At 68.3% G+C, this 48,442-nt stretch carries 48 protein-coding genes and 1 tRNA gene (1 of these 49 running past the window's edge); 28 read left to right on the plus strand and 21 right to left on the minus strand.

Annotated elements, in window-relative coordinates; genetic code table 11:
* The 3 genes from ahcY to J2Y49_RS28785 all read left to right on the plus strand — a co-directional run.
* A protein-coding gene (gene ahcY / locus J2Y49_RS28775) for an adenosylhomocysteinase (protein ID WP_310118905.1) crosses the window boundary here: on the plus strand, positions 1-882 show its 3' portion. Its footprint begins 417 nt before the window's first position; only the last 882 of its 1,299 coding nucleotides appear in the window; its start codon lies beyond the left edge, outside the window; the stop codon is at positions 880-882.
* 119 nt (positions 883-1,001) lie between these two features.
* On the plus strand, positions 1,002-1,295 hold the full coding sequence (locus J2Y49_RS28780; protein WP_310118908.1) for a type II toxin-antitoxin system CcdA family antitoxin: 294 nt from the start codon (positions 1,002-1,004) through the stop codon (positions 1,293-1,295).
* Positions 1,295-1,609, plus strand: a complete 315-nt coding sequence (locus tag J2Y49_RS28785; RefSeq protein ID WP_310118910.1) for a CcdB family protein — start codon at positions 1,295-1,297, stop codon at positions 1,607-1,609. The genes J2Y49_RS28780 and J2Y49_RS28785 overlap by 1 nt, the downstream gene beginning before the upstream one ends.
* 39 nt (positions 1,610-1,648) lie before the next feature.
* Here the strand turns inward: J2Y49_RS28785 and J2Y49_RS28790 are convergent, their stop codons facing one another.
* From J2Y49_RS28790 to J2Y49_RS28805, 4 genes are all read right to left on the minus strand, one after another.
* Entirely contained in the window at positions 1,649-2,824 is a 1,176-nt protein-coding gene (locus J2Y49_RS28790; protein ID WP_310118990.1) for a TIGR03862 family flavoprotein, read from the minus strand.
* Between the two features lie 149 nt (positions 2,825-2,973).
* Positions 2,974-3,240, minus strand: coding sequence for a hypothetical protein (locus J2Y49_RS28795; RefSeq protein WP_014246535.1), 267 nt, complete (start codon positions 3,238-3,240; stop codon positions 2,974-2,976).
* 254 nt (positions 3,241-3,494) lie between these two features.
* Entirely contained in the window at positions 3,495-4,466 is a 972-nt protein-coding gene (locus J2Y49_RS28800; RefSeq protein ID WP_310118913.1) for an SH3 domain-containing protein, read from the minus strand.
* Between the two features lie 13 nt (positions 4,467-4,479).
* Complete coding sequence (locus J2Y49_RS28805; RefSeq protein WP_310118915.1) at positions 4,480-5,652, minus strand: hypothetical protein; 1,173 nt, start codon at positions 5,650-5,652, stop codon at positions 4,480-4,482.
* 316 nt (positions 5,653-5,968) lie between these two features.
* On the opposite strand from J2Y49_RS28805, the gene J2Y49_RS28810 reads away from it, so the two are divergent.
* Positions 5,969-6,286 carry a ribbon-helix-helix domain-containing protein gene (locus J2Y49_RS28810; RefSeq protein WP_149227721.1) on the plus strand — a complete coding sequence of 106 codons (318 nt, stop codon included), beginning with the start codon at positions 5,969-5,971 and terminating at the stop codon, positions 6,284-6,286.
* A gap of 41 nt (positions 6,287-6,327) precedes the next feature.
* Here J2Y49_RS28810 and J2Y49_RS28815 read toward each other — a convergent pair whose 3' ends face one another.
* Together J2Y49_RS28815 and J2Y49_RS28820 are read right to left on the minus strand one after the other, a co-directional pair.
* Positions 6,328-7,206, minus strand: a complete 879-nt coding sequence (locus J2Y49_RS28815) for a TIGR01459 family HAD-type hydrolase (protein WP_310118918.1) — start codon at positions 7,204-7,206, stop codon at positions 6,328-6,330.
* 55 nt (positions 7,207-7,261) lie between these two features.
* Complete coding sequence (locus tag J2Y49_RS28820) at positions 7,262-8,524, minus strand: glycosyltransferase family 4 protein (protein ID WP_310118920.1); 1,263 nt, start codon at positions 8,522-8,524, stop codon at positions 7,262-7,264.
* Between the two features lie 113 nt (positions 8,525-8,637).
* On the opposite strand from J2Y49_RS28820, the gene J2Y49_RS28825 reads away from it, so the two are divergent.
* Together J2Y49_RS28825 and J2Y49_RS28830 are read left to right on the plus strand one after the other, a co-directional pair.
* Positions 8,638-9,432, plus strand: a complete 795-nt coding sequence (locus J2Y49_RS28825; protein ID WP_310118923.1) for an alpha/beta hydrolase — start codon at positions 8,638-8,640, stop codon at positions 9,430-9,432.
* A 96-nt stretch (positions 9,433-9,528) separates the two neighbouring features.
* Positions 9,529-9,619 (plus strand) — tRNA-Ser (locus J2Y49_RS28830).
* 188 nt (positions 9,620-9,807) lie between these two features.
* Here the strand turns inward: J2Y49_RS28830 and J2Y49_RS28835 are convergent.
* Complete coding sequence (locus tag J2Y49_RS28835; protein WP_310118925.1) at positions 9,808-10,206, minus strand: MarR family transcriptional regulator; 399 nt, start codon at positions 10,204-10,206, stop codon at positions 9,808-9,810.
* Between the two features lie 519 nt (positions 10,207-10,725).
* Between J2Y49_RS28835 and J2Y49_RS28840 the strand changes: the two genes are divergently transcribed.
* Together J2Y49_RS28840 and xth are read left to right on the plus strand one after the other, a co-directional pair.
* Entirely contained in the window at positions 10,726-11,409 is a 684-nt protein-coding gene (locus tag J2Y49_RS28840; protein ID WP_310118927.1) for a fumarylacetoacetate hydrolase family protein, read from the plus strand.
* 10 nt (positions 11,410-11,419) lie between these two features.
* Positions 11,420-12,214, plus strand: coding sequence for an exodeoxyribonuclease III (gene xth, locus J2Y49_RS28845; RefSeq protein ID WP_310118930.1), 795 nt, complete (start codon positions 11,420-11,422; stop codon positions 12,212-12,214).
* Positions 12,215-12,289: 75 nt separating this feature from the next.
* Here xth and J2Y49_RS28850 read toward each other — a convergent pair whose 3' ends face one another.
* The 3 genes from J2Y49_RS28850 to J2Y49_RS28860 form a co-directional block, all read right to left on the minus strand.
* Positions 12,290-12,871, minus strand: a complete 582-nt coding sequence (locus tag J2Y49_RS28850) for a histidine phosphatase family protein (protein ID WP_310118932.1) — start codon at positions 12,869-12,871, stop codon at positions 12,290-12,292.
* 40 nt (positions 12,872-12,911) lie between these two features.
* Entirely contained in the window at positions 12,912-13,733 is an 822-nt protein-coding gene (locus J2Y49_RS28855) for a DUF882 domain-containing protein (protein WP_310118934.1), read from the minus strand.
* Positions 13,734-13,935: 202 nt separating this feature from the next.
* A complete protein-coding gene (locus J2Y49_RS28860) occupies positions 13,936-14,823 on the minus strand; it encodes an MBL fold metallo-hydrolase (RefSeq protein WP_310118992.1) in 888 nt (295 codons plus the stop codon).
* A gap of 261 nt (positions 14,824-15,084) precedes the next feature.
* On the opposite strand from J2Y49_RS28860, the gene J2Y49_RS28865 reads away from it, so the two are divergent.
* Positions 15,085-15,879: a hypothetical protein gene (locus J2Y49_RS28865; protein WP_310118935.1), complete on the plus strand. Its 795-nt coding sequence runs from the start codon at positions 15,085-15,087 to the stop codon at positions 15,877-15,879.
* Between the two features lie 30 nt (positions 15,880-15,909).
* On the opposite strand, the gene J2Y49_RS28870 is transcribed toward J2Y49_RS28865, so the two are convergent.
* Both J2Y49_RS28870 and J2Y49_RS28875 read right to left on the minus strand, forming a co-directional pair.
* Positions 15,910-16,623 carry a response regulator transcription factor gene (locus J2Y49_RS28870; RefSeq protein ID WP_310118937.1) on the minus strand — a complete coding sequence of 238 codons (714 nt, stop codon included), beginning with the start codon at positions 16,621-16,623 and terminating at the stop codon, positions 15,910-15,912.
* 157 nt (positions 16,624-16,780) lie between these two features.
* The gene (locus J2Y49_RS28875) at positions 16,781-17,311 is read right to left on the minus strand and encodes a glycosyl transferase (protein ID WP_310118939.1); all 531 of its coding nucleotides are present in this window, start codon (positions 17,309-17,311) and stop codon (positions 16,781-16,783) included.
* Between the two features lie 188 nt (positions 17,312-17,499).
* Between J2Y49_RS28875 and ribA the strand changes: the two genes are divergently transcribed.
* The 3 genes from ribA (at position 17,500) to J2Y49_RS28890 (ending at position 20,505) form a co-directional block, all read left to right on the plus strand.
* Complete coding sequence (ribA, locus tag J2Y49_RS28880; protein ID WP_310118941.1) at positions 17,500-18,756, plus strand: GTP cyclohydrolase II; 1,257 nt, start codon at positions 17,500-17,502, stop codon at positions 18,754-18,756.
* A 217-nt stretch (positions 18,757-18,973) separates the two neighbouring features.
* Positions 18,974-19,975 carry a hypothetical protein gene (locus J2Y49_RS28885; protein WP_310118943.1) on the plus strand — a complete coding sequence of 334 codons (1,002 nt, stop codon included), beginning with the start codon at positions 18,974-18,976 and terminating at the stop codon, positions 19,973-19,975.
* Positions 19,972-20,505 carry a L,D-transpeptidase family protein gene (locus tag J2Y49_RS28890; RefSeq protein WP_310118945.1) on the plus strand — a complete coding sequence of 178 codons (534 nt, stop codon included), beginning with the start codon at positions 19,972-19,974 and terminating at the stop codon, positions 20,503-20,505. The genes J2Y49_RS28885 and J2Y49_RS28890 overlap by 4 nt, the downstream gene beginning before the upstream one ends.
* Positions 20,506-20,531: 26 nt before the next feature.
* On the opposite strand, the gene J2Y49_RS28895 is transcribed toward J2Y49_RS28890, so the two are convergent.
* The gene (locus tag J2Y49_RS28895) at positions 20,532-21,275 is read right to left on the minus strand and encodes a YggS family pyridoxal phosphate-dependent enzyme (protein ID WP_310118947.1); all 744 of its coding nucleotides are present in this window, start codon (positions 21,273-21,275) and stop codon (positions 20,532-20,534) included.
* Positions 21,276-21,444: 169 nt separating this feature from the next.
* Between J2Y49_RS28895 and J2Y49_RS28900 the strand changes: the two genes are divergently transcribed.
* Complete coding sequence (locus J2Y49_RS28900; RefSeq protein WP_310118949.1) at positions 21,445-22,032, plus strand: hypothetical protein; 588 nt, start codon at positions 21,445-21,447, stop codon at positions 22,030-22,032.
* 70 nt (positions 22,033-22,102) lie between these two features.
* Here the strand turns inward: J2Y49_RS28900 and J2Y49_RS28905 are convergent, their stop codons facing one another.
* From J2Y49_RS28905 to J2Y49_RS28915, 3 genes are all read right to left on the minus strand, one after another.
* Positions 22,103-23,191 (minus strand): porin, encoded by a 1,089-nt coding sequence (locus tag J2Y49_RS28905; RefSeq protein WP_310118951.1) that lies wholly within the window; start codon positions 23,189-23,191, stop codon positions 22,103-22,105.
* Between the two features lie 461 nt (positions 23,192-23,652).
* The gene (locus J2Y49_RS28910) at positions 23,653-24,753 is read right to left on the minus strand and encodes a porin (protein ID WP_310118953.1); all 1,101 of its coding nucleotides are present in this window, start codon (positions 24,751-24,753) and stop codon (positions 23,653-23,655) included.
* 312 nt (positions 24,754-25,065) lie between these two features.
* Entirely contained in the window at positions 25,066-26,226 is a 1,161-nt protein-coding gene (locus J2Y49_RS28915) for a porin (protein WP_149227688.1), read from the minus strand.
* A 335-nt stretch (positions 26,227-26,561) separates the two neighbouring features.
* Between J2Y49_RS28915 and J2Y49_RS28920 the strand changes: the two genes are divergently transcribed.
* The 6 genes from J2Y49_RS28920 to J2Y49_RS28945 all read left to right on the plus strand — a co-directional run bounded on the left by J2Y49_RS28920 (position 26,562) and on the right by J2Y49_RS28945 (position 32,375).
* A complete protein-coding gene (locus J2Y49_RS28920) occupies positions 26,562-27,101 on the plus strand; it encodes a DUF3576 domain-containing protein (protein ID WP_149227686.1) in 540 nt (179 codons plus the stop codon).
* Positions 27,102-27,206: 105 nt separating this feature from the next.
* A complete protein-coding gene (gene leuS / locus J2Y49_RS28925) occupies positions 27,207-29,777 on the plus strand; it encodes a leucine--tRNA ligase (RefSeq protein ID WP_310118956.1) in 2,571 nt (856 codons plus the stop codon).
* Positions 29,764-30,336 (plus strand): LPS assembly lipoprotein LptE, encoded by a 573-nt coding sequence (gene lptE / locus J2Y49_RS28930; RefSeq protein WP_310118957.1) that lies wholly within the window; start codon positions 29,764-29,766, stop codon positions 30,334-30,336. The genes leuS and lptE overlap by 14 nt, the downstream gene beginning before the upstream one ends.
* A gap of 18 nt (positions 30,337-30,354) precedes the next feature.
* On the plus strand, positions 30,355-31,380 hold the full coding sequence (gene holA / locus J2Y49_RS28935) for a DNA polymerase III subunit delta (RefSeq protein ID WP_310118959.1): 1,026 nt from the start codon (positions 30,355-30,357) through the stop codon (positions 31,378-31,380).
* A 47-nt stretch (positions 31,381-31,427) separates the two neighbouring features.
* Positions 31,428-31,958 carry a TspO/MBR family protein gene (locus J2Y49_RS28940; RefSeq protein ID WP_310118960.1) on the plus strand — a complete coding sequence of 177 codons (531 nt, stop codon included), beginning with the start codon at positions 31,428-31,430 and terminating at the stop codon, positions 31,956-31,958.
* Positions 31,959-32,036: 78 nt separating this feature from the next.
* Positions 32,037-32,375, plus strand: coding sequence for a GIY-YIG nuclease family protein (locus tag J2Y49_RS28945; protein WP_310118961.1), 339 nt, complete (start codon positions 32,037-32,039; stop codon positions 32,373-32,375).
* A gap of 10 nt (positions 32,376-32,385) precedes the next feature.
* Here the strand turns inward: J2Y49_RS28945 and J2Y49_RS28950 are convergent, their stop codons facing one another.
* The gene (locus J2Y49_RS28950) at positions 32,386-33,423 is read right to left on the minus strand and encodes a lysine-2,3-aminomutase-like protein (protein WP_310118962.1); all 1,038 of its coding nucleotides are present in this window, start codon (positions 33,421-33,423) and stop codon (positions 32,386-32,388) included.
* A gap of 66 nt (positions 33,424-33,489) precedes the next feature.
* On the opposite strand from J2Y49_RS28950, the gene J2Y49_RS28955 reads away from it, so the two are divergent.
* The 3 genes from J2Y49_RS28955 (at position 33,490) to irrA (ending at position 36,601) form a co-directional block, all read left to right on the plus strand.
* Complete coding sequence (locus J2Y49_RS28955; protein WP_310118965.1) at positions 33,490-34,233, plus strand: glycerophosphoryl diester phosphodiesterase; 744 nt, start codon at positions 33,490-33,492, stop codon at positions 34,231-34,233.
* Between the two features lie 294 nt (positions 34,234-34,527).
* On the plus strand, positions 34,528-35,901 hold the full coding sequence (locus J2Y49_RS28960) for an NAD(P)H-dependent flavin oxidoreductase (RefSeq protein WP_409017928.1): 1,374 nt from the start codon (positions 34,528-34,530) through the stop codon (positions 35,899-35,901).
* Positions 35,902-36,169: 268 nt separating this feature from the next.
* Positions 36,170-36,601 (plus strand): iron response transcriptional regulator IrrA, encoded by a 432-nt coding sequence (gene irrA / locus J2Y49_RS28965; protein ID WP_310118969.1) that lies wholly within the window; start codon positions 36,170-36,172, stop codon positions 36,599-36,601.
* A 44-nt stretch (positions 36,602-36,645) separates the two neighbouring features.
* Here irrA and J2Y49_RS28970 read toward each other — a convergent pair whose 3' ends face one another.
* Positions 36,646-36,882, minus strand: a complete 237-nt coding sequence (locus J2Y49_RS28970) for a hypothetical protein (protein WP_310118971.1) — start codon at positions 36,880-36,882, stop codon at positions 36,646-36,648.
* The gene (locus tag J2Y49_RS28975) at positions 36,879-37,109 is read right to left on the minus strand and encodes a hypothetical protein (protein WP_310118972.1); all 231 of its coding nucleotides are present in this window, start codon (positions 37,107-37,109) and stop codon (positions 36,879-36,881) included. The genes J2Y49_RS28970 and J2Y49_RS28975 overlap by 4 nt, the downstream gene beginning before the upstream one ends.
* Before the next feature lie 301 nt (positions 37,110-37,410).
* Here J2Y49_RS28975 and J2Y49_RS28980 point away from each other — a divergent pair, with 301 nt between their 5' ends.
* Entirely contained in the window at positions 37,411-39,474 is a 2,064-nt protein-coding gene (locus J2Y49_RS28980; protein WP_310118974.1) for an ATP-binding protein, read from the plus strand.
* Between the two features lie 36 nt (positions 39,475-39,510).
* The gene (locus J2Y49_RS28985) at positions 39,511-39,732 is read left to right on the plus strand and encodes a hypothetical protein (protein ID WP_310118976.1); all 222 of its coding nucleotides are present in this window, start codon (positions 39,511-39,513) and stop codon (positions 39,730-39,732) included.
* Positions 39,733-39,793: 61 nt separating this feature from the next.
* Here J2Y49_RS28985 and J2Y49_RS28990 read toward each other — a convergent pair whose 3' ends face one another.
* Complete coding sequence (locus tag J2Y49_RS28990) at positions 39,794-41,464, minus strand: cation acetate symporter (protein ID WP_310118978.1); 1,671 nt, start codon at positions 41,462-41,464, stop codon at positions 39,794-39,796.
* Positions 41,461-41,784, minus strand: coding sequence for a DUF485 domain-containing protein (locus J2Y49_RS28995; RefSeq protein ID WP_310118980.1), 324 nt, complete (start codon positions 41,782-41,784; stop codon positions 41,461-41,463). The genes J2Y49_RS28990 and J2Y49_RS28995 overlap by 4 nt, the downstream gene beginning before the upstream one ends.
* Positions 41,785-42,001: 217 nt before the next feature.
* Between J2Y49_RS28995 and J2Y49_RS29000 the strand changes: the two genes are divergently transcribed.
* The 4 genes from J2Y49_RS29000 (at position 42,002) to J2Y49_RS29015 (ending at position 48,395) form a co-directional block, all read left to right on the plus strand.
* Entirely contained in the window at positions 42,002-44,806 is a 2,805-nt protein-coding gene (locus tag J2Y49_RS29000; protein WP_310118983.1) for a cache domain-containing protein, read from the plus strand.
* A gap of 81 nt (positions 44,807-44,887) precedes the next feature.
* Positions 44,888-45,610, plus strand: coding sequence for a response regulator transcription factor (locus tag J2Y49_RS29005; protein ID WP_194911235.1), 723 nt, complete (start codon positions 44,888-44,890; stop codon positions 45,608-45,610).
* Between the two features lie 230 nt (positions 45,611-45,840).
* Complete coding sequence (locus J2Y49_RS29010) at positions 45,841-47,493, plus strand: acyl-CoA synthetase (RefSeq protein WP_310118985.1); 1,653 nt, start codon at positions 45,841-45,843, stop codon at positions 47,491-47,493.
* A 152-nt stretch (positions 47,494-47,645) separates the two neighbouring features.
* Positions 47,646-48,395, plus strand: a complete 750-nt coding sequence (locus tag J2Y49_RS29015) for an electron transfer flavoprotein subunit beta/FixA family protein (RefSeq protein ID WP_310118987.1) — start codon at positions 47,646-47,648, stop codon at positions 48,393-48,395.
* Positions 48,396-48,442: the final 47 nt, after the last annotated feature.

The raw sequence follows: 48,442 nt of genomic DNA on the forward strand, positions 1-48,442 counted from the left end.
ATCATGCACGACAAGTATCCGGAGATGCTGGACGGCGTCCGCGGCCTGTCGGAAGAGACCACCACCGGCGTGCATCGTCTGTATGAGATGATGAAGAAGGGCACGCTGAAGGTCCCGGCCATCAACGTGAACGACAGCGTCACCAAGTCGAAGTTCGACAACCTCTATGGTTGCCGCGAGTCGCTGGTCGACGGCATCAAGCGCGCCACCGACGTCATGGTCGCCGGCAAGGTCGCCGTGGTCGCCGGCTATGGCGATGTGGGCAAGGGTTCCGCCGCCTCGCTGCGCTCGCAGGGCGCCCGCGTCCTGGTGACGGAGATCGACCCGATCAACGCGCTGCAGGCCGCGATGGAAGGCTATCAGGTCGTGACGATGGAGGATGCCGCTCCGCAGGGCGACATCTTCGTCACGGCGACCGGCAACGTCGACGTCATCACGATCGACCACATGCGGGCCATGAAGGACCGCGCCATCGTCTGCAACATCGGCCACTTCGACAGCGAGATCCAGATCGACGCCCTGCGCAATCTGGTCTGGGAAGAGGTCAAGCCGCAGGTCGACGAGGTCGTGTTCCCCGACGGCAAGCGCCTGATCGTCCTGGCCCAGGGCCGTCTGGTCAACCTGGGCTGCGCCACCGGCCACCCCAGCTTCGTGATGAGCGCCAGCTTCACCAACCAGGTGCTGGCCCAGATCGAACTGTGGACCAACGCCGCCAACTACGAGAACAAGGTCTACGTCCTGCCCAAGCACCTGGACGAGAAGGTCGCCCGCCTGCATCTGGACAAGATCGGCGCCAAGCTGACCACCCTGACCGACAAGCAGGCCGCCTACATCAGCGTGCCGACCGCCGGCCCGTACAAGCCGGACCACTACCGCTACTAAGCGGTCGCAGGGTTGAATGAAGAGGGGCCGTCCCGGTGGGACGGCCCCTTTTTCTTTGCGGCGCTTGTCACCGGGCGAAAGCCGCATCACCATACGGAGGAAGAGCAGCGGAGGATGGCATGAGCCATATCGGCAAGAGGGATGCGGGCTATGATGCGCAAGCATCCAAGCGGCGCATCGACATCACGCTGAACGAGGATCTGCTGCGCGCCGCCCAGAGCTACACCGACAACCTGTCGGGTACCATCGAGTCTCTGCTGGCGGCCTGGATGCAGGACGAGAGTCGGAAACGCGACGACGATCTGGAACACCGGCGCAAGGTCGTTGCGGCATGGAATGCGTTTGACGAGAAGCATGGGCGCTTCGCGGATGAATGGAGCCGGGATTTCGTGCCGGAAGACCAGGACCGCTGATGGCGCAGTTCGACGTTCATCGCAATCCAGGGCGAAGCAGAACGGTTATTCCCTATCTTCTCGTCGTGCAGAGTGACCGTTGGGAGGACCGCTCCGATCGGGTGGTGGTCCCATTGGTCTTGGCGAGCGAGATTTCCTACCATGACCGGACGCTCAACCCGGCATTCACGGTCGAAGACATCAAAGTGCTGATGAACCCGCTGCAAATGGTGACGATTCCCGCCAGGGTGCTCGGACCATCGGTCACCAGCCTCGATGCCGAGCACCTTTGCGTCATAGCGGCACTCGACGCGCTGGTCGCTCAAGGCCGGTAGATGGATGCTGGAGGCCTGCAGTTCGCAGGGCCGTATGCGTCACCGCCGCCCCAGCCACTCCACCATGCCCTTGCCGGCCGCAACACCCATGGCGAAGCAGCCCTGCAGCAGATAGCCGCCGGTCGGCGCCTCCCAGTCCAGCATCTCGCCGGCCAGGAACAGGCCGGGGCGGCGGATCAGCATCAGCCGGTCGTCCAGTTCCGACAGGCGGACCCCGCCGGCCGAGGAAATGGCGCGCTCGATCGGTCGGACGCCGGTCAGTACCACCGACAGGCCCTTGATATGGCGGGCCAGCGCCACCGGGTCGGTCAGGTCGGCGGCGGGGGCGAACTCGCGCAGCAGCGCGGCGCGCGGGCCGGTCAGGGACAGCGACTTCTTCAGGAAGGTGGACAGCGACTCCGCACCGCGGCGGCGCAGGCGCTTGACCAGTTCGGCCTCCGCCATGTCCGGCAGCAGGTCCAGCGTCAAGGTCGCCCAGCCCTCGGCGGCGATGGCGTCGCGGAGCGGCGCGCTCAGCGCATAGACGGCGCCGCCCTCGATCCCCGTCTCGGTGATGACGAACTCGCCCTTCAGCCGACGACCGGCAGCGGACAAGCCGACGCTCTTCACCGGCTGGCCGGCGAAGCGGTCGCGCAGGTGATCGGACCAGGGCACCTCGAAGCCCATGTTGGAGGGGACCAGCGGCGCCACCTCCACCCCCAGCCCCTCAAGCAGCGGGACCCAGCCGCCATCCGATCCCGTGCGCGGCCAGCTCGCCCCGCCGAGAGCCAGCAGGGTGGCGCGCGGGGAGACGGTGACGCTCTCCTCGCCATGGTGGAAGGCCGCATGGAAGGTCAGGGCGCCGGTCCCGTCCCAGCCGGTCCAGCGGTGGCGGCTGTGCAGGGTGACGCCCAGCCCGTCCAGCCGCCGCAACCAGGCGCGGACCAGGGTGGAGGCCTTCATCTGCACCGGGAAGACGCGGCCGCTGCTGCCGACGAAGGTCTCGATGCCCAGCCCGGCGGCCCAGCCGCGCAGGTCGTCGGGCGAGAAACCGGCCAGCAATCGGCGGAACAGCGGTTCCGCCGCACCGTAACGCGGCAGGAAACGGTCGAGCGGTTCCGAATGGGTCAGGTTCAGCCCGCCGCGCCCGGCCAGCAGCAGCTTGCGCGCCGGGGTGGGAGTGTGGTCGAACACGGCGACCCGCAGGCCGGCGCCAGCAGCGATCTCCGCCGCCATCAGCCCGGCGGGACCGGCGCCGACGATTGCCACGTCAGGGGTGGTATGGGGCACTTGGCAGGGCTTTCACAAAAGGACGTGCCCCCGCCCTTCCCGTGCTGCGCGGGGAAGGGCGGGGGCATTCTCGTCTTGACCTCGGTTTCCCGGGTTCAGTCCTCGTAATCCTGGTCCTGCGCCACTTCCTCGGCGAGGTCGGCGGCGAGGTCGGCGAAATAGCCGGCGTCGACCTCCAGGCCGTTCTCCTCGCAGATGCGCATGAAGATGCGGTAGGCGTGCAGGATGGCGACGTCGAGAACGACGAGGTCCCCTTCCTCGCTGTGGCGGTCGGTGATGTCCCGCTCCTGCAGGGTGGCGACGATGTCGTGCGCGGCGGCCTGCAGGACCGCGTCCATGGCTTGTTTGTGTTGGGTCGACATCGTGTGGATCCTTGTCCCGGTCGTGCTTCGCGCCCCCGCCCGGCTTGACCGGCGCCGCATGGCCGGCGGGAGTGGTCGAACCGTCGGAGAAAACGGGCGCGCCCCGGTTCAGTTTCGAAGGGGCTGCGTTCGTCCGCGATAGTTCGGCCTCCCCCTTGTTGTAGAATCCTTTTTCACGGGCGAACAAGCCCCTTCACGGAGGGCCGTGGCGTGACCTTCCGGGTAGCTCCGTACCGCTTTCCGGCGCAGCCCCTTCAGCGTTTGGCGGGGACGAGCAGCGCCGCGCCGACATAGCCCAGCGCCTTGCCTTTCCGCCCGACCTTGTACCAGCCGCCGACCGCCTCCATCACCGTCACACGCTCGCCCGCATCCAGCACGTCCAGCACCTTGGCATCGCAGACCGGGGCGACGCGCAAATTGCCGGCGGCGCGCAGCCGGGCGACGGTGCCCTGGGGCAGGCGGGTGGTCTGCGCCCGCTCCGATTGGACCCTGGGCAGGTCGCCGGGCAGGGCGCAGCCGCGGTCCTCCCGGTCGGCCTTGGCATAGCGGCCGGGTTTGGGTGGGGAGGCGGGCTCGCCGCGGTCAGTCGCGACCTCCGTCAGGTATGCGCTGGTGACGTAGCCCTGCGGCTTGCCGGCACGCCCTACCCGCTGCCAGCCATTCACCGGCGCGCCGAATGCCTCCACGCGGTCGCCTTTCTCCACGGTGTCGAGGACCCGGCCCTTGGCGTCCGGCGTGGTGCGCAGGTAGATGCCGGCGGTGGCGACCATCGTCCGCCGGGCGGCAACGGTCTTCTCCGGCTCTTTCGGCGCCGGCCGGGCGGCAGGCTCGGGCTGCGGCTTCACCGGCGGCAGGGGAGGAACGGCGGCGAGGGCCTGCTCCGCCGCGACGCTTTTGGGGGCGGCGTGCTGGGGATCGGCCGGCTTTGGCTCCGGTGTCCTCGCCTCGGGAATGGGCGTCCGGCTCGGGGTGGAGACCGGGGCGGGCTGCGGGCTGACCGGCGACAGCGGAGCCGGCGCCTCCGGCGGATGTTCCCAGACCATGCCAGGGCTCAGCGGTGGCGAGACGGACTGTGCCGGGGTCAGGCGGGGCAGGGCGACGATCGGGGCGGCGGGCGGGGAGAAGCGCTCAGCCGGCATCTGGGCCGGCACGCCGGAGGGGGCGGCCAGCAGCAGCAGGGACAGCGCCGAAGCCCGCCGGAGCCGTTTCGGAAACGCATCGCCCATCGGCCCTCACCCCTCAGTCAAGCGTGATGCGGGCGATCAGCGTCGGCAGGGTCTGGCAGCGCAGAAGCCCATCCAGCGTCCGGTGTTCGGTCAGCCGCAGGGTCAGGGCACAGCCGAAGGAGTTCACCGCCAATTCGGTCTGCGCCAGGGTGCCGACGATGCTGGACGGCCGCGCGATGCTGTAGCCGGGGGCGCCCAGCTTGCCGGCCAGGGCCCCGTTGACCGGGCTGAAGCCGTCGATCTCCAGCGTCATCGGTCCCAGATTCTGCACCACCACCTCGGAACTCGGATCCTCCTTGGTGGCGTAGAGCTGGACCGGCACGGCGCGGCGGCGGGCGATCCAGTCCTTCAGCGCCAGATTGGCGACCACCGGATCGCGGCTTTGCAGCGCCGCCTCCATGGCCGTCTGGCGCAGTGCCGGGTCGTTGCCGCCCAGCGCCGCTTCGAAGGCGGCCAGCCGCATCGCGCGGTCGTTGCCGGCCAGCTTGCCGCGCAGGTCGGCCAGCTGGGCGATGCGCGCCTCGACGGCCCGGCGTTCGGTCTCGGCACGGGCGGCTTCGGCCTTGGCGGCGGCGGTCTGCTGGGCAAGCCGTTCCTCTTCGCGCCGGCGGCGTTCGGTGTCGTCGGCCAGCCGTTGGGCGGCGTCGCGGTCCAGCTGTTCGCGCAGGCTCCTGGCTTCGGTCGTGCCCAGCACCACGGTGCGGCCTGGCAGCTCCGCGGCGGGCTTGCCGATGCCCTCGAGCAGGCCGGGGTTCTGCGGCGTCAGCGCGACCGTCCAGCCATCGGCGCCGCGGGTGCCGAGCGCTGTCGCGACCCAGCTCTTGACGAGACCGGCATCGGCCGCCGGGCGCAGGAAGGTCACCGGCCCTTCGCGGCTGTCGACCAGATAGGTCGGGGCACCCAGCACCACCCTGGCGGTCACCCGCGCCGCCGCTTGCGGTTCCGGCGATTGGCCGGCCGCGTTGGACAGCGGCTCCACCATCAGCGCTTCGATGCGCCAGGGCGCCGGCAGCATCGCCTCCAGGCGCGCACGGATCGCCGCTTCCGGAATCTGTTTAGCGGGGACGGATTCCGCGGCCCGGGCATATCCGGAGGGCAGGGCAAGCACGACTCCGCCGGCCAACAGGGCAGCGATGGCGCAGGCCGCGACGCAGCCCGCGAATCGTCCGTTTCCCGGTCGCTTCATCGCCGATCCTTCCTCTTCCACCGCCCGGCCCGTCCGTCAGGCCGTTCCGCCCCATCGGTGTCCGCCCGATTCCCGCAGGAATGATTCGGCACTGGTATAGCGAAGGTGTGAGCCAAGGGAAGCGGCTTTTCCCGGCAACCTGCCGATCTGCGGTTGGAAGCGATACCCGCCTGCGCCCGATTGTCGCGTCGAACCGCAGCCGTGGGTCGAAATTGACTTGGACGGCACACGCTGCTTGCAATATCGTCACACAAATGGATGTATTGCCCCGAACCAGGCGGGCGGAACGCGCAACGGATGAGGAACGGGAATTCCCATGGCGGGCACGGGCGGAGGTAAGGAAGGGCCGGGGCTGCTCTGCCGCAACGTGAAGGTGAGCGGGCGTCGAACAAGCCTCCGGATGGAGCCGTTCATCTGGGACTCGCTGAAGGAAATCTGCGAGCGTGAACGGCTGAGCTTGAACGAGATTTGCAGCCGGATCGACGAACGGCGGGGGGAGGCCAACCTGACCGCCTCCATCCGCGTGTTCATCGTCAGCTATTTCCGCACTGCCATCGGCAACCGCGGCTTCTCGGAAGACGGTCCGTCGCCCCTTCTGCGCAAGGCGCTGGACGACGCGGTTCCGATGGACTGACGGGGCGCGCGGCGGGCGCCCCGCCCGATCGCAGCCAACGCTCACCAGCGCAGGCTGGGCATCGCATAGGTCGGCATGTGGCCGGTGGCATCGGCCAGCGCGCGCAGATTGACCGGGTTGACCGCCTCGCCCCAGGCCGCTCCGCCCAATTCCTCCTGGTGGATGCCGGCGGTGACCAGCGCCACGTCGATCCCGGCGGCGTTGGCGCCGGCGACATCGGTGCGCAGGCTGTCGCCCACCCCCAGGATGCGGCTCTTGTCCGCAATGCCCAACAGTTTGAAACAGCGCTCATAGACCGGGGCATAGGGCTTGCCGTGCTGGCGCACGTCGCCGCCCATCTCCTCATACCGGGCAGCCAGCGTGCCGGCGCAGATCACCAGCATCGGTCCGACCATCACCACCAGATCCGGGTTGGCGCAGATCATCGGCAGGCCGGCGGCAAGACAGGCGTCCAGTTGCGGCTGATAGTCCGCCACCGTCTCGCCGAAGGTCACGATGCCGGTGTTGACGACGAAGTCGGCCTCGGCCGGGGTTGCCGCAACCTGATAGCCGAGCCCGGCATAGACGTCGGTGTCGCGGTCCGGCCCGATGTGGTAGAGCCGCCGGCCGAGTGCCGCGTGCCAGGGATCGTCCCGGTCGCGCAGGGCTTCATAGGTCGCCTCGCCCGACGTCATGACATGGTTGTAGCGCTCGCGCCCCAGCCCCATGCCGTCGAGCTTTTCGATCACGCCAGTGGTACGGCGTGGGGCATTGGACAGGAGGCACAGCGTCTTGCCGGCGGCGCGCATGCGGTCCAGGCAGTCGGGCACGCCGGGATAGGGCTGTTCGCCGTCATGCAGAACGCCCCACAGGTCCAGGATGAACCCGTCATAGCGGTCGATGACCTCGGCGATGCCGGAAATCTGTCGGATGTCGGCCATGGTGTCCGGTCGGTTGATGGTGGGTTGAAGGTCGGATTGCGTCAACAAGCCGGTCTCAGCGTGGTTGCAGCAACTCTGCATAGACCGCCAGCGTATCGGCGCACATGCGGTCCTTGGTGTAGCGGTCCGCCACGAAGGCCATGGCGCGGGCGCCGATGGCGTCGCGCTGCTCCGGTGTCAGCGACAGCGCTTCCCCCAGCGCCCGGGCCAGCGCGTCGGGATCGTCCGGTGGCACCACCCAGGCGGTTTCTCCGGGGACGACGGTCTCCTGATAGGCGCCGATGGCCGAGACGATCACCGGCTTGCCCATCGCCTGCGCCTCCACGATCACCCGCCCGAAGGCCTCCGGTTCACGCGAGGCGGAGACGACCACCGTCGACAACAGGTAGGCCGCGGCCATGTCGCTGCAATGGTCGGTCATCCGCACCACGCCGCGCAGGCCGTTGGTGGCGATGCGGTTCTCCAGTTCCTCCCGGTAGCCGGTGCGGCCCTGGTCGGAGCCGACCAGCAGGGCCAGCACGTCCTTGCGTCCCAGCTTGGCCAGCGCATCGATCAGCACGAGCTGCCCCTTCCAACGGGTCAGCCGGCCGGGCAGCAGGATCACCGGCCGGTCGTCCGGCAGGTTCCATTGCTTGGCGAGCGTCACCAGCCGCGTCGGGCTGACCCGGTCGGGGGCGAAGACGCTGCGGTCGATGCCGCGGTGGATGACGCGTACCCGCGCCGGATCGACCGGATAGTTGCCCAGCACATGGTCGCGGATGAAGCCGGAGATGGCGATCACCCGCTCGCCCCGCGCCATCACCGAGTTGTACCAACGCTTCAGCCGGCCGCCGACCGGCCCGCTGCCGAAATTATAGGGGGCATGGAAGGTGGTCATGTAGCGCGCGCCGGTCTCGCGGCAGGCCAGCCACGCGCTCCAGGCCGGGGCGCGGGAGCGGGCATGGACGATGTCCACCTTGTGCTCGCGGATGATGGCGGTCAGCCGGCGGGCGTTGCGGCGGATGGTCAGCGGGTTCTTGGAGGCCAGCGGCAGGGTCAGGTGGGTGATGCGGGCGCGGTCCAGTTCGCGGACCATCGGCCCGCCTTCCGAGGCCACCAGCGGGGTGCCGCCTGCGGCCTGCAGGGCAAGCGCCATGTCGATGCAGCCGCGCTCCGCGCCGCCGGTGACCAGCGTCGGCACCACCTGCAGCACCGTCGGCGCCCGCCCGCCCGGCCACTCTCCCGGCCAATGGCCCGGCTGGTGCGAAGGCGGAGTATCCTGACGGGCGTCCGCGTTGCGCGGGGATTGGTCGGTGGTAAGGTGGGGGTCGAAATCCATGATGCCGGCTGCTCGCAAGGGGCGGCCCGGGACCGGCCGCGGGCCCCGGCATGCCGGTGTCCCTCGAACCGGTGTCCGACCGCGGGCCGGCATCCGTTGTCGAAGGTGACCGTATGACCGAAACCGCAGCCCAACCGGGCGGCGCGCACCATAGCCTAACGCGCGGTGCGGCGACCATAGCCTATCACCACACCCCTGCCGGTCCTTCCGGGCGGGGCAAGCCCGGCGTCATGTTCCTGGGCGGCTTCATGTCCAACATGACCGGCGGCAAGGCGACCACGCTGGAGGCGTGGGCGGTGGAGCGCGGCCTGTCCTTCACCCGCTTCGACTATCAGGGCCACGGCGCCTCCAGCGGCCGTTTCGCCGACGGCACCATCGGCCTGTGGGCCGACGACGCGCTGGCGGTGCTGGACCGGGTGACGACGGGGCCGCAGATCCTGGTCGGCTCCTCCATGGGCGGCTGGATGATGCTGCTGACTGCGCTCCGCCGGCCGGAGCGGGTGGCCGGGCTGGTCGGCATCGCGCCGGCCCCCGACTTCACCGAAGACCTGATGTGGGACATCTTCGATGCCGACGTCCGCCGGCAGATCATGGAGCAGGGCGTCTGGAACCGCCCGTCGGAGTACGGTCCCGAACCCCAGCCGATCACCCGCGCCCTGATCGAGGACGGCCGCAACCACCTGCTGCTGCGCGGTCCCATCGGTTTCGACGGTCCCGTCCGCCTGCTGCACGGTCAGCGCGACCCCGATGTCCCCTGGCAGCTCAGCCTGCGAATCGCCGAGGCGCTGACGGGCGACGATGTCCGCGTCACTCTGGTGAAGGACGGCGACCACCGCCTGTCCCGTCCCCAGGATCTGGACCTGTTGTGCCGCACCGTCGGCGCCCTGGTGGACGAGGTATGTGGATGAAATCCGGACGGTTTGATGCGCCGCCAAAAAAACGTCGTTCGCGTGAAACGGAGGCTTGCATCGCCGCGAACCTCTGGCTATAACGCGGGCCTCTACGGAGGGGTGGCCGAGCGGTTGAAGGCGCACGCCTGGAAAGTGTGTATACGTCAAAAGCGTATCGAGGGTTCGAATCCCTCTCCCTCCGCCACTAAGTTTCCGGGATAGACCCGCTAAAAAGGCTCAGCTGAAAAGTTGGGCCTTTTTTATTTTGGTCCCGAGAGCTTTCGTTCCTGCGAAAACTCCAAATAGAAAAGCCCGCCTTCGCACTGGCAATTGCTGGTGCGAAGGCGGGCTGTCAGTCGTTTCCGGTGCCTGGAACGGAAGGGGTGGTGCCCCTTACTTCGCCCGCGACACGCGGCGCAGGAAGTCGATGAACTGCGCCTGTTCTTCCGGGGACAGATCCTTGACCATGCTCTGGTCGTGGGCCTGGACGCGCGGAGTCAGGTCGTCCATCAGAGTCTGGCCTTCCGGCGACAGGCGCAGCGCGTAGGAGCGGCGGTCATTGGGCGAGGGGGCGCGGACGACGAGGCCGCGCGACTCGAGACGGTCGATCACCGCGACCATGGTCGAGCGGTCGATGCCGACCGCCGTGCCCAGATCGGACTGCGACAGCCCCTCGTTCTCCCGAATCATGATCAGCACGCCGAACTGGCCGGGCGTGATGTCGTGCGGGGCGACCGCGTTCTGAAAGCTCTGGAACACCGCGACCTGAGCCTTGCGCAGGTTGTAACCCACGAGCTCGGGAAGGGGGCCAAGGGCGAGCTTGCCGTTTTTCCCGGGGCGCAGACGCGACCGCCGGTCGGCTGGGGTGGAACGCTCGTTGTCAGTCACCGTGGATGCCATGTTTTGGATGAATTATCGGATGAACGGATAAAATGCGGGCAAGGCTTACGTTTGTCAGCAAGAACCGCACGGGGGACATGATATGCATACCAGATATGCGTGAAACGTATTGGTTGGCGCCCATACAAATTCCATCTTGAAGAGTCAAGAAGTGGTCGACGCCGATTTGACGCCGATCGCCCGCCCTGCGGTTTCCCCTGCCGCGCGCGGGTTCCCGAATCGGAGCTTCCGACGCCCGGTCCCCCCCAGACCGGGCGTCTTCGTTTCCGGGCTCCGGTGGGCTCCGAGTCGCCCTCCCCTGAACAGGAAATCGGTACCGCTTTGCAGGGCAGGGCGGATGGTTGGACGCTTGGTCCATCGGCGGCTTTCGGGTTAGCTGTTCGGGAGCGTCCCAACCTGAGAGCCGATGTCATGGCCTTTGCCATTCCCCTGTGGTCCCAGCCGGCCGTCCCCGTCGTGGGCGGCGATCCGTTTCCGGTGCGCCGCATCTACTGCGTCGGCCGCAACTATGCCGCCCATGCGCGCGAGATGGGCGCCGATCCCGACCGCGAGCCGCCCTTCTTCTTCATGAAGCCGGCCGACGCCATCGTCCCCGACGGCGCCACCATTCCCTATCCGCCCCGCACCGCCAACCTGCACCACGAGATCGAACTGGTGGTTGCGATCAAGACCGGCGGCCGCGACATCCCGGTCGACCGGGCGCTGGAGCATGTGTTCGGCTATGCCGTCGGGCTCGACATGACCCGGCGCGACCTGCAGAACGCCGCCAAGAAGGAAGGCAAGCCCTGGGACATGGGCAAGGGCTTCGACCGGTCGGCGCCGTGTTCCGCCATCCGCACCGTTGCCGACATCGGCCACCCGGACAAGGGTGCCGTCACCCTGCAGGTGAACGGCGAGCCGCGGCAGAAGGGCGACCTGTCCGACCTGATCTGGTCGGTGGCGGAAACGATTTCCTACCTGTCCGGACTGGTCGAACTGCAGCCGGGCGACCTGATCTATACCGGCACGCCGGAGGGCGTCGGCCCGGTGGTGGCCGGCGACGTGCTGACCGGCGAGGTCGAGGGCGTCGGCACCCTGACCCTGACCATCGCCTGAGCCGCCGGACATGCGCATCGCGACCTGGAACATCAATTCGGTCCGCATGCGTCTGGACCTCCTCCTCCGCCTGATGGAGGAGGAGCAGCCGGACGTGATCTGCCTGCAGGAAACCAAGGTGGTGGACGCCGACTTCCCGCTCAGCCCCCTGGCGGAGCGCGGCTATGTCCACGCCCACATCCACGGGATGAAGGGCTACAACGGCGTCGCCATCCTGTCGCGCCTGCCCTTCTCTTCGCATGACGTCCAGCACTGGTGCGGCAAGCAGGACTGCCGCCACGCGCTTGCCCATCTGCCGGGCGGGATCGAGCTGCACTGCGTCTATATCCCCGCCGGCGGCGATATCCCCGACCCGGCGGTGAACGACAAGTTCGCCCACAAGCTCCAGTTCCTGGACGAGATGACCCACTGGCTGGGCACGGAGCGGACACCCGACCGTCCAATGGTGCTGGTCGGCGACCTGAACATCGCGCCGCTGGAGCAGGACGTCTGGAGTCATAAGGAGCTGCTGTCCGTCGTCTCCCACACGCCGATCGAGGTCGGGAAGCTGGCGGCGATGCAGGCCTCGGCCGGCTGGGTCGACGCCATGCGCCGCTTCGTTCCGCCGGAGGAGAAGCTCTACACCTGGTGGAGCTACCGGGCGAAGGACTGGGCCGCCTCCAACCGTGGCCGGCGCCTGGACCACATCTGGGTGACGCCGCCGCTGGAAGGCGCGCTGCAGGGCATCAAGGTGCTGCGCGACGCCCGCGGCTGGGAGCCGAAGCCATCGGACCATGTGCCTGTGATCGTCGATCTGAACGTCTGATGCACAAGGTCTGATGCATAGAGTCTGATGCATGGGGGAAGGGCGTCCGCAGCCGCGGCCCCTTCCGCTTCTTGTCTATTCCAGCAGCCCGATATTCATCCGCACCATCGTCGGCGTGCCGTTATCCGCCAGTCGGAACAGGTGGGCGCAGCCGTTGCGCAGTTCCTCCGCCGGGTCGTCGCGCATGTCCCAGCCGGTGGCGAGCGAATAGAGCGCGCGCAGGATGCCGTTGTGGGCGACTGCGCCGGTGGGGCGACCGTCCGTCGCGAGGTCGGCGAGCCAGGAGCGAAGGCGGGCCTGCACCTCGCGCGGGCTCTCGCCGCCGGGAGCCTTGTAATCCAGGCCCAGCCGGTCGTGGCGGGCGGGCATGCGGCCGTCGGCGCGCAGATCCTCGGTGCGCATGCCCTCCCACTCGCCCCAATCCATTTCGACGATCCGCGGTTCCGGCGTGGGGTCGAGGCCGAGCAGCAGCGCGGTTTCCCAAGCGCGGCGCTTCGGGCTGGCGACCCAGCGCAAACCGGCCGACTCGGGCGGCAGTCGATAGCGGGCAACCCGCGCGCGGCCGGCGTCGGACAGCGGCTCGTCGATGCTGCCCTGGATGCGCCCTTCGGCGTTCCAGGCGGTCGGGCCGTGGCGGAGAATCAGCAGGGTGGTCATAGGGATACCGGGACGCGGGTGAGGGGAATGCGCCCCCAGCTTAGCGTTTTGCCGGCCTCTGCACCGGCATTTCCTTTATCTGGGCCAGGGCCACGCGGACGCGCGCCAGATCGGGCGGCGGCGCCTTGGCTCCGGGAGCCGCCGGGGCCTTCGCAGGAACCTTGATCGGCTTCGATCCCGCATCGGCCACCTGCACGCGCGCCTTCGCGTTGCCGGCCTTCTGGGCGAGCGCCAGCGCCTGGGCTTTGGCGCGGGCACGGGCCTGCGCCTCCAGGATCTGCGGTGCGCGCGGCTCGCCGGTCTTCGGCGTCCAGGTGCGGAAGGGGCCGGTGTCGACATGGACATGGCCGGTGTGGGCGTACATCGCGTAGCCGCCGCGCTGCATCGCCGCCGCCTCCTCCGCCAGCCGGGCCGGAGGTACGCCGGCGATGGAGAAGTCCGCCGCCTGTCCGCGCAGGTGGTAGGAGTTCTCGGCGACGTTCGGGTTGCTGCGGGCGAGGCTGGCGTTGGTGGCGCCCGACCGGTAGCCCGAGGTCAGGCGGATCGGCGACTCGGGCGCTGCGCCGACGCGCTGGCGCAGTTCGACCAGCATGTCGACCAAGGCCGGGTCGATCGGGATCGCCTCGTCGCTGCGGCGGTCGCGGAACAGGACGGAGATCTCGCGCATCGCCACCGGGTCATAGCCGTCGCCGGGGCGCCAGTAGGTGACGGAAACCGATTCGCCGCTGGCGGGGTGGTGCAGGACCACGCTGCGCGGGGAACCGTCCAGCTTCCCGCTTTCCAGCGGCGGCGCCGTGGCGCAGCCGCCAAGCTGCGTCGCGGCGGTCAGGACGGCAAGCACACCAAAGGCACGACCGGTCATGCGCATCGCTTTTCCCCCCAAGCTTTGCACGCCCCAACGATCCCCGCCCGCCCCAATCGTGGCGGGGTTGCAGGTCCGATCTAATACCAAGAATGTCACAAGAGACCAGTGTGACAAAGCAACCTGTGGCGCATTCGACACGCACAAGAGCTTTTCATGGGGGGAAAGGATTTCCGGAATTCAACCCGGACGGAGGGAGGTCTTACAGCGACAGCTCCATCCCCTCACGGGCCACCAGCGATCCGGGTCGCATCGCTTCCGCCTCTGCCGCAATGGCGTCCAGTTCGTCGTCGGTGCGGGCAGGGTCGTGGTGGAAGATCACCGCGCGGCCGACGCCTGCGGCCTCGGCCAGCCGCAGGCACTCCTGCCAGGTCGAATGGCCCCAGCCGACGCGTGCCGGGTATTCGGCGTCGGTGTAGGTGCTGTCATACACCATCAGGTCGGCACCCTGCAGCAGGTCGAGGATCACCGGGTCGCGCCCTTCGGCCGGATGTTCGGTGTCGGTCAGGACGCACAGGCTGCGGCCGCCATGCTCCACCCGATAGCCGGTGGCGCCGTCGGGATGGTTCAGCGCGCAGGTTCGCACCACCACGCCCGGCGCCGGCTCCAGCGTCTGACCGGCCTGGAAGTCGCGGAACTGGCAATCGGCGCGGAAGACGTCCACCGGCACCGGGAACAGCGGCGCCGTCATCATGTCCGACAGCACGGTGCGGAAGGGACGCTCCGGCGGCAGATGCCCGGCCCACAGCCGCAGCCGGCTGACCGGATCGAAGGCGGGGGCGAAAAAGGGCAGTCCGCAGATGTGGTCGAGATGGCTGTGGGTCAGCAGCAGGTCGATGTCGACAGGCCGGCCGCTCCGCGCCAGCGACTCGCCGAGCGGGCGGATGCCTGTGCCGCAGTCGAAGACGATGTGGGCGCCGCCGCAGCGGACCTCGATGCAGGCGGTGTTGCCGCCATAGCGGATGGTTGTCGGCCCGGGCGACGCGATGCTGCCGCGCACGCCCCAGAAGCGGACGGTGAAGGGGGACGTACCGTCGGCCTCTTCCCGGGCGGGCGGGGGAACGGAATCGATCGTATTGCGGACGGTCATGACGGCGCCATGGTGGCGATCCCGCTTGTCCAAGTCTAGAAAATCTCTTACCCCCGTCTCTCTTCCAGGGGTTCCCCTTACGGGCGGAACGTCGGATGGTGGCGCGCCTTTCGATCGGGCAGGCCGCGAGTCGCCGACCCACGAAGGGCACCTGTCCAAACCCATAAGATGTGGTAGGTTGGGGCTCGTCGCGCATTGCGCGGCATGACTTACCAGGGTCCCCGCGCGGGTGGGGACCGGCTCCGGCGGAACCCGACGCGGATGGATCCTGACAAGCTCGCCAAAGTCCTCGCCATGGCCGAGTCGGAGCATCAGGGCGAGGCGCTGTCCGCACTGCGCGCCGCCCGGATCATGCTGTCGCGCGCCGGCCTGTCCTTCCGCGACCTTGCGGAGCGGGCACGAACGCCGGTACCTCCCCAGGCCGCGGAACCGCCTCCCGCCGCCGAGCCCGCCGGTGCGCCGGCCCCGCCGCCGCCGCCGGACGAACTTGTCCGGGGCCTGCGCCGGCAGGTGAAGGATCTGGAGCTGGAACTCGCCACCCTGCGCCGCCAGCTCGACAAGGCGTCGGGCGATGCCGACCGCCAGCGCGAGGAAGCCGACCGTTGGCGCACCCTGGCGCGCGAGACGGCGGAAAAGCTGTGGGACATGGGCAAGGCGCTGGAGCGCAAGCATTCCCGCCACGCCGACACCGACAAGCGGCGCGCCGTGCTGGATCTCCTGCAGGACCCCGGCAGCGCACTGCTGTCCGACCGCGAGATCGCACGCCGCGTCGGCGTATCGCCGCATGACGTCAGCCACTGGCGCCGCAGGATGGCGATCGTCGGGCGCAAGCTGCGTCTGCTGCCCGTGGTGCCGCGCGGCCGCGGCCTGTGGGGCGGGCCGTCCGCCATCGGCCTGGGCGCAGCGCGGCTGGGCCGGCTTCCGTCGGGGGAGCGCGAACGCCAGCGCTGGCTGGGCTTCGCCGGCGAAGTCACCATCGCCGAACGGGGAAGCCGTCGGGAACTGGCGCCTTGCGGGCGGCCTAATCACGGGCGGCCCACTCATGGCCGGCGTTGAATCACGACACGCCGATTGCGCTGCTGGGCGTTAAGGGACCAGCCGGTAGCCGCCGGGCTCCGTCACCAGGATGCGGGCGTTGGACGGATCGGCCTCGATCTTCTGGCGCAGGCGGTAGACGTGGGTCTCCAGCGTGTGGGTGGTGACCGCGGCGTTGTAGCCCCAGACCTCTCCCAGCAGAGTCTCGCGTCCCACCACCAGATCGCCGGCCCGGTACAGGTATTTCAGGATCGCCGTTTCCTTTTCGGTCAGGCGGATCTTCCTGTTGGCGGCCTCGTCCAGCAGCAGCTTGGCGCCGGGGCGGAAGCTGTAGGGGCCGATGGCGAAGACGGCGTCCTCCGTCTGCTCGAACTGGCGCAGCTGGGCGCGCAGCCGGGCGATCAGCACCCCCAGGCGGAAGGGCTTGGTCACATAGTCGTTGGCGCCGGATTCCAGCCCCAGGATGGTGTCGGCATCGCCGGCCGATGCGGTCAGCATGATGATGGGGCAGCGCACGCCTTCGCGTCGCAGCAGCTTGCAGACATCGCGCCCGTCCATGTCCGGCAGCCCGACGTCGAGCAGGATGGCGGAAAAACCGGCCCCCGCGGCCCCTGCCGCCGCACCGGCCCGGACTGCGTTCAATGCCCCGGCGCCGTCGCCGGCCTCCTCGGTCTCGAACTCCTCCAGCAGCCGCAGCTGCTCCGCCAGCGACTGGCGCAGGGCGGTGTCGTCATCGACCAGGAGGATGCGCTTTGCAGGGATCATGGGGCGTGCGGCACGAAAGCGGGAAGCGGGCGCCGCCGGACGGCAAGGTCGGGGCCGTGCCTTAGTAGCATGGCGGCGGTGGATTGTCGTGGTGGCTTGTGGGCGGGGCGGAAGGGCGGGGCGGAAGGGGGCGGGGCGGGGCGCTGCCGGACGCTCCCTACAGCGTGGCCAGCACCGCCATCAGCGCCGCCGCACCGCCGCCGTCCGCAGCGGCACGGATCACACGGTCGGGCTGGACCCCCAGCGCCCGCACCGCGGCGGCGGTCTCGTCGTCCGGCACCACGACCCGGCGCATGAGAGACAGCGCGCCCTGTTCCAGGTTGCGGCGCACCGCGGCCTCGTCGGCGGTCAGGGCCGGATCGGTCCAGTGCAGCCGGTCGACCAGAGCGACGAAGCGCAGGCGGCGGTCGTCGGCCGGCAGGCTGGCGGCCAGATTGAACAGGGCGTTGCCGTCCAGCAGGACCGGCGCGCGGTCGGGCAGCCGGGCCAGGGCGATGTCGGCAGCCAGGATCGCCGACGGATCGACCTGCGGGTACGGGCCGGGCAGGGCGTGTACGGTCATGCCGGTCCCGGCGGCGCACAACGCCTCGACCATGCGGCGGCCAAAGGAGTCGGCTGGCAGCTCGGCCGGCATCACCGCATGAAGGGAAGCGGGCGGCTGTTGGGGCGGCAGGGTCTCGATCGTCACGGCGCATGGGCTCCGGATGAGGGTATGATCGGGGCAGGCTAGCGGGATCGTTGCGCCTTCGGCAACGGTGTGGCGCGCGGGAATCGCTGGACAGGAGCGCGCCACCTGCGCTTTGCTTCGGCCGCCGAACGCACCATGTCCCGTTCTTGCGCCGAAACCGGCGCTCCCGCTACGCAAAGCCGCTGACGATGCAAGCCGAACACCCGACCGACACCACCACGACGGCCACCCTGTCCGCACCCGCGGCTTCCTCCGCGCCCATCGACGAGGCTGCCGTGCGCGCCGTCGACCGGGCGCTGGCTGCGCTGCGCCGTGGTGAGGTCGTGGCGATCGAGACCGCCGACGGCACCGTCGGCGCGGCGGTGTCGGTGGAATCGGTGGCGCTCGACGCGGTGGAACGGCTGAAGGCGCTGACCGGCGGCACGCCGCGGCTGGTGGTCACCCGCCGCCGCGCCGTGGTGCTGGGGCTTGCCTCCGCCGACGCGGCGCAGCCGGTGAGCGACATCGCCGGCGATCAGGCGCCGGGGTCCTCCACCGAAAGCTTCGGCGCCATGGCGCTCGACCGGCCCGGCGGGCTGACCGCCGACCAGGCGCATGCGCTGGCCGATCCCGAACAGCACCCCCAGGCGCAGGGCGCGCTGCCGGCCGGATTGACCGTCGCTGACGCCCGTCCCGGCAGCCGCGAGGCCGCCGCCGTCGATCTCGCCCGTCTGGCCCGCCTGCTTCCCGCCGCCATCACCGCCGACCTGCCGTCCTCCGGCCCGGCTGCCGGCACCAGCGCCGCCGACTGGGCGGCGGAGCACGACCTGCTGCTGGTGCGAGCGTCGGACGTCGCCGATTACCGCGTCCATGTGGTGCGCACCCTGCGCCGCGTCGCCGACGCGCGGGTGCCGCTGGTGGGGTCGGAGAACACGCGCATCTACGCCTTCCGCCCGGCCGATGGCGGGCCGGAGCATCTGGCGATCGTCATCGGCGATCCCGATCCGGACCAGCCGGTGCTGGCCCGCCTGCATTCCGAGTGCTTCACCGGCGACCTGCTGGGATCCCTGCGCTGCGACTGCGGCGACCAGCTGCGCGGCGCCATCGCCGAGATCGCCCGGCAGGGCAGCGGCGTGCTCCTGTATCTGGCGCAGGAAGGGCGCGGCATCGGGCTGGTCAACAAGCTGCGCGCCTACCGGATCCAGGACCGCGGGTTCGACACCGTGGACGCCAACGAGATCCTCGGCTTCGAAGCGGACGAACGGGTCTATCTGCCGGCGGCGGAGATGCTGCGCCAGCTGGGCTTCTCGGCCGTGCGGCTGATGACCAACAATCCGGAGAAGCTGCGCCAGCTCGCCCGCTGCGGCATCGCGGTGGTGGAGCGGGTGGCCCATATCTTCCCCGCCAACGGCCACAACGAGGGCTACCTGCGCACCAAGGCGGAACGCAGCGGCCACATGTTCTGAGCCATTGGTTCCGAGCCGGAATGGCGGGGCACGAATCGCCCCGCCGACCCGGCAGTTCTTGCCGCCATCCGCCATCGCCCCCGCCACTGGGAATCGGATTCCGGGTGCGGACCGCCCCGAAGCTCCCGAATCGCGGGATTCCGTACCGGGTGGGACCGGTCGGGTTGGCATAAGGATTGCTGTACCCTGTGGTGACCACCGAGCCGGGAGACCGCCCATGGCCATCGACGCCACCACCATCGACAGCAGCGCCGTCCATCGTCCGGCGCCGCGCGAAAAAGCGTCGCCGGTCATCGACGGCGGCCACAATGGCGGGTCGGTCGAAATCCAGGGCGACATGTCCTTCTGGGACTTCCTGGACATCATCAACCCGCTGCAGCACATCCCGATCGTCAGCACCGTCTATCGCGAGATCACCGGCGACACCATCCAGCCGTCCATGCGGGTCATGGGCGACATCCTGTATGGCGGCGTCATCGGCGGCATGGCGTCCATTGCCAACGCGGTGATCGAACAGTCGACGGGCAAGGATGTCGGTGAGACGGTCATGGCCTCGCTCGGCTTTGGGGGCGGCGACCATCCCGCCACCCCCACGGCCGTCGCGGACGCCTCGGGGGGGCCGGCCAAATCCGGCTCCCCCGCGGATCCGTCCGGTAAGCAGCCGTCCAAGGCCGCGGAGGGAGCACCGCCCGCAGGCGGTCTCGCCGCGGCACTGGCGGCGGCCAGCCCCACGGCACCTTCGGCCGCTTCCGCTGCGAACTCCCCCATGGCGACCGGTCAGCCGGTCAGGCTCTCCGCTCCCGGCCCCGCTCCTGCGTCCGCCCCTGCCGCCGAGGCCTCGCCGGCCCTGGTGGCGCAGCTGGCGGGCGGTGGTGCGGTGCCGCACCCCAGCAAGATGCCGGCGCGCGACACCCCGCTCGCCAGTTCCGCCCTGGCCAAGCACAGCGTGCCCCGCAACGCCGCGCCGGTCCCCGGATCGGTCATGGCCGCGGCGCGAGCCGCCGGTGCCGCTCCCGCCAACGGCAACCAGGCTGCGCCCGCCCAGCCCACCAATGCACAGCCCGCCAGCGCCGCGCCGGGCGATGCAGCCGCGACCGCCGGGCCGGCGGCTGTTTCGCCGGACATGCTGTCGGAAACGATGATGCGCAATCTGGCGAAGTACGAGCAGTCGCGCAAAGCGGCCCAGGGCGCCACCGGCACCACGCGGGTATCGGGATGAGCATCGAGATCATCGTGACGCCGGACGGCGGTCCGGAGGCGACCACCGGCCGCCTGCGCTGGCCCGGCGGCGATGTCGCTTGCGTGCTCGGCCGCGGCGGCGTGCGCACCGACAAGCGGGAGGGCGACGGCGCTACCCCCGTAGGCCGCTTCGTGCTGCGCCGTGTCCTGTGGCGCGCCGACCGGCTGCCGCCGCCGGAAACCGGCCTGCCGCTCGGCGCCATCGCCGAGGATGACGGTTGGTGCGACTCGCCCGAGGATCCGGCCTACAACCGTCCTGTCACGCGACCCTATCCCGCCAGCCACGAGGCGATGTGGCGGGACGACCATGTCTACGACATCGTGGTGGTGATGGGGCACAACGACGACCCGGTGGTGCCGGGACTGGGCAGTGCCGTGTTCCTGCACCTGATCCGCCCGGACCGCACGCCGACCGCCGGCTGTGTCGCGCTGGCGCCCGACGACATGCTGCGCCTGCTGAAAGACTGCGACCCGGACAGCGCGCTGAGCGTCGCCGCACCTGCGGGATGATGCGCCTGCCGGAAAAATGCGGGCCGTTATTCCGCGGGATAGGGACGCGCGCCGAAGATCGCCGTGCCCACCCGCACATGGGTGGCGCCGAACCGCACCGCCGTCTCGTAATCGCCGCTCATGCCCATGCTGATCTCGGCCAGTCCCAGCCGGCGCGCCATCTCCGCCAGCAGGGCGAAATGCATCGCCGGCTCCTCGTCCACCGGCGGGATGCACATCAGTCCGGTGACGGGCAGCCCCAGACGGTCGCGGCAGTCGGCCAGGAAGGCTTCGACCTCGGCCGGGGCGATGCCGGCCTTCTGCGGCTCCTCGCCGGTGTTGACCTCGATGAGGCAGCGCGGGCGGCGGCCGGTCTTCGCCATCTCCTCCGCCAGAGCTTCCGCCAGCTTGGGGCGGTCCAGTGTCTGGATCACGTCGAACAGCGCGACGGCGTCCTTGACCTTGTTGGTCTGCAGCGGTCCGATCAGGTGCAGTTCCAGATCGGGAAAACGCTCCTTCAGTGCCGGGAACTTGGCCTTGGCCTCCTGCACGCGGTTTTCGCCGAACACGCGCTGGCCGGCCGACAGCGCTTCCTCCACCGCTTCGGCGGGGTGGGTCTTCGACACCGCGACCAGCGTCACCGCCCCCTCGCCCCGACCGCAGGCCGCAGCCGTTTCCGCGATGGCGCGGCGCACCGAGTCGAGCCGGGCCGTCACGCCGTCCGCAGTCGCGGAACCGCCTGCTTCGCCGCTGGTTTGCGTATCTTTGCCAGTGCCCTGCGTCGTCGTCATGGCCGCCCCCAATCCGGTCGCTGCGGGTGTACAGCGCTTCCGCGGCGTGTTAGCGGACGGTCCGCGGAAACGCAAGCGCCCCAACGCGCCCTACCCAATGCACTTGGACGGGGGCGCCTGGATGGGGGCACCGGCATCGTCATCGTCTGCACATCGAGGAGACCTCCGCATGCGGAGTCCGTTTCGTTCCCTGCTCTCCGCCAGCCTGCTTGCCGCCGCGGCCGCCTTGCCGGCGGCACTGACCGCCGGCCTCATTGCCGCCACCCCCGTCCGCGCCGAAGAGCACGCGAAACCCGCACCGAAGGCTGCGGCACCGGCAAAGCCCACCGGCAAGCAGGGGAAGGCCAAGGTCATGGCGGGGTCGCCGATGACCAAGGTCCGCTTCAGCGAGCCCGCTTATCCGCTGACCGATGACGGCACCTACCGCAGCTATATGGACAAGATCCTGGACGAATTCGGCCGCCGTTGCGTGCGCCAGGAGCAGTTCGGCTGGGAGGTTGCCAAGGACGACCAGGAGCGGCTGGACTTCATCTTCCAGGGCACCATGGCCAACTATGGCCGCCTCGGCTACCTGCTGGGCGAAATCCATCCCAAGGCGGTGACCGATTCCGAGACCCTCGCCTTCCTCGCCGATCGCGAGAAGTCGCGCTATCTGCTGGTCTGGACGCCGCTGGAGTCATCGGTGCTGTTCATGATGTGCGAGACAGCGGACAAGAACGCCAAATCGGAACCGCCCAAATCGGCCCCGAAGAAGTGAGCGGCCTGAAAAACGAAAAGGCGGCGGATCGCTCCGCCGCCTTTTCCATGTCCGATCCGGAACCCGCCGCTCAGAAGGCGAAGCGGGTGTCCCACAGGATGATGTTGGCGTCGTTGCTCACGCCGCCGACCTTATTGTCGAGATAGCTGTATTCCAGACCGGTGGTCAGGCCGGGGGCGACGGTGTAGGTCACGCCGGCCTGCCAGACATGGGCACGGGAATTCAGACCGGCGAAGTCGCTGTCGATGCCCTGGGCGTCGGTGTAGTTGGCGGCCAGGATGACCGGCCCCATGGTGTAGTTGACGCCGACGATCCAGAGCTGCTGGTCGTCCACGCCGCGGGTGCCGGTGGCATAGCCGCTGTCGCCGCTGAAGGCATAGCTGCCGCCGACCTTGAACCCGGCGTAGGACACATTGGCGCCGACATGGACCGAGGACAGATCCTCAAGCCCGCTGGCCGCCTTGGCGAACTGGTAGGCGGCGCTCGCCTCCACGCCGAAGCCGCTGAACTCGCCCTTGTAGGTGGCCTGGATTTCAGCCATGTCGCGGTAGGCGGTGCTGTTCTTGACGCGGTTCACGTCGGTGTTGCTGCTGCCGTAGGTCGGCGTGTAGGCGGCACCGACCTGGAAGCCGGAGAAGCTCGGCGACAGGTAGATGATCTTGGAACTGGCGTCGCCCGACTCCAGCGTGCGCAGGCTGCCCAGCACATAGGGGGCGCCGTTGGCATTGACGTAGTAGTTCAGGTACTGGGCGTCCGGCGACCCTTCGATGCCTTCGACGTTCGGGCCGATGATGCCGTATTCGTCCGACAGGCCGTTGATCACGCCGGCCTGGATCGTGCCGAAGCTGCCGTTCACGAACATGAACGCGCGGTCGCTGTCGGTGCTGCGGTTGTTGCCGGTGCCGCCGGCGGCACGCAGGCGCAGGCGGGCGCCGTATTCCAGGCCGTTGTCGGACTTGGCCGTCGGCGTGATGGTCAGGCGGAAGCGGTTGGCGAACTCGGTCTGGCGCAGGCCGGTGTCGATGTCCTGGTCGACGTAGGCGCCCTGGAAGTAGGCGTCGCCACCCAGCAGGATGTCGAACTTCGACTGGGCCGAGGCGGTGCCGCAGCCGGCGGCGAGGGCAACAGCGGCGCAGCCGATGACGAGAGAACGCTTCATGGATGTCATCCTTGGTGCATGCATCCCGGCGGTCCTGATTGCGATCCCGGGGTGCCAGCGGTGTCTTTGTACCCCATGACTTAATCCCGCCCCCATCAGGCCGGCAAGTGGCAAAGAGACGGACAGTCTTCGCATTCCAGCCGCAGTTGCGCGGAAAACACGGAATCCCGGATCATGTCGCTTTGGATGCTAAGCAACCGCTCCTGCTTCAGTGGTGACTTCATCGAATATCACCGCAATATCACTCGGACGGGGTAATCAACTTGGTGAAGAGCGACAGCATGGCTGTTGCGAACAAAAATACGTGGGGGGAGCGGAAGCTCTGCTTCGATCGAATGGCGGCCATGTTGCGGAGCCTCGCCGCCTGGGCTGCGCACACGAAAAAGTCCGACGGAGCGGACATAAAAAGAGGCGGCGGATTTCTCCGCCGCCCTCGCGTTTGCTGCCAGGAAGCCCGCCCCTTAGAAGGAGAAGCGGGTGTCCCACAGAACGATGTTGGCGTCGTTGTTCACGCCGCCCGACTTGTTGTCGACGTAGCTGTACTCCAGGCCCGTGGTCAGGCCCGGGGCGACGGTGTAGGTCACGCCGGCCTGGTAGATGTGGGCGCGGGCATAATCGGCCGCGGTGGCGGCGCCGCTGCCGACATTGGCGCCCTTGGCGTCGGTGTAGGTGGCGGCCAGGATGACCGGACCCAGGGTGTACTGGGCACCAACCAGCCAGATCTGGTTGTCGTCGACGCCGCGGTGGCCCTTGGCGTAGCCGCTGTCGCCGCTGAAGGCATAGCTGCCGCCGATGGCGAAGGCGCCGTAGGTCAGGGTCGCGCCGGTGTGGACCGACGACAGATCCTCGAAGCCCGACGGAGCTTCGGCGAACTGGTAGGCAACGCTCGCCTCCACGCCGAAGCCGCCGAACTCACCCTTATAGCCGGCCTGGATTTCGCCCATGTCGTTGTAGGTGACGTTCTTGCGGCGGTTCACGTCGGTGTTGCTGCTGCCGTAGGTCGGCGTGTAGGCAGCGGACATCTTGAAGCCGGCGAAGCTCGGGGTGGTGTAGACGATCTTGGTGCTGGCGTCGCCCGACTCCAGCGTGCGCAGCGAACCGGTGACGTACGGCAGCGAGGTGACGCCGTAGTAGTTGGCGTAGAAGCCGTCCGGGCTGCCCGAGATGCCGTCGACGTTCGGACCGATGACGCCCCAGTCATCCGACGGGCCGTTGGTCACGCCGGCCTGCACCGAACCGAAAGTGCCGTTCACGAAGATGAACGCGCGGTCGGCGTCGGTGGTGCGGACGTTGCTGGTGCCGCTGGCGGCGCGCAGGCGCAGGCGGGCGCCGTATTCCAGACCGTTGTCGGCCTTGGCGGTCGGCGTGACGGTCAGGCGGAAGCGGTTGGAGAACTCGGTCTGGCGCAGGCCGCTGTCGTTGTCCTGGTCGACGTAGGCGCCCTGGAAGAAGGCGTCGCCGCCCATCAGGATATCGAACTTGGACTTGGACTGGGCCGAGGCGGTGCCGCAGCCGGCGGCGAGGGCAACGGCGGCGCAGCCGATGACGAGAGAGCGCTTCATGGATTGTCCATCCTTGTGCGTACGCCCCGTATAAGCGGGAGCGCGCGGTTGTCTTTGTAGCTATGACTTAACCGCGCGCGGTTTCGGCCGGCAAGAGGCAAACTGCAGCGCCTTCACACGTCCGCAACACAGTTGCAGCGAAAGCACACAGCCAACTCGTTGATATATAACAATAATATGGGCGTGCCGAATTTTTGGCACATTCGCAGCACTGATTTTGGGCGACTTGCCTGGAAAATGCGCAAGAAAAAAGGCGGTGGCCGAAGCCACCGCCCTTCTTGTCCGTTGCCGGACGTCTGATCGGAAGACCGATTAGAACGCCAGGATCGAGCGGACCAGCACGACGTTGCCCTTGTCGCTGAGAGCCGAGGTCTCGGCGTCCAGGTCGAAGTAGTCGTACTGAGCCTGCAGGGTCAGGCCCGGAGCGACGGTGTAGCCGACGCCGATTTCGTAGACCTGCAGCTCGCGGTCGCCACGCAGGGCCACCGAGCCGGCGTCCTTGCCGTTCTTGTAGTTGGCGCCGACGACGATCGGGCCGGTGGTGTACTGAGCACCGACAACCCAGTTACGGGTGTTCTCGGTGAACAGACCGGCGCGGTCGTTCAGGCCCGACTTGCCGTAGTCGGTGTAGCTGCCGCCGACGCTGAAGCCAGCGTAGCCGACGGTGGCACCGGCCTGCCAGCCGTTCAGGTCCTTGTAGTTGGAGCCGGCGACGTTGCCGACGGCCTCACCCCACATGTAGCCGGCGCTGGCCTTGACGGTCACGCCACCGAAGGTGTTGTTGTAGTTCGCGCCGACTTCCACCATGTCCTGGTAGGTGCCGTTGCCACCGGCGGCGAAGGTGCCGATGGTGTCGGTACGGTTCACGTCGGTGTGCGAGCTGTCGTTACGCGGGGTGTAGCTGGCGCCCAGCTGCAGACCGGCGAAACGCGGCGAGAAGTAGACGATCTTGGTGGCGTTGGCATCGGCGTTCAGCGACGGCCAAATGATGCTGTTGCCGGTAACGGTCGAGGCCGGGCCGTTGCCACCGATGTTGGTGTTCGGACCGAACCAGTTCTGGACCTGATCGACCAGGCCGAGCGGCAGGTAGTCGGTCGGGGCCGAGACGTAGGTCTCGTCGTTGAAGGAGTTGGTCACGCCCAGGCGGACCTGGCCGAAGGTGCCCTGCGCGAAGATGTACGCGCGGTCAGCGTCGGTGGTGCGGCCGTTGTTGGCACCGGCGTTCGCGCGGAAGCGCAGACGGGCACCGTACTCCAGGCCGTTGTCGGCCTTGGCGGACGGGATGATGTTGATGCGCAGACGGTTGCGGAACTCGGTCGAGCGCAGGCCGGCGTCCAGATCCTGATCGACGTAGCCGGCTTCGAAGTAGGCGTCGCCGCCAACCTTGACTTCGAACTTGGCCTGGGCGTTGGCAGCGCCAGCACCGAGAGCGAGAGCAGCGGCGGCAGCGCCGGCCAGCAGATAACGGTTCATGATTGTTGCCTCCATCCTGGCAGCAGATGTTTCAGCCTGGTTGACGTCCTGGCTGAGACTTTCGTACGCACCCCGGCCCTTGCCAGCAAGCGGCAAATCTCCGGGATTGCTGCATTGGGGGGACAGTGTGTCGCACGGAGCACACTAAGAAGGGGGGCTCCGGCCTGCCCGCCACAGTCGAGCAGGGCAGGGGCGGACTGTTGTCGTCCTGTTGTGGCGGGGCGGGGCAAAGACGCATCCGCTGTTGCGTGGGGCCGTCCACTTATGGTCTGTTCACCGGCATTCCGCGCGTGACTCGCGCGCGGCAACCCCTTTTCTGAACCGGGTTCCCGACCATGCGCCGTTCGACCGCCCTTCGCCTTGTCCCTGTACTGCTCGCGGCTTCCGTCTCGATCGCCGGCTGCGCAAGCTGGGGCGGCAAGACCGAAACCGTCGAAGAGCAGATGAAGAACAAGGACTACAAGTTCGGCAGCCTGCTCGGCACCGATGGCGGCCTGAACCTGTTCGGCAAGAACAAGCGCGGCGGCGACCAGGACAGCGCCGGCGGCATCGGCGTCAACAGCTTCCTGTGGCGCGCCTCGCTCGACACGCTCTCCTTCATGCCGATCGCCTCGGCCGATCCGTTCGGCGGCGTGATCCTGACCGACTGGTACACCCCTCCCGATTCGCCGAACGAGCGGTTCAAGGTCAACCTCTACATCATGGACCGCCAGCTGCGGGCCGACGGCGTCCGGGTTTCGGTGTTCAAGCAGCAGCGCACGGGCAACGACTGGCGCGACATCAACGTCGGTCCGGAGACCGCCGGCCAGCTGGAGGATGCGGTGCTGACCCGCGCCCGGCAGCTTCGCGTGTCGCAGAACGCCGCCGCCCGCTGACGCGGCGGCCGGCCCGAGGCACTCCTCTAAGGCGGTCCTCAAGGCCGGTTCGACTGTCGGGCAAGTCTTCGAGCATCTGGTACAACGGAAAACGGCGTCGCGCTCATGTCGCGTTATAATGTCAAGGAAACCGAGGCGAAGTGGCAGGGCGTATGGGACGGCAAAGGCTGTTTCACCGCGCGCGAGGACGCCTCCCGGCCCAAATACTATGTGCTGGAGATGTTCCCCTATCCGTCGGGGCGCATCCACATGGGCCACGTCCGCAACTACACCATTGGCGACGTGATCGCGCGGTTCAAGCGCGCCAAGGGCTTCAACGTCCTGCACCCGATGGGCTGGGACGCCTTCGGCCTGCCGGCCGAGAATGCCGCGCTGGAGAAGAAGGTCCATCCGGCCGCCTGGACGCGCGAGAACATCGCAACCATGCGCGGGCAGCTGAAGACGATGGGCCTGTCCATCGACTGGGACCGCGAGATCGCCACCTGCGACGTGGAGTATTACCGCCACGAGCAGAAGATGTTCCTGGATTTCCTGAAGGCTGGCCTGGCCTACCGCAAGGAATCCTGGGTGAACTGGGACCCGGTGGACAACACCGTTCTCGCCAACGAGCAGGTGATCGACGGCCGCGGCTGGCGCACCGGCGCGCTGGTGGAAAAGCGCAAGCTGTCGCAATGGTTCCTGAAGATCACCGCCTATGCCGAAGACCTGCTGAAGGGCCTGGAGACGCTGGACCGCTGGCCCGAGCGCGTCCGCATCATGCAGGAGAACTGGATCGGCAAATCCACCGGCGTCCGTTTCCACTTCAAGATCAAGGGTCGCGAGGAGGAGCTGGAGGTCTTCACCACCCGGCCCGACACGCTGTTCGGCGCCTCCTTCGCCGCGATCTCCCCGAATCACCCGCTGGCGGCCGAACTGGCCGCGTCCAGCCCGGAACTGGCCGAGTTCATCGCCGAGTGCAACCGGCTGGGCACCAGCGAGGAAGCGATCGAGACGGCGGAGAAGCGCGGCTTCGACACCGGCCTCAAGGTCGTGCATCCCTTCGATTCGTCGTGGGAGCTGCCGGTCTATGTCGCCAACTTTGTGCTGATGGAATACGGCACCGGCGCGATCTTCGCCTGCCCGGCGCATGACCAGCGCGACCTGGATTTCGCCCGCAAGTACAACCTGCCGGTCCGTCCGGTGGTGATCCCCGCCGACGCCGACCCGGCCGCGTTCGAGGTCGGGACCGAGGCCTACACCGGCCCCGGCGTGCTGCGGAACTCCACCTTCCTCGACGGACTCGACACCGAGTCGGCGAAGGAAGAGGCCGGCAAGCGGCTGGAGGCGGCGGGCCAGGGCGAGCGCACCACCCAGTACCGGCTGCGCGACTGGGGCGTGTCGCGCCAGCGCTATTGGGGCTGCCCGATCCCGGTCATCCACTGCGAGTCGTGCGGCATCGTCCCGGTTCCGGACGACCAGCTGCCGGTCGTGCTGCCGGAGGACGTCACCTTCGACAAGCCCGGCAACCCGCTGGCCCACCATCCGACCTGGAAGCACACCAGCTGTCCGACCTGCGGCAAGCCGGCGCTGCGCGAGACCGACACCTTCGACACCTTCATCGAGTCGTCCTGGTATTTCGCCCGCTTCTGCTCGCCGAAGACCGAGGATGCGGCCTTCACCCGCGAGTCCGTCGATTACTGGCTGGGCGTCGACCAGTATATCGGCGGCATCGAGCATGCGGTCCTGCACCTGCTCTACAGCCGCTTCTGGACGCGCGCGCTGAAGACCTGCGGCTACCTGAACCTGGACGAGCCGTTCACCGGCCTGTTCACCCAGGGCATGGTCAACCACGAGACCTACAAGGATGCCGGCACCGGCGCCTGGCTGGCCCCGACCGACCTGACGAAGAACGACAAGGGCGAATGGGTCCGGGCCGACAGCGGTGCGCCGGTCAATGTCGGCCGCGTCGAGAAGATGTCGAAGTCCAAGAAGAACGTGGTGGACCCGGCGCACATCATCGGCACCTACGGCGCCGACGCCGCCCGCCTGTTCATGCTGTCCGACAGCCCGCCGGAACGCGATCTGGAATGGACCGAGGCCGGCATCGACGGCGCCTGGCGCTACATCAACCGCCTGTGGCGGATGGTGACGGAGGCGCCGGTGGAACTGCCCGCCGCCGGCACGCCGAGGCCCGAGTCGCTCGGCCCGAAGGCCCAGGCCGCCCGCCGTCTGGTCCACAAGACCATCGCCGGCGTGTCGGAGGACCTCGACAAGTTCCGCTTCAACAAGGCGGTCGCCCGCGTCCGCGAGCTGTCCAATGCGCTGGGCGAACTGGACGGCAAGGGCGAGGGCGATGCCTGGGTCCTGCGCGAGGGCTTCGAGTCGCTGGTCCGTCTCGTCGGCCCGATGATGCCGCACCTGGGTGAGGAGCTTTGGGCCCAGCTGGGCCACGCCACGCTGCTGGCCGACCAGCCCTGGCCGGATGCCGACCCCGCCCTGGTGGTGGAGGACAGCGTCAAGGTCGCGGTCCAGGTCAACGGCAAGCTGCGCGCCACGCTGGAACTGCCGCGCGACATGGACAAGGATGCGGCCGAGCAGGCGGCGCTGGCCGATGCCAACGTCCAGCGTGCCATGGACGGCAAGCCGGCCCGCAAGGTCATCGTCGTCCCGAACCGGGTGATCAATGTCGTCGTCTGATCCCAGCCCGATCCGCCAGGGCTCGTTCCGCCGGAGCCCGATCCGGCAGACCGCGGCGCGGGGGCTGTTCGCCCTCGCGCTCGGCCTGTCCGCCGCGTCCCTCTCGGGCTGTGGTTTCCAGCCGCTCTATGGCGGCAAGGGCGTCGGGGCCGCGGCGGCGGACCGGCTGATGGAGGTCGACATCGCGTCGATCCCCGACCGGGAAGGGCAGAAGCTCCGCAACCTGCTGATCGACAACTTCTATCCGTCGGAGCGGCCGAGCAATCCGCGCTACCGGCTGGACGTGGCGTTGTCGGCGTCGGAGCAGAAGCTGGCCCTGCAGAAGGATGCCACCGCGGTGCGCGCCCAGCTGCTGGTCAACGCGCCCTACCGGCTGACCGACACCCAGACCGGGCAGGTGGTGTTTCAGTCCAGCTCGCGCTCGATGATCAGCTACAACACGCTGGAACAGCATTACGCCGCCATCGCGACGGTGCAGAGCGCCTATGACCGGGCGCTCGAGGACATCTCCAACGACATCACCACCCGCGTCGCCATGTATCTCGGCCGCGGGTCCTGACCGGCGGGAGATGTTCGGGTGAAGCTTCAGCCCAAGGCGATCGACGGTTTCCTGCGCAGCCCGGACCCCAAGGTCCGGGCGGTGCTGCTTTATGGCCCCGACTCGGGCCTCGTGCGGGATCGTGCCCAGACACTGGGCAAGACGGTGGTCACGGACCTGTCCGATCCCTTTCGGGTTGCCGAATTCCTGGGTCGCTCGCTGGCCGATGATCCGGCGCGGCTGGCCGACGAGGCTGCGGCGATCTCCTTCACCGGTGGCCGACGCCTGATCCGCGTCCGTGACGCCGAGGACAACAGCACGGCCGCCTTCACCGCCTTCCTGGAAAACCTGCCGCCGGGCGACAGTCTGGTGGTGGTCGAGTCGGGCGACCTCTCGGCCCGCTCCAAGCTGCGGCTTCTGTTCGAAGGCGCCGATGGTGCCGCCGCCATTCCCTGCTATGTGGAGGAGGAGGCGTCGCTCGGCCGGGTCATCGCCGACATCCTGCACGGCCATGGCCTGACCGCCGATCCCGACGCGCTGAGCTTCCTGTCCGCCAACCTCGTCGGCGACCGCATGGTCGCCCGCGGCGAGGCGGAGAAGCTGGCGCTCTATATGGGCGACGGCAAGCGCGTGCGGCTGGAGGACGCCCAGGCCTGCATCGGCGACAGCGCCGCCCTGTCAATGGATGAGCCGGTGTGGGCGGCGGCGGAGGGTGATTTCGCCACCCTCGACCGCTCGCTGGCGCGGCTCTTTGCCGAGGGCACCTCGCCGGTGCCGATCCTGCGCGGAGCCCAGCGGCATTTCCAGCGCCTGCAACTGCTCTGCGCCCAGGTTGCCGCCGGCAAGTCGCCGGAGGCTGCCGTCGAGTCGCTGCGCCCGCCGGTCTTCTTCAAGCTGAAGACCCGGCTGGTCAGGCAGGCCCGCCATTGGTCGCCCGGCCATGTCCGCCAGGCTCTGGAGCGGCTGGTCGATGCCGAGGCCGATTGCAAGCGCACCAACATGCCGGACGAGACCCTGTGCGCCCGTGTGCTGTTCCAGCTCGCCTCGCTGGGGGCGCGGCGCTGAAAGGGCGCTGACTTGACCATTGGGGCCTGCGCGCTATCTCGCGGGGCATGAGCCACGCCACATACACCGCGCCACCGCCCGCCCCCTTCCGGGTCCGCTGGTGGCAACCCCTGCTGTTCTGGGTCATCGTCAACGCCTGGGGCTTCGTCGAGCGTGGCGGCCAGCCGTTCGCCGGGCACCAGCCATCGCCGCTGCAGCCGCCGGGCTGGGCGTTTCCGGTGATGTGGTTCACGCTGAACGTCTTCCAGATCTGGGGCGACATCCGCCTGCTGAACCCGGCGCGGCGAATCCGCGACCGCGGCCTGCTGATCGGGCTCCAGGCGGTGACCTGGGTGATCTACGCCACCTTCAGCCTCGTCTATTTCACGCTGGGCAGCTCGATCCTTGCCGCGGCCTGGACGGTGTCCTTCTTCATCATCACGTCCATCTGCATCGCGCTGGTGGCGCGGGACGACCGCAGCATCGCGCTGATCTGGACGCCGCTGATTCTGTGGACCGGCTTCGCGTCGGTCGTCGGCATCCACAACGCCCTGATCAACCCCGATCCGCTGTTCGGCACCCCGGCCCTCTGGGGATAATACCCGGATAAAACCTTGCGCCGAATATCACCCGGGTATAATCACTCGGGAGCGATGATGCATGTGGTGAGGGTGGACATGGTTGGCAAAGAGGGTCGCAAGGCTGCGGTGGCGGCCTACAAGGAGCGCAAGAGCGTGGCCGGCGTGTTCGCCGTCCGCTGTCTGTCGGCCGGTTCGGCATGGGTGGGCGGCGCGCCCGATCTCGACAAGATCCAGAACCGGCTTTGGTTCCAGCTGAAGATGGGCGGCTGTCCGCACCGCAGCTTGCAGGCGGCATGGAACGCCTATGGCGCCGAGTCGCTGGCCTTCGAAGTTGTCGAGCGGCTGGAGGACGAGGAGCTTGCCTTCGCCCGCACCGCCGCGCTAAAGGCGCGTGTCGCCCATTGGGCCGCGGCGCTGGGGGCCGAGGCGATCTGAGAGCGGACGCTCAGCCGCGGTAATCGTGAACCCGGCCGGTGAAGTCGGTCACGCGATAACTGTCCTCGCCCTGCTCCTCGATCCAGGCCGGGGCGGCGGGGGCCTTGCCGTGGCCACCGGGGATGTCGAGGACATAGGTGGGCTGGCACAGGCCGGACAGCCGCCCCCGCAGGCCGGTCACCAGCGCCTGCCCCTCGGCCAGGGTCGGGCGGAAATGGCTGGTGCCGGCGGCAAGGTCGGGATGATGCAGGTAATAGGGCTTCACCCGGTTGCGCACCATGCCGCGGAACAGCGCCTCCAGCGCCGCATGGCTGTCGTTGATGCCCTTCAGCAGGACGGTCTGGCCGACCAGCGGGATGCCGGCCTCCACCAGCCGGGCAAGCGCCGCGCGCACCGGCGGGGTCAGCTCGTCGGCATGGTTGATGTGGACGGCGACCCAGGTGGCGAGGTTGGGGGCGGTCAGCGCCTCCAGCAGTTCCGGGGTGATGCGCTCCGGGTCGGCGGCGGGAATGCGGCTGTGCAGGCGGACGATGCCGACATGCGGCATGGCCGACAGCGCCTGTACGATCCCGCGCAGCCGGCGCGGCGACAGCAGCAGCGGGTCGCCGCCGGTGATCACGACCTCCCACACCTCCTCATGGCCACGGATATAGGCCAGGGCCGCGTCCATCTCGTCGGCGGTCAGCGCCTCCCCGCCCGGACCCACCATTTCGCGGCGGAAGCAGAAGCGGCAATAGACGGCACAGGCATGCAGCGGCTTCAGCAGCACCCGGTCGGGGTAGCGGTGAACGATGCCCTTCACCGGGCTGCGGGCCACGTCGCCGATGGGGTCTTCCAGCTCTTCCGGCGTGCTGTACGCCTCGGCGGGGGAGGGGACGTACTGGGCATGGAGCGGGTCCAGCGGATCCGTGCGTCCGGCCAGCGTCTCGCGCAGGTACGGGGTCAGCGCCACGGCGTAGCGGTCGGCGACTGTACGCACGGCTTCGCCCGCCTCCGGCGTCATCAGCCCGGCGGCCACCAGATCGGAAACGCTGTGCAGGGCCTTCATCGCTCTTTCCCGTCTCGACGGAATGGGTCATGTAGGAAAGCGACCGCTCTTACTCCTGCGAGACCCATGCTGTCGACTCTTCCCCGCCTGATCGGCCATCGCGGCGCCAAGGAAAATGCGCCGGAAAACACGCTCGCCTCGATCCGGGAGGCTGCCCGCCAGGGCGCCCGCTGGGTCGAGGTGGATGTCATGCTGACCCGCGACCAGCGCCCGGTGCTGATCCATGACGACACGCTGGACCGCACCACCACCGGCACCGGCCCAGTGCCGCTCCTGGATCTGGCGGACCTGCGGCAGCTCGACGCCGGACGCTGGTTCGATGCAGGCTTCGTCGGAGAACAGGTGCCGACGCTGGAAGAAGCGGTGGCGCTGATCCGCGACCTCGGCCTCGGCCTGAACCTGGAGATCAAGCCCTATCCGGGGCAGGAGGAGATCACGGCGGAGGTGGCGCTGAACACCCTGCGTCCGCTCTGGCCGTCCGACCGGCCGCTTCTGCTGTCCAGCTTCGAGGTACCCTGCCTGGAGGTTGCACAGCGGTTGTGGCCGGAAATCCCGCGCGGCTACCTGCTGTGGGATCCGCCTGCCGACTGGGTGGCCATCGCCGACCGCATCGGGGCGGCGACCCTGAATGTCGACCAGAAGCGCCAGACGGCAGACAGTGTGGCGGAATACCGCGCCACCGGACGGCTGGTGCTGAGCTATACCGTCAACGATGCCGACCGGGCGCGAACGCTGTTCGGCTGGGGGGTATCCGCGGTCTTCACCGACGCACCGGGGCGTCTGGCGCAGGAGTTGGGTGCGGATGCCTGATGGGGCATGTCTCACGGGCATGCCTGACGATGTGCCGGAGGAACGGTCGACACGCTGACGCTTCCGTTCGCAACTGCGGCAAATCGTGAACGTTTTTTGCGCGAGGGGCTGAATCCGCTCGTAGGGCGGGCCAATTCCTCATATATAGAACCGCGTTGGCGATCCCGCCGGAACCCACGTGGATTCCGGCGGAGCTTTTCGTCGTCTGGTTGTTCGCCGCTTTTGATCCGGTGTCCCACAGGGCGCCACGTTCGGTCTTTGGAGGGTTCGTTGAAGGCGTTGAAGCCGTTGCAGATGTCCGGCCGGGAGGTTTTGCCGCTCGTCGAGGGTGGCAAGGGTATTGCCGTATCCAACGGCGAAAGCTCCGGCGCCTGGGCGGCAGCCGGCGGGATTGGCACCTTTTCGGGTGTCAACGCCGACAGCTACGATGAGAACGGCAACCTTCTGCCGCAGATCTACAAGGGTAAGACCCGGCGCGAGCGCCACAACGAGCTGATCGCCTTCGGCATCGAGGGCGGCATCGCCCAGGCGCGCATCGCGCACGAAACGTCGAACGGCCAGGGCCGTATCCACATGAACGTCCTGTGGGAAATGGGCGGGGCGGAGCACATCCTGCACGGCGTGCTGGAAGGCTCGCAGGGCCTGATCCACGGCGTCACCTGCGGCGCCGGCATGCCCTACAAGGTTGCCGAGATCGCGGTGCGCTACGGCGTCCATTACTACCCGATCGTGTCGTCGGCCCGCGCCTTCCGTGCGCTGTGGCTGCGCGCCTACCACAAGTTCCGCGAACATCTGGGCGGCGTGGTCTACGAGGACCCGTGGCTGGCCGGCGGCCACAACGGCCTGTCCAACTCCGAAGATCCGCAGAAGCCGGAGGATCCGTTCCCCCGTGTCCTGGCCCTGCGCCAGATGATGAACAGCTTCGGCCTGAACGACACCCCCATCGTGATGGCGGGCGGCGTCTGGTGGCTGTCGGAGTGGGAGGACTGGATCGACAACCCGGACCTGGGGCCGATCGCCTTCCAGTTCGGCACCCGTCCGCTGCTGACCCAGGAGAGCCCGATCTCCATGGCGTGGAAGCGCAAGCTGGTCGCGCTGCAGCCGGGCGACGTTTTCCTGAACCGCTTCTCGCCCACCGGCTTCTATTCGTCGGCGGTGAAGAACCCGTTCCTGCTGGACCTGATGGCCCGGTCGGAGCGCCAGGTCGCCTACCTCTCCAAGCCGGTGGGCGAGCATTCGGCCGAATTCCCGGTCGGTCCGCGCGGTCGCCCGGTCTATGTGACCGAAAGCGACAAGCAGCGCGCCGAAGGCTGGCTGTCCCAGGGCTTCACCACCGCGCTGAAGACGCCGGACAGCACGCTGGTCTTCGTCACCCCCCAGCAGTCGGAAAAGATCCTGCACGATCAGGTCGACTGCATGGGCTGCCTGTCGGCCTGCGGCTTCTCCAACTGGGCGCAGAACGAGGAAGGGACGACGGGCAAGCGCGCCGATCCGCGCTCCTTCTGCATCCAGAAGACGCTTCAGGCGGTCAGCCACACGGACGACTGCGAGAACCAGCTGATGTTCGCGGGGCACAACGCCTACCGCTTCGCCAGCGATCCCTACTACAATGACGGCTTCATCCCGACGGTGAAGCAGCTCGTGGAGCGGATCGCCTCCGGCTACTGACCGCGGCCACCATACCGGACCGACAGGGCCGCCGGCGGGTGACTGCCGGCGGCCTTTGCATTGGACCGATCCGGCTGACGCCTGTCCGGCTGACGCCCGTTGGGTTGACGCCTGTCAGGTTGACGCCTGTCAGGTTGACGTCGGTGCGACAATAACTTGCGCCGCCTTTCCGAATGGTTTTACAGTTGAACGGTCTGCGGCCTTGTGCCGCGGTTCTGTCCCGGACCTTCGTGTCCGCCCCTGTGTCGACCATACGGGTGCCGCGCCCATGATGACCGCCGAACGCCCATTCAAGCGAGCCCTCGACCGGCTGAACGGCGCCGGGCTGCGCCCGACCCGCCAGCGCCTTGGCCTTGCGCGGCTGCTGTTCGAGGGGTGCGACCGGCACGTCACCGCGGAACAACTGCATGGCGAGGCGCTGGCCGCCGACCTGCCGGTGTCACTGGCGACCGTCTACAACACGCTGAACCAGTTCACCTCCGCCGGTCTGCTGCGCGAGGTGGTGGTGGAGGCCGGCAAGTCCTATTTCGATACCAACACCAGCGACCATCATCATTTCTTCGTCGAATCCACCGGCCGGCTCGAGGATATCCCCGCTGACCGTCTGATGGTGCAGAACCTGCCCACCGCCCCGGCCGGCACCCGCGTCGCCCGCGTCGACGTGATCGTCCGCCTGATCGAGGACGACGGTCCGGCCTGACCCCGCCGGCTTGATCCTGCCTGCCGTTCAGCGCGGGCAGGCGCTCAGCCTTCGCCGTCAGGCATGCTCGGATGGGCAGGGCGGTCGACGAAGGGCCAGCGCATATAGGCGAAGACCCAGACGGCGATCACGTTCAGGTACGGGAACAGCAGCAGCAGGATCCACAGCGGGCTGCGCCCGGCCTTCGCCAGCACCCAGCCGCCGGCGATCAGCGTATAGGTCGTGACGATCGACCCGATCAGCAGTTCCCAGAAGCCCAGATGGATGATGGTGTCCGTCATGCCGTCCTCCGCGCCTTGACCTTGCGGGTTTCGCGCACCGGCAGCACCGGCCAGCGGCTGTGCGCCATCACGCCGATCGCGACCACATGGCCCAGCGGCAGCAGCGCGAACAACGCCCACAAGGGCGAGAAGCCCGCCCGGCGCAGGATGCGTGCCATCGGCCACACGATGGCAAGTTGGAACAGCATAAGCCCCAGAAGCGGGCTGTTGACGTAATCCTCAAGCATGCCGGCCCGGACCCTCCTCCGCATGGTTGAGGGGCAGAGAAGCGCGGGCGGCAGGCTTTGTCGAGCCAAACTTTTCCCGCACCGGCTTTCCGGCCGCGACCGCCACTCCACAAGTTCCCACCCGCATCAGGCGAGCGCGAGCGTGAAATCACCCGGCAGGGCATGCTACAGTTTGCCGCGTCCGGCCGAACCGGCTTGACGTTCTCTGGAATTCAGCCGCGGCGGACTCTTGCCTTTGACGGATTTCTCCGAACCGGCCGGCGCTGCGCGCGGATGGTGGCGGCAGTTGCGATCAGGCGCGTTGTCCCTGTCGCCGGTGGCCGGCATGCGCATCGGCCTGCTCGCGGCGGTTATCGCCGGCTTCTGGCTGGTGGCCTACGCCGATCTGGAGCGTACCCGCGACCGGGCGCTGCAGGACGGTCTGCGCCAGACCTCCAACCTGTCCAGCCTGCTGGAAGAGGATGCCCGCCGGGCCATGGTTGTGGCCGGCTATTCCCTGCATGCGATCACGGAGGGAGGGCAGATTCCTGCCCATCTGCTGGCCGAAACGGCCTGGGCGCCGGGCGCCGGCGCCGGCCCCGGGCAGGCGCTGAGGACGCTGCTGATCGTGGAGCGGGATGGCCGGGTGCGGCAGGCCGCAGGCATGGACACCTTGGCGTCGGTCGCCGGAACCCCGCTGGCCGAGGCGGCGGCCGGCGGATCGGCGGCCTTCGTCGGACCCTACCGGGAGGCCGGCGGCGGCTGGCGCGCGGCCATGGTCCGGCCGCTGGCCGACGGCAGTGGCTCGGCGGTGGCGGTACTCGATCTCGACCGCTTCACCCGGCTCTATGCGACGCAGAACGTTGGACCGCTCAGCATCATCCTGTTCTATCGCGAGAATGGAGCGGTCCTGGCCTATTCACGGGCCGGATTGCCGCTCGACCGCGACCGCGCCGCCTTTGCCGGATTCCTGCCCCGCCTGCCCGCCGACGAAACCGCGCGGACGCTGTCCGGTTTCGATCCGGCGGAAGGGCGCGAGCGGATCGGCACCGTCCGCCGGGTGGCGGGCCTGCCGTTCTACGTCTATGTCCGCATCCGGACCGACGATGTGCTGGCCGGCTGGTATGCCGACCGCTGGAAACGCGTGCTGGAAACCGCCGCGGTGTCGGTGGTGGTCATGCTCCTGGCCCTGCTGGCCTTGCGGCAGCTGGGCCGGCTGGAGACGACAACCCAGGCGCTGCGGGCCAGCGAACGCCGGTCGCAGGCCCTGTTCGACAGCAGTTTCCAGATCATGGGGCTGTTGTCCCCCGACGGGCGGGTGCTGGCATTGAACCGGCCGGCCTGCGCCCTGGCCGGGTTGCCGGCGGAGGCGTTGATCGGGCGCCGCGCCTGGGAGTTCCGCGGCTGGGCCCGGACCGGCGAACTGGCGGAGGCCTTCCGCCAGTCGATCGGAAAGGCGGCGTCCGGCCGCCTCGTCCGCTATGAAACCGACGTGATCGCCGACGGCGTCACCCGGGTGATGGATGTGACGATCAAGCCGGTCTTCGACGACGGGGGCGCCGTGACGGTGCTGGTGGTCGAGGCGCGCGACATCACCGAACGGGTGGAGGCGGCCGAACGGCTTGCCGCCGCGCTCGACCAGGCGGAGGCCGCCAACCGTGCCAAGAGCGCCTTCCTGGCGACCATGAGCCACGAGCTGCGCACGCCGCTGAACGCGATCATCGGCTTTTCGGACATCATGCTGCACGAGCTGTTCGGACCGCTGGGCAGTCCGCGCTACCACGACTATGCGCGCCATGTGCAGAACAGCGGGCGCCATCTGCTGGACCTCATCAACGACGTGCTGGACATGTCGAAGCTGGAGGCCGGGCGCTACACGCTGGACGAAAGCTGGCTGGAGCCGGCCGACGCCATCGAGACCTGCCGGGCGCTGGCGGCGGTTCCCGCCGACGCCGGCGGGGTGACGCTGGAGAGCGACTGCGCCCCCGGCCTGCCCAGGCTGCTGGCCGACGAGCGGGCTCTGCGGCAAGTCTTGCTGAACCTGCTGTCGAATGCCGTGAAGTTCACCCCGCGCGGCGGCCGGGTGACGGTGACGGCAGGGTTGGAGGCGGGGGACGGACTCGCCATCGCCGTGTGCGACACCGGCATCGGCATCCCCGCCGACGCGCTGGCCCGCATTCTGGAGCCGTTCCAGCAGGCCGACAGCAGCATCCCCGGCCGTTTCGGCGGCACCGGGCTCGGCCTGTCGATCTGCCGCGACCTGATGGCCCTGCATGGCGGCAGCCTGTCCATCGACAGCGAACCGGGCTGCGGCACCGTCGTCACCGTCCGCTTCCCCGCCGGCCGCGTCGCCCAGCCGGTTGCGGCCGACGGGATGCAGGCGTAAGCCTGTCTCCGGTGAACGGAGCAAAAGGCGGACGGGATGATCGGGAATGACGGAAAGCCGGTGTCCAAGGAGGACCTGCGCAAGCACATCGCCGTCTACAACGGCCAGTCGCGCGGCTCCAAGGAGTTCGCGGCGATCCCGCGGGCGCTGGTGACGATCCTCGATGGGCTGAAGCCGGGCAAGACCGGCTATGTCAAATGCCTGGACGGTCAGGTGCAGCTGTCGCGCCGCAAGGACAACAGCGTGTCGGCGGGCTGACAAAAGAAAAGCGCCCTTCCCCGGTGTGGGGAAGGGCGCTTTCCTTTGGAAAATCAGACCGTTAGTGCTTGGCGGCAGCCGCGGCGCCGATGCCGGTCTGGGAGCGGACGAACTGGTCCTCGAAGGCGTCGCGCTCGGCACGGGCGGACGCGCTGCTGTCCAGCTTCGACACGATGATCGTGACGATGAAGGCCAGCGTCATCGAGAACAGGGCCGGCTGCTCGTACGGGAAGATCGGCTTCGGGTTGTTCAGAACCACGACCCACACCGCGTTCGACAGGATCACCAGCGTCACCGCGGAAATCAGGCCGGCGATGCCGCCCGCCAGCGCGCCGCGGGTGGTCAGCCCCTTCCAGTACATCGACAGGATCAGCACCGGGAAGTTCACCGACGCCGCGACGCCGAAGGTCAGGCCGACCAGGAAGGCGACGTTCTGCTTCTCGAACGCGATGCCCAGCACGACGGCCAGCACGCCCAGGACCAGCGACGCGATCTTGGACACGCGCATTTCCTCGCGCTCCGTCGCCTCACCCTTGCGGATGACGCGGGCGTAGAGGTCGTGCGCGATGGCCGAGGCGCCGGCCAGCGCCAGGCCCGACACCACCGCCAGGATGGTTGCGAAGGCGACCGCCGACAGGAAGCCGAGGAACAGGTCGCCGCCCAGCGCCTTGGCCAGATGCATCACCGGCATGTTGCCGCCGCCGATCAGCTTGCCGCCGACCTTGCCGCCTTCGAAGAACTGCGGATCGGTGCCGACGATGGTGATCGCCGCCATGCCCAGCACGCAGACGATCAGGAAGAAGAAGCCGATGAAGCCCGACGCGTAGAAGACCGACTTGCGGGCCTCGCGCGCGTTGGGGACGGTGAAGAAGCGCATCATGATGTGCGGCAGCGCGGCGGTGCCGAACAGCAGGCCCAGCGACAGCGACACCGCCGACACCGGGTCGGCCAGCAGCGTGCCCGGCCCCATGATCTTCACGCCGTCCTTGTGCGAGGCGATGGCGCTCTTGGCGATGGCCTCCAGGCTGAAGCCGAAGCGCGACAGGGCGAGGAAGGCGAGGATCACGCCGGCGCCCAGTAGAAGCACCGCCTTGATGATCTGCACCCAGGTGGTGGCGATCATGCCGCCGAAGGTGACGTACACGACCATCAGCACGCCGACCACGATGACCGCGATGTTGTAGTCCAGCCCGAACAGCAGCTTGATCAGCTGGCCGGCGCCGACCATCTGGACGATCAGGTAGAAGCACACCACCGTCAGCGAACCGATGGCGGCGAAGGTGCGGATCTTGCCCTGGTCCAGCCGGTAGGACGCAATGTCGGCGAAGGTGAAGTGGCCGAGGTTGCGCAGCCGCTCCGCCAGCAGGAACAGGATGATCGGCCAGCCGACGAAGAAGCTGATGGTGTAGACGAAGCCGTCATAGCCCTTGGCGAACACCAGGCTCGACAGACCCAGCAGGGTCGCGGCCGACATGTAGTCGCCGGCGATCGCCAGTCCGTTCTGGAAGCCGGTGATGCCGCCGCCCGCGGTGTAGAAGTCGGAAGTCGAGCGGGTGCGGCTCGCCGCCCAGTAGGTGATGCCCAGCGTCATCACGACGAAGGCCAGGAACATGCCGATGGCGGACAGGTTGACCGGCTGCTTTTCCAGCTGCCCGACATCGCCGGCGGCCAGCGCCGGAAGGGCGAACAGGGTGGCGGCAGCCGCCGTCAGGAGGATCCGGCGGGCGGTCATTGCAGCGTCTCCCGCGTGATCTCGTCGGTCAGGTCCTGGAAGCGGCCGTTGGCGAAATGGGAATAGACGCCGGTCAGCAGCCAGGACAGGATGATGATCGCCGCCCCGATGGGGAAGCCGACGCTGAGGGCCGAGTCGTCGGACATCGGCTTGTGCAGCAGGTCCGGCGCGAAGGCCACCACCATCATGAAGCTGTAATAGCCGACCAGCACGACGGCCGACAGGATCAGGGCGAGCCGGCTGCGCTGTCGCACCAGCTCCTGGAATTTGGGGTTCCGGCGGACCCGTTCGTAGACCGGAGTGTTCGCGGGGGAGTGCATGTTTCCTCCAGACGGTAAACGTCCTTGTGGCACCCTGTTCGGGCTTATGCTTTTCCGGCTAACAAAACACTGTTTCGCAAATTTCCCGGAAATATGACGAATTGTTTCAGCGCAATTCCGGTAACAATTCCACCGATTCGGATTGAGCCTGGGCAGCGAAGCTGGAATGATGGAGGGGAGCCCTTCGATCCCCATATCCCGCCGCTTCGTCCGGAAAATGATCCGCTCGCCCCTGTTCCTCCGGCTGTTCTCGGCGATCCTGATCTCGCTCGGGCTGTTCTCGGCGGCGGCCTATGTCTTCTCCGTTCCCTTCATCGAGGAGAAGGCCTACGAGATCGAACGCGACGCCAGCCGCACCATCCTCGACAACGTATTCGAGCTGGTCAGCCGCATCCGCGGCGGGCTGGAGGAGCAGCGCAGCACCACGGTGGAGTCCTACAAGACCCGCCTGCGCGACGTGCTCGAACTGGCCGTCGGCTATATCGAGCATGTCCATGCCCGTGCCGACCGCGGCGAGATCACGGCGGAAGAGGCGCGGCGCGAGGCGATGGAGGGGCTGCACGCCTTCCGCTACGGCAACGGGGATTATGTCTGGGCCATCGGCTACGACTCGGTGATCCTGTCGCATCCCTCGCCGGACTATCAGGGGCGGAAGTCCGACGACCTGCGCGACAATCTGGGCCGCCACATCCTGCCCACCATCGTCGCCACCGCCAAGCGGGAGGGCGAGGGCTTCCAGACCTATCCGTGGTGGCGGCCGAACGGCGACGAGCGGGCGCCGAAGCTCAGCTTCTTCAAGGATCTGCCCAAACGCGGCATCATCGTCGGCACCGGCGCCTATCTGGCCGACGTCGACGCCGAGGTGGAGCGGCGAAAGGCCGAGGCGATCGAGGATCTGCGCCAGGCCCTGCGCAAGCTGCGCATCGCCCGCACCGGATACCTCTACATCTTCGATTCGGCGAACCGGATGATCATCCACCCGAATTCGAACATCGAGGGCACGGCCTTCGGCGACCGGCTGAACTCGGCGACCGGCCGCCCGATCGCCGAGGATCTGAAAGCCGCCGCGGCCAGGGGGGAGCCGCTGACCTACCTGTGGGACAAGCCCGACGATCCCGGCAACTACGCCTATGAAAAGATCAGCTGGGTCCGGCATTTCGAAGGCTTCGACTGGTACATCGCCTCGTCGGTCTATGTGGACGAGTTGCAGCGGTCGTCGGTGGTGCTGGGCAACCGCATCCTCGCCATCGGCATGGCGCTGATGGCGGCGGGCAGCCTGTTGGGCTATGTCGCCGTCGGCCGTCTGGTCCGGCCGCTGCGCCGGCTGGCCGACACCGCGGTGCAGGTGCGGGCCGGCGACCTCGGCGCGCAGAGCGGCATCCGCCGCGGCGACGAGATCGGGCTGCTGGCCTCCGCCTTCGACGGGATGGTCCGGCAACTGCGCGACACCGTCGCCACGCTGGACAGCCGCGTGCGCGACCGCACCGCGGCGCTGGCGGAGGCGGAGACGCGCCAGCGCGTGATCCTGGACGCGATCCCCGCCTGCATCGCCGGGCTGGACCGCGACGGGCGGCTGACCTTCGCCAACCTGCGCTGGGGCGAACTGGTCGGCCGCGACAAGTCCGAGGTGATCGGTCGCGATCTTGCCGCCGTCGTCGGCCGGCGCGCCATGGCGGTGCTGCGCCCCCATCTCGACCGCTGTTTGTCGGGGGAGGTGGTGACCTTCGAATACGCCTTTCCGCGCGACGGCCGCGACATGGTGACCAAGACCACGCTGATTCCCCATCGCGGCGAGGGCCATCGTGGCGAGGGTGGAGCGGAGGACGGCGCCGTCACCGGCCTGTTCGTGCTGACCCTGGACATCACCGACGAGAAGCAGACCGAACGCCAACTGGTGGAGGCGCAGCGCCTGAAGGCGGTCGGCCAGCTGTCGGGCGGGCTGGCGCACGACTTCAACAACCTGTTGTCGATCATCATCGGCAACCTTGCGGCGGCGCGCGAGCGCTACGCCGCGGTCAAGGGATTGGACGCCTATCTGGAGCCGGCCCAGCGTGCCGGCCGCCGCGGCGCCGACATCACCGCCCGGCTGCTCGCCTTCTCCCGCCAGCAACCGCTGAAGCCGGAGCCGATCGAACTGTGCGGGCTGCTGCGCGACATGGCGGTGCTGCTGCGCCGCTCCTTCCCCAGTTCCATCGCCATCGGCGTGCCGGAGGAGGGGCGGGAGTGCTGGACCATCGCCGACCAGACCCAGCTGGAGAACGCGTTGGTCAACCTCGCCATCAATGCGCGCGACGCCATGCCGGGCGGCGGCCGGCTCGACATCGCGGTCGGCATCCGCCGGGTGGAGGACACCCTGTCCTTCGACGAGCCGGTCCGGCCCGACGATTACCTGGAAATCCGCGTCACGGACACCGGCACCGGCTTCACGCCGGAGGCGCTGGCCCGCGCGGTGGAGCCCTTCTTCACCACCAAGGCGCTGGGATCGGGGCTGGGGCTGTCGATGGTCTACGGCTTCGTCAAGCAGTCGCGCGGCTATCTGCGCATCGATAGCCGGCCGGGGGAGGGGACCGCCGTCACCCTGCTGCTGCCGCGCGCCGAGCCGGTGGCCCGCCTGCCCGATGCCGAACCGGCGACGGCCGAACCCCTGGGCGGCGGCTGGTCCGGCCAGTTGGCGCTGGTGGCGGAGGACAACGACGATGTCCGGCAGGTGATGCGCCAGCAGCTGGTCGACCTCGGCTTCTCGGTGGTGGAGGCGGCGAGCGGCGACGAGGCGGCGGAGCTGGTGGAGCAGATCGACGGGCTGTCTCTGCTGGTCTCCGACATCGTCATGCCCGGCCTGTCGGGGGTGGAACTGGCGCGGCGCGCCCGGCTGCTGCGGCCGGACATGCGGGTGGTGCTGGTCAGCGGATTCACGGTCGAGTATGGCGATATCCCCGCCGATGCCGTCATACTGAGCAAGCCATGGGACAAGCGGGATCTGGTGGCGGCCATCGGCCACGCCGCCCAACCCGCGCCGGCCTGATACACTCAGGCCGCCTGATGCAATCGGGCCGAACAAACGCACCTGGAAAAACAGGGCGACGAGTGCCGAGGGGAAACGCGCGTGGTGCAGAAAAAGCGCATCTATCTGGTCGAGGACGAGGCCGACATCCGCCGGCTGGTGAAAGAGGTGCTGGAGGGATACGGCTACGAGGTGTCCTGCTGGGCTAGCGGGCGGGAGGCGCGGGCGGCGATCCAGCGCCAAGCCCCCGACCTGTGCCTTGTCGATCTCGGCCTGCCGGACATGGACGGGCTGACCCTGGTTCGCGAACTGTGGGAGGATGTGCGCTTCGGCGTGATCATCCTGTCCGGGCGCGGCGGCACCTCCGACCGGATTCTGGGGCTGGAGCTGGGCGCCGACGATTACATCGTGAAGCCCTTCGAGCCGCGGGAACTGGTCGCCCGCGTCAACAGCGCCATCCGCCGCCGCGAACAGCTGGCCGGCGCCACGGCTGCGGCGGAGACCGCGCGGGCGCGCTTCGGCAATTGGGTCTTCGACCTCGGCAACCTGACGCTGAGCGCCGATGATGGCCGTCAGGAAAGCCTGACAGCGGCGGAGGCCTCGCTTCTGCTGACCCTGCTGAAGGCGCCCAAGCGCGTGCTGTCGCGGGAGCATCTGCAGGGGCCCGACCAGGACCGCGACGATTTTCCCTATGACCGCAGCATCGACGTCCGCGTGTCGCGCATCCGCAAGAAGATCGAGGACGATCCCCGCGCCCCGCGGCTGATCAAGACGGTCTACGGTGCCGGATACCTGTTCGCCGGCGACGTGACTTGGCTGCGGTGAACTGGGCTGCGGTGAACTGGGCTGCGGTGAACTGGGCTGCGGTGAACTGGGCTGCGGCGATCCGGGTTACGGTGAATGGGGTGCCTCGCTTGCCCGGGGCCGCAACAACTCCAATAACAATTGGTCATAATCCTGAGAAAGTTGCGCAAAGCTGATCTGGTACAGGCTGTTTCCAACACCGCCGCGCCCAATGTCGGCGCGCAACAAGAACCCCTGGGGAGAACGGTCCGATGAGTGAAACTGCCGCCGCACTCGATGTTCGCGCCAATCCGTATGAACGCGACCTCGACCGCAACGCCGCCAATTTCGTCGCGCTGACGCCGCTGACTTTCCTGGAGCGCGCCGCCTCCGTGTGGCCCGACCGGCTGGCCGTCGTCCATGGCCCGGTCCGCCGGACCTGGGCCGAGACCATCGTCCGGGTGCGCCGTCTGGCCGCGGCGCTGGCGAACCTGGGGATCGGCAAGGGCGACACCGTCGCGATGCTGGCCGCCAACACGCCCGAGCTGTTCGAGGCTCATTTCGGCGTGCCGCTGGCCGGCGCCGTGCTGAACGCCGTCAACACCCGCCTGGACGCCGAAGCCATCGCCTTCATCCTGAAGCATGGCGAAGCGAAGATCCTGATCGTCGACCGCGAGTTCTCCGGTGTGGCGAAGAAGGCGTTGGCCCTGCTGGATGCGCCGATCCCGGTGGTGGACATCGACGATCCGACCTACATCGGCGGCGAGCTGATCGGCGACCGCGATTACGAGGCCTTCATCAGCGATGTCGGCAGGGAGCATGCCTGGACCCTGCCGGCCGACGAATGGCAGGCCATCGCGCTGAACTACACCTCGGGCACCACCGGCAACCCGAAGGGCGTCGTCTATCACCACCGCGGCGCCTATCTGAACGCGGTGTCGAACGCGCTGTCCTGGAACATGGGCGACGCGCCCGTGTATCTGTGGACGCTGCCGATGTTCCACTGCAACGGCTGGTGCTTCCCCTGGACCATCGCGGTCACCGCCGGCACCGCGATCTGCCTGCGCCAAGTCCGCCCCGACGCCGTGCTGAAGCTGATCCGCGAGGAGCGGGTGACCAACTTCTGCGGTGCGCCCATCGTTCTGAACATGCTGAACAACGCGCCGGCCGAGTTGAAGCAGGGCATCGAGCAGAAGGTGAAGGTGATGGTCGCCGGTGCCGCCCCGCCCGCCGCCGTCATCGCCGGCATGGAGCGCATGGGCTGGGAAGTCACCCATGTCTACGGCCTGACCGAATGCTACGGCCCGACCGTGGTCTGCGTCTGGCACGATCGCTGGGACGGCCTGTCGCTGGACGAGAAGGCGGCGATCAAGGCCCGCCAGGGCGTGCGTGGCCCGATGCTGGAGGCGGTGATCGTCGCCGATCCCTTCACGCTGGAGCCGGTGCCGAAGGACGGCCGCACGATGGGCGAGATCATGATGCGCGGCAACAACGTCATGAAGGGCTACCTGAAGAACCCCAAGGCGACCGAAGAGGCCTTCGCCGGCGGCTGGTTCCACACCGGCGACCTCGCCGTCTGGCATGAAGACGGCTATGTCGAGATCAAGGACCGCTCGAAGGACATCATCATCTCCGGCGGCGAGAACATCTCGTCGATCGAGGTGGAGGACGTGCTCTACAAGCATCCCGAGGTGCTGGAGGCCGCGGTCGTCGCCCGCCATGACGAGAAGTGGGGCGAGACGCCCTGTGCCTTCGTCACGCTGAAGGACGGCGCCACCGCGACCGAGGCCGACATCATCGCCTTCTGCCGCGCCCACATGGCCCACTTCAAGTGCCCGCGCACGGTGGTGTTCGGCCCGCTGCCGAAGACCTCCACCGGCAAGATCCAGAAATACGTCCTGCGCAAGCAGACCGAGGGGCTGTAAGGGGCGGGGCACTTTGCCCTCTCCCTGACCCTCCCCCGCTCTCGGCCGGTTAGAGCACCTAAATCCCCTCCCCCGCCCGGCGGGGGAGGGTCGGGGTGGGGGCAGCGCCCTCCCATGCCCGCACGCCGCCCATTTTCAAAGGGACCCGCGCCATGAAGATCCTCTGCGCCGTGAAGCGCGTCGTCGACTACAACGTCAAGATTCGGGTCAAGACCGACCAGTCCGGTGTCGAGACCTCCAACGTGAAATTCTCGATGAACCCCTTCGACGAGATCGCCGTCGAGGAGGCCGTCCGCCTGAAGGAATCCGGCACGGCGACCGAGATCGTCGTCGTCTCCATCGGCCCGACCCAGGCGCAGGAGACGCTGCGCACGGCCCTGGCGATGGGTGCCGACCGCGCCATCCTGGTGCAGACCGACGTGACCACCGAACCGCTTGCCGTCGCCAAGGTGCTGAAGGCGCTGGTCGAGAAGGAGGCGCCGGGGATGGTGATCCTCGGCAAGCAGGCGATCGACGACGACTGCAACCAGACCGGCCAGATGCTCGCCGCCCTGCTCGGCTGGGGCCAGGGCACCTTCGCCTCGAAGGTCGTCGCCGGCGACGGCACGGTCGCGGTCACCCGCGAGATCGACGGCGGGCTTGAGGTCGTGTCGCTGAAGCTGCCGGCGGTGGTCACCGCCGACCTGCGCCTGAACGAGCCGCGCTACGCCTCGCTGCCCAACATCATGAAGGCGAAGAAGAAGCCGCTGGAGACCGTCACGCCGGACGCCCTGGGTGTCGATGTGACGCCGCGGCTGAAGACGGTGAAGGTCGCCGAACCGGCCAAGCGTCAGGCCGGCATCAAGGTGCCGGACGTCGCCACCCTGGTCGACAAGCTGAAGAACGAGGCGCGGGTGATCTGAGCGCCGGCTCCGGTGCCCCCACCCTAACCCTCCCCCGCTTCGCAGGG

The sequence above is a fragment of the Azospirillum sp. BE72 genome (assembly GCF_031455875.1).
Lineage (GTDB): Bacteria > Pseudomonadota > Alphaproteobacteria > Azospirillales > Azospirillaceae > Azospirillum.

Excerpts from the sequence above, each read along its gene's own strand:
- irrA (WP_310118969.1), top strand. The coding sequence starts at position 36,170 with ATGATGACCGCCGAACGCCCATTCAAGCGAGCCCTCGACCGGCTGAAC.
- J2Y49_RS28910 (WP_310118953.1), bottom strand. The coding sequence starts at position 24,753 with ATGAAGCGCTCTCTCGTCATCGGCTGCGCCGCCGTTGCCCTCGCCGCC.
- J2Y49_RS28905 (WP_310118951.1), bottom strand. The coding sequence starts at position 23,191 with ATGAAGCGTTCTCTCGTCATCGGCTGCGCCGCTGTTGCCCTCGCCGCC.
- J2Y49_RS29015 (WP_310118987.1), top strand. The coding sequence starts at position 47,646 with ATGAAGATCCTCTGCGCCGTGAAGCGCGTCGTCGACTACAACGTCAAG.
- J2Y49_RS28870 (WP_310118937.1), bottom strand. The coding sequence starts at position 16,623 with ATGATCCCTGCAAAGCGCATCCTCCTGGTCGATGACGACACCGCCCTG.
- J2Y49_RS28795 (WP_014246535.1), bottom strand. The coding sequence starts at position 3,240 with ATGTCGACCCAACACAAACAAGCCATGGACGCGGTCCTGCAGGCCGCC.
- J2Y49_RS28995 (WP_310118980.1), bottom strand. The coding sequence starts at position 41,784 with ATGCACTCCCCCGCGAACACTCCGGTCTACGAACGGGTCCGCCGGAAC.
- J2Y49_RS28900 (WP_310118949.1), top strand. The coding sequence starts at position 21,445 with ATGCGGAGTCCGTTTCGTTCCCTGCTCTCCGCCAGCCTGCTTGCCGCC.
- J2Y49_RS29000 (WP_310118983.1), top strand. The coding sequence starts at position 42,002 with ATGATCCGCTCGCCCCTGTTCCTCCGGCTGTTCTCGGCGATCCTGATC.
- J2Y49_RS28970 (WP_310118971.1), bottom strand. The coding sequence starts at position 36,882 with ATGACGGACACCATCATCCATCTGGGCTTCTGGGAACTGCTGATCGGG.
- J2Y49_RS28895 (WP_310118947.1), bottom strand. The coding sequence starts at position 21,275 with ATGACGACGACGCAGGGCACTGGCAAAGATACGCAAACCAGCGGCGAA.
- J2Y49_RS29010 (WP_310118985.1), top strand. The coding sequence starts at position 45,841 with ATGAGTGAAACTGCCGCCGCACTCGATGTTCGCGCCAATCCGTATGAA.
- J2Y49_RS28800 (WP_310118913.1), bottom strand. The coding sequence starts at position 4,466 with ATGGGCGATGCGTTTCCGAAACGGCTCCGGCGGGCTTCGGCGCTGTCC.
- J2Y49_RS28885 (WP_310118943.1), top strand. The coding sequence starts at position 18,974 with ATGGCCATCGACGCCACCACCATCGACAGCAGCGCCGTCCATCGTCCG.
- J2Y49_RS28915 (WP_149227688.1), bottom strand. The coding sequence starts at position 26,226 with ATGAACCGTTATCTGCTGGCCGGCGCTGCCGCCGCTGCTCTCGCTCTC.
- J2Y49_RS28840 (WP_310118927.1), top strand. The coding sequence starts at position 10,726 with ATGGCCTTTGCCATTCCCCTGTGGTCCCAGCCGGCCGTCCCCGTCGTG.
- xth (WP_310118930.1), top strand. The coding sequence starts at position 11,420 with ATGCGCATCGCGACCTGGAACATCAATTCGGTCCGCATGCGTCTGGAC.
- J2Y49_RS28810 (WP_149227721.1), top strand. The coding sequence starts at position 5,969 with ATGGCGGGCACGGGCGGAGGTAAGGAAGGGCCGGGGCTGCTCTGCCGC.
- J2Y49_RS28960 (WP_409017928.1), top strand. The coding sequence starts at position 34,528 with ATGTCCGGCCGGGAGGTTTTGCCGCTCGTCGAGGGTGGCAAGGGTATT.
- J2Y49_RS28945 (WP_310118961.1), top strand. The coding sequence starts at position 32,037 with ATGGTTGGCAAAGAGGGTCGCAAGGCTGCGGTGGCGGCCTACAAGGAG.
- J2Y49_RS28990 (WP_310118978.1), bottom strand. The coding sequence starts at position 41,464 with ATGACCGCCCGCCGGATCCTCCTGACGGCGGCTGCCGCCACCCTGTTC.
- J2Y49_RS28860 (WP_310118992.1), bottom strand. The coding sequence starts at position 14,823 with ATGACCGTCCGCAATACGATCGATTCCGTTCCCCCGCCCGCCCGGGAA.
- J2Y49_RS28890 (WP_310118945.1), top strand. The coding sequence starts at position 19,972 with ATGAGCATCGAGATCATCGTGACGCCGGACGGCGGTCCGGAGGCGACC.
- J2Y49_RS28780 (WP_310118908.1), top strand. The coding sequence starts at position 1,002 with ATGAGCCATATCGGCAAGAGGGATGCGGGCTATGATGCGCAAGCATCC.
- J2Y49_RS28975 (WP_310118972.1), bottom strand. The coding sequence starts at position 37,109 with ATGCTTGAGGATTACGTCAACAGCCCGCTTCTGGGGCTTATGCTGTTC.
- J2Y49_RS28950 (WP_310118962.1), bottom strand. The coding sequence starts at position 33,423 with ATGAAGGCCCTGCACAGCGTTTCCGATCTGGTGGCCGCCGGGCTGATG.
- J2Y49_RS28790 (WP_310118990.1), bottom strand. The coding sequence starts at position 2,824 with ATGGCGGCGGAGATCGCTGCTGGCGCCGGCCTGCGGGTCGCCGTGTTC.
- J2Y49_RS28955 (WP_310118965.1), top strand. The coding sequence starts at position 33,490 with ATGCTGTCGACTCTTCCCCGCCTGATCGGCCATCGCGGCGCCAAGGAA.
- J2Y49_RS28815 (WP_310118918.1), bottom strand. The coding sequence starts at position 7,206 with ATGGCCGACATCCGACAGATTTCCGGCATCGCCGAGGTCATCGACCGC.
- J2Y49_RS28825 (WP_310118923.1), top strand. The coding sequence starts at position 8,638 with ATGACCGAAACCGCAGCCCAACCGGGCGGCGCGCACCATAGCCTAACG.
- J2Y49_RS28855 (WP_310118934.1), bottom strand. The coding sequence starts at position 13,733 with ATGACCGGTCGTGCCTTTGGTGTGCTTGCCGTCCTGACCGCCGCGACG.
- J2Y49_RS28940 (WP_310118960.1), top strand. The coding sequence starts at position 31,428 with ATGAGCCACGCCACATACACCGCGCCACCGCCCGCCCCCTTCCGGGTC.
- J2Y49_RS28985 (WP_310118976.1), top strand. The coding sequence starts at position 39,511 with ATGATCGGGAATGACGGAAAGCCGGTGTCCAAGGAGGACCTGCGCAAG.
- J2Y49_RS28785 (WP_310118910.1), top strand. The coding sequence starts at position 1,295 with ATGGCGCAGTTCGACGTTCATCGCAATCCAGGGCGAAGCAGAACGGTT.
- leuS (WP_310118956.1), top strand. The coding sequence starts at position 27,207 with ATGTCGCGTTATAATGTCAAGGAAACCGAGGCGAAGTGGCAGGGCGTA.
- J2Y49_RS28920 (WP_149227686.1), top strand. The coding sequence starts at position 26,562 with ATGCGCCGTTCGACCGCCCTTCGCCTTGTCCCTGTACTGCTCGCGGCT.
- lptE (WP_310118957.1), top strand. The coding sequence starts at position 29,764 with ATGTCGTCGTCTGATCCCAGCCCGATCCGCCAGGGCTCGTTCCGCCGG.
- J2Y49_RS28820 (WP_310118920.1), bottom strand. The coding sequence starts at position 8,524 with ATGGATTTCGACCCCCACCTTACCACCGACCAATCCCCGCGCAACGCG.
- J2Y49_RS28850 (WP_310118932.1), bottom strand. The coding sequence starts at position 12,871 with ATGACCACCCTGCTGATTCTCCGCCACGGCCCGACCGCCTGGAACGCC.
- ribA (WP_310118941.1), top strand. The coding sequence starts at position 17,500 with ATGCAAGCCGAACACCCGACCGACACCACCACGACGGCCACCCTGTCC.
- J2Y49_RS28805 (WP_310118915.1), bottom strand. The coding sequence starts at position 5,652 with ATGAAGCGACCGGGAAACGGACGATTCGCGGGCTGCGTCGCGGCCTGC.
- J2Y49_RS28865 (WP_310118935.1), top strand. The coding sequence starts at position 15,085 with ATGGATCCTGACAAGCTCGCCAAAGTCCTCGCCATGGCCGAGTCGGAG.